Source organism: Leptonema illini DSM 21528, from assembly GCF_000243335.1.
Classification (GTDB): Bacteria; Spirochaetota; Leptospiria; order Leptospirales; family Leptonemataceae; genus Leptonema; species Leptonema illini.
The window spans coordinates 2,242,881-2,300,551 of record NZ_JH597773.1; the positions used below are offsets into that span (position 1 = coordinate 2,242,881).

General features: G+C 54.9%; 51 protein-coding genes (2 of these 51 cut by a window edge). 20 read left to right on the forward strand and 31 right to left on the reverse strand.

What is annotated here, in order from left to right; genetic code table 11:
- The 3 genes in view from LEPIL_RS10340 to typA are tightly spaced (at most 9 nt apart) and all read right to left on the reverse strand, a layout consistent with a single transcriptional unit that may run on beyond the window.
- Positions 1-336, reverse strand: the start of a protein-coding gene (locus tag LEPIL_RS10340; protein ID WP_002772409.1) for a lipoate--protein ligase family protein. 507 nt of this gene lie to the left of the window's left edge; 336 of the gene's 843 nt are visible here — the first part of the coding sequence; the start codon lies at positions 334-336; its stop codon lies beyond the left edge, outside the window.
- Positions 333-821, reverse strand: a complete 489-nt coding sequence (locus tag LEPIL_RS10345) for an ATP-binding protein (RefSeq protein ID WP_002772410.1) — start codon at positions 819-821, stop codon at positions 333-335. Before LEPIL_RS10345 ends, LEPIL_RS10340 begins: the two co-directional genes overlap by 4 nt.
- Positions 822-830: 9 nt before the next feature.
- The gene (gene typA / locus LEPIL_RS10350; RefSeq protein ID WP_040918640.1) at positions 831-2,651 is read right to left on the reverse strand and encodes a translational GTPase TypA; all 1,821 of its coding nucleotides are present in this window, start codon (positions 2,649-2,651) and stop codon (positions 831-833) included.
- A 270-nt stretch (positions 2,652-2,921) separates the two neighbouring features.
- On the opposite strand from typA, the gene LEPIL_RS10355 reads away from it, so the two are divergent.
- Genes LEPIL_RS10355 through LEPIL_RS10365 form a run of 3 tightly spaced genes read left to right on the forward strand, consistent with a single transcriptional unit; the run spans position 2,922 to position 8,778 of the window.
- Positions 2,922-5,510 (forward strand): adenylate/guanylate cyclase domain-containing protein, encoded by a 2,589-nt coding sequence (locus LEPIL_RS10355; protein WP_002772415.1) that lies wholly within the window; start codon positions 2,922-2,924, stop codon positions 5,508-5,510.
- Positions 5,491-7,542, forward strand: a complete 2,052-nt coding sequence (locus LEPIL_RS10360) for a FecR domain-containing protein (RefSeq protein WP_002772416.1) — start codon at positions 5,491-5,493, stop codon at positions 7,540-7,542. Before LEPIL_RS10355 ends, LEPIL_RS10360 begins: the two co-directional genes overlap by 20 nt.
- 3 nt (positions 7,543-7,545) lie before the next feature.
- Positions 7,546-8,778: a hypothetical protein gene (locus LEPIL_RS10365; protein ID WP_002772417.1), complete on the forward strand. Its 1,233-nt coding sequence runs from the start codon at positions 7,546-7,548 to the stop codon at positions 8,776-8,778.
- 22 nt (positions 8,779-8,800) lie between these two features.
- Here the strand turns inward: LEPIL_RS10365 and LEPIL_RS10370 are convergent, their stop codons facing one another.
- From LEPIL_RS10370 to LEPIL_RS23685, 6 genes are all read right to left on the reverse strand, one after another.
- The gene (locus tag LEPIL_RS10370) at positions 8,801-9,208 is read right to left on the reverse strand and encodes a hypothetical protein (RefSeq protein ID WP_002772418.1); all 408 of its coding nucleotides are present in this window, start codon (positions 9,206-9,208) and stop codon (positions 8,801-8,803) included.
- A gap of 18 nt (positions 9,209-9,226) precedes the next feature.
- Complete coding sequence (locus LEPIL_RS10375) at positions 9,227-10,582, reverse strand: TrpB-like pyridoxal phosphate-dependent enzyme (protein ID WP_002772419.1); 1,356 nt, start codon at positions 10,580-10,582, stop codon at positions 9,227-9,229.
- Positions 10,583-10,651: 69 nt separating this feature from the next.
- Entirely contained in the window at positions 10,652-11,677 is a 1,026-nt protein-coding gene (gene plsX, locus LEPIL_RS10380; RefSeq protein ID WP_002772421.1) for a phosphate acyltransferase PlsX, read from the reverse strand.
- Positions 11,678-11,752: 75 nt separating this feature from the next.
- Positions 11,753-12,814, reverse strand: a complete 1,062-nt coding sequence (locus tag LEPIL_RS10385) for a UDP-N-acetylmuramate dehydrogenase (protein WP_002772422.1) — start codon at positions 12,812-12,814, stop codon at positions 11,753-11,755.
- Positions 12,804-13,649 (reverse strand): nucleoside triphosphate pyrophosphohydrolase, encoded by an 846-nt coding sequence (mazG, locus tag LEPIL_RS10390; RefSeq protein ID WP_157135055.1) that lies wholly within the window; start codon positions 13,647-13,649, stop codon positions 12,804-12,806. Before mazG ends, LEPIL_RS10385 begins: the two co-directional genes overlap by 11 nt.
- Before the next feature lie 29 nt (positions 13,650-13,678).
- Positions 13,679-13,831: a hypothetical protein gene (locus tag LEPIL_RS23685; protein ID WP_169314807.1), complete on the reverse strand. Its 153-nt coding sequence runs from the start codon at positions 13,829-13,831 to the stop codon at positions 13,679-13,681.
- 342 nt (positions 13,832-14,173) lie between these two features.
- Here LEPIL_RS23685 and LEPIL_RS10395 point away from each other — a divergent pair, with 342 nt between their 5' ends.
- On the forward strand, positions 14,174-15,454 hold the full coding sequence (locus tag LEPIL_RS10395; protein WP_002772425.1) for a hybrid sensor histidine kinase/response regulator: 1,281 nt from the start codon (positions 14,174-14,176) through the stop codon (positions 15,452-15,454).
- A 70-nt stretch (positions 15,455-15,524) separates the two neighbouring features.
- On the opposite strand, the gene nadB is transcribed toward LEPIL_RS10395, so the two are convergent.
- On the reverse strand, positions 15,525-17,144 hold the full coding sequence (gene nadB / locus LEPIL_RS10400) for an L-aspartate oxidase (RefSeq protein ID WP_002772426.1): 1,620 nt from the start codon (positions 17,142-17,144) through the stop codon (positions 15,525-15,527).
- A gap of 5 nt (positions 17,145-17,149) precedes the next feature.
- Positions 17,150-19,003 (reverse strand): S41 family peptidase, encoded by a 1,854-nt coding sequence (locus tag LEPIL_RS10405; RefSeq protein WP_002772427.1) that lies wholly within the window; start codon positions 19,001-19,003, stop codon positions 17,150-17,152.
- 198 nt (positions 19,004-19,201) lie between these two features.
- Here LEPIL_RS10405 and LEPIL_RS23425 point away from each other — a divergent pair, with 198 nt between their 5' ends.
- A complete protein-coding gene (locus LEPIL_RS23425) occupies positions 19,202-19,366 on the forward strand; it encodes a hypothetical protein (RefSeq protein ID WP_002772428.1) in 165 nt (54 codons plus the stop codon).
- Here LEPIL_RS23425 and purL read toward each other — a convergent pair.
- Positions 19,357-21,693 carry a phosphoribosylformylglycinamidine synthase subunit PurL gene (gene purL, locus LEPIL_RS10410; RefSeq protein ID WP_002772429.1) on the reverse strand — a complete coding sequence of 779 codons (2,337 nt, stop codon included), beginning with the start codon at positions 21,691-21,693 and terminating at the stop codon, positions 19,357-19,359. The genes LEPIL_RS23425 and purL overlap by 10 nt on opposite strands.
- 207 nt (positions 21,694-21,900) lie before the next feature.
- Between purL and LEPIL_RS10415 the strand changes: the two genes are divergently transcribed.
- Both LEPIL_RS10415 and LEPIL_RS10420 read left to right on the forward strand, forming a co-directional pair.
- A complete protein-coding gene (locus tag LEPIL_RS10415; protein WP_002772430.1) occupies positions 21,901-22,341 on the forward strand; it encodes a hypothetical protein in 441 nt (146 codons plus the stop codon).
- Between the two features lie 29 nt (positions 22,342-22,370).
- On the forward strand, positions 22,371-22,784 hold the full coding sequence (locus LEPIL_RS10420) for a hypothetical protein (RefSeq protein WP_002772431.1): 414 nt from the start codon (positions 22,371-22,373) through the stop codon (positions 22,782-22,784).
- On the opposite strand, the gene LEPIL_RS22010 is transcribed toward LEPIL_RS10420, so the two are convergent.
- The 4 genes from LEPIL_RS22010 to LEPIL_RS23430 form a co-directional block, all read right to left on the reverse strand.
- A complete protein-coding gene (locus LEPIL_RS22010) occupies positions 22,772-25,033 on the reverse strand; it encodes a putative bifunctional diguanylate cyclase/phosphodiesterase (protein ID WP_002772432.1) in 2,262 nt (753 codons plus the stop codon). The two genes, LEPIL_RS10420 and LEPIL_RS22010, sit on opposite strands and share 13 nt — an antisense overlap.
- A gap of 22 nt (positions 25,034-25,055) precedes the next feature.
- Complete coding sequence (purH, locus tag LEPIL_RS10430; protein WP_002772433.1) at positions 25,056-26,624, reverse strand: bifunctional phosphoribosylaminoimidazolecarboxamide formyltransferase/IMP cyclohydrolase; 1,569 nt, start codon at positions 26,622-26,624, stop codon at positions 25,056-25,058.
- A 42-nt stretch (positions 26,625-26,666) separates the two neighbouring features.
- Positions 26,667-27,287 carry a phosphoribosylglycinamide formyltransferase gene (gene purN, locus LEPIL_RS10435; RefSeq protein WP_002772434.1) on the reverse strand — a complete coding sequence of 207 codons (621 nt, stop codon included), beginning with the start codon at positions 27,285-27,287 and terminating at the stop codon, positions 26,667-26,669.
- Between the two features lie 74 nt (positions 27,288-27,361).
- A complete protein-coding gene (locus tag LEPIL_RS23430) occupies positions 27,362-27,772 on the reverse strand; it encodes a hypothetical protein (RefSeq protein WP_002772435.1) in 411 nt (136 codons plus the stop codon).
- Positions 27,773-27,823: 51 nt separating this feature from the next.
- On the opposite strand from LEPIL_RS23430, the gene LEPIL_RS10445 reads away from it, so the two are divergent.
- Both LEPIL_RS10445 and LEPIL_RS22015 read left to right on the forward strand, forming a co-directional pair.
- Entirely contained in the window at positions 27,824-29,089 is a 1,266-nt protein-coding gene (locus LEPIL_RS10445; protein WP_002772436.1) for an alpha/beta hydrolase, read from the forward strand.
- 15 nt (positions 29,090-29,104) lie between these two features.
- Complete coding sequence (locus tag LEPIL_RS22015) at positions 29,105-29,947, forward strand: SGNH/GDSL hydrolase family protein (protein WP_002772437.1); 843 nt, start codon at positions 29,105-29,107, stop codon at positions 29,945-29,947.
- Between the two features lie 52 nt (positions 29,948-29,999).
- Here the strand turns inward: LEPIL_RS22015 and LEPIL_RS10455 are convergent, their stop codons facing one another.
- The 3 genes from LEPIL_RS10455 to LEPIL_RS22020 all read right to left on the reverse strand — a co-directional run bounded on the left by LEPIL_RS10455 (position 30,000) and on the right by LEPIL_RS22020 (position 32,083).
- The gene (locus tag LEPIL_RS10455; RefSeq protein ID WP_002772438.1) at positions 30,000-31,106 is read right to left on the reverse strand and encodes an Lsa36 family surface (lipo)protein; all 1,107 of its coding nucleotides are present in this window, start codon (positions 31,104-31,106) and stop codon (positions 30,000-30,002) included.
- A gap of 102 nt (positions 31,107-31,208) precedes the next feature.
- Positions 31,209-31,619, reverse strand: a complete 411-nt coding sequence (locus LEPIL_RS10460) for a biopolymer transporter ExbD (protein WP_002772439.1) — start codon at positions 31,617-31,619, stop codon at positions 31,209-31,211.
- Positions 31,616-32,083 carry a MotA/TolQ/ExbB proton channel family protein gene (locus tag LEPIL_RS22020; protein WP_002772440.1) on the reverse strand — a complete coding sequence of 156 codons (468 nt, stop codon included), beginning with the start codon at positions 32,081-32,083 and terminating at the stop codon, positions 31,616-31,618. The genes LEPIL_RS10460 and LEPIL_RS22020 overlap by 4 nt, the downstream gene beginning before the upstream one ends.
- A gap of 84 nt (positions 32,084-32,167) precedes the next feature.
- Here LEPIL_RS22020 and tsaE point away from each other — a divergent pair, with 84 nt between their 5' ends.
- The 3 genes from tsaE to LEPIL_RS10480 are packed head-to-tail and all read left to right on the forward strand — an operon-like array spanning position 32,168 to position 35,673.
- Complete coding sequence (gene tsaE, locus LEPIL_RS22025; protein ID WP_002772442.1) at positions 32,168-32,662, forward strand: tRNA (adenosine(37)-N6)-threonylcarbamoyltransferase complex ATPase subunit type 1 TsaE; 495 nt, start codon at positions 32,168-32,170, stop codon at positions 32,660-32,662.
- Positions 32,659-33,339 carry a tRNA (adenosine(37)-N6)-threonylcarbamoyltransferase complex dimerization subunit type 1 TsaB gene (gene tsaB, locus LEPIL_RS22030; protein WP_002772444.1) on the forward strand — a complete coding sequence of 227 codons (681 nt, stop codon included), beginning with the start codon at positions 32,659-32,661 and terminating at the stop codon, positions 33,337-33,339. The genes tsaE and tsaB overlap by 4 nt, the downstream gene beginning before the upstream one ends.
- A gap of 3 nt (positions 33,340-33,342) precedes the next feature.
- Positions 33,343-35,673 carry a ribonuclease R family protein gene (locus LEPIL_RS10480; RefSeq protein WP_002772445.1) on the forward strand — a complete coding sequence of 777 codons (2,331 nt, stop codon included), beginning with the start codon at positions 33,343-33,345 and terminating at the stop codon, positions 35,671-35,673.
- 265 nt (positions 35,674-35,938) lie between these two features.
- On the opposite strand, the gene LEPIL_RS10485 is transcribed toward LEPIL_RS10480, so the two are convergent.
- The 8 genes from LEPIL_RS10485 to carA all read right to left on the reverse strand — a co-directional run bounded on the left by LEPIL_RS10485 (position 35,939) and on the right by carA (position 45,460).
- Positions 35,939-37,885, reverse strand: a complete 1,947-nt coding sequence (locus tag LEPIL_RS10485; protein WP_002772447.1) for a CASTOR/POLLUX-related putative ion channel — start codon at positions 37,883-37,885, stop codon at positions 35,939-35,941.
- A 137-nt stretch (positions 37,886-38,022) separates the two neighbouring features.
- Positions 38,023-38,769 carry a carbonic anhydrase gene (locus tag LEPIL_RS10490; RefSeq protein WP_002772448.1) on the reverse strand — a complete coding sequence of 249 codons (747 nt, stop codon included), beginning with the start codon at positions 38,767-38,769 and terminating at the stop codon, positions 38,023-38,025.
- A gap of 74 nt (positions 38,770-38,843) precedes the next feature.
- Positions 38,844-40,223: a CPBP family intramembrane glutamic endopeptidase gene (locus LEPIL_RS10495; RefSeq protein ID WP_002772450.1), complete on the reverse strand. Its 1,380-nt coding sequence runs from the start codon at positions 40,221-40,223 to the stop codon at positions 38,844-38,846.
- Entirely contained in the window at positions 40,192-41,145 is a 954-nt protein-coding gene (locus LEPIL_RS10500; protein WP_143464801.1) for a hypothetical protein, read from the reverse strand. The genes LEPIL_RS10495 and LEPIL_RS10500 overlap by 32 nt, the downstream gene beginning before the upstream one ends.
- Positions 41,099-41,836, reverse strand: coding sequence for a cytidylyltransferase domain-containing protein (locus LEPIL_RS10505; protein WP_040918645.1), 738 nt, complete (start codon positions 41,834-41,836; stop codon positions 41,099-41,101). Before LEPIL_RS10505 ends, LEPIL_RS10500 begins: the two co-directional genes overlap by 47 nt.
- A complete protein-coding gene (locus tag LEPIL_RS10510) occupies positions 41,833-43,359 on the reverse strand; it encodes a spiro-SPASM protein (protein WP_002772451.1) in 1,527 nt (508 codons plus the stop codon). Before LEPIL_RS10510 ends, LEPIL_RS10505 begins: the two co-directional genes overlap by 4 nt.
- Positions 43,356-44,372, reverse strand: a complete 1,017-nt coding sequence (locus LEPIL_RS10515) for a peptidylprolyl isomerase (protein ID WP_002772452.1) — start codon at positions 44,370-44,372, stop codon at positions 43,356-43,358. The genes LEPIL_RS10510 and LEPIL_RS10515 overlap by 4 nt, the downstream gene beginning before the upstream one ends.
- 2 nt (positions 44,373-44,374) lie before the next feature.
- Positions 44,375-45,460, reverse strand: coding sequence for a glutamine-hydrolyzing carbamoyl-phosphate synthase small subunit (gene carA, locus LEPIL_RS10520; RefSeq protein WP_002772453.1), 1,086 nt, complete (start codon positions 45,458-45,460; stop codon positions 44,375-44,377).
- A gap of 321 nt (positions 45,461-45,781) precedes the next feature.
- Between carA and LEPIL_RS10525 the strand changes: the two genes are divergently transcribed.
- Complete coding sequence (locus LEPIL_RS10525) at positions 45,782-47,134, forward strand: transposase (RefSeq protein ID WP_052608285.1); 1,353 nt, start codon at positions 45,782-45,784, stop codon at positions 47,132-47,134.
- On the forward strand, positions 47,131-47,358 hold the full coding sequence (locus tag LEPIL_RS23930; protein WP_246811967.1) for a transposase: 228 nt from the start codon (positions 47,131-47,133) through the stop codon (positions 47,356-47,358). The genes LEPIL_RS10525 and LEPIL_RS23930 overlap by 4 nt, the downstream gene beginning before the upstream one ends.
- Positions 47,359-47,842: 484 nt before the next feature.
- Here the strand turns inward: LEPIL_RS23930 and LEPIL_RS10530 are convergent, their stop codons facing one another.
- Both LEPIL_RS10530 and galE read right to left on the reverse strand, forming a co-directional pair.
- Positions 47,843-48,847, reverse strand: a complete 1,005-nt coding sequence (locus LEPIL_RS10530) for a hypothetical protein (protein WP_002772454.1) — start codon at positions 48,845-48,847, stop codon at positions 47,843-47,845.
- A complete protein-coding gene (gene galE, locus LEPIL_RS10535; protein ID WP_002772455.1) occupies positions 48,844-49,839 on the reverse strand; it encodes a UDP-glucose 4-epimerase GalE in 996 nt (331 codons plus the stop codon). The genes LEPIL_RS10530 and galE overlap by 4 nt, the downstream gene beginning before the upstream one ends.
- Positions 49,840-49,923: 84 nt before the next feature.
- On the opposite strand from galE, the gene LEPIL_RS23435 reads away from it, so the two are divergent.
- The 3 genes from LEPIL_RS23435 to LEPIL_RS10545 are packed head-to-tail and all read left to right on the forward strand — an operon-like array spanning position 49,924 to position 51,225.
- Positions 49,924-50,115, forward strand: a complete 192-nt coding sequence (locus tag LEPIL_RS23435; protein WP_002772456.1) for a hypothetical protein — start codon at positions 49,924-49,926, stop codon at positions 50,113-50,115.
- Between the two features lie 16 nt (positions 50,116-50,131).
- On the forward strand, positions 50,132-50,560 hold the full coding sequence (locus LEPIL_RS10540; RefSeq protein ID WP_002772457.1) for a cupin domain-containing protein: 429 nt from the start codon (positions 50,132-50,134) through the stop codon (positions 50,558-50,560).
- Positions 50,561-50,571: 11 nt separating this feature from the next.
- Positions 50,572-51,225 carry an HAD family hydrolase gene (locus LEPIL_RS10545; protein ID WP_002772458.1) on the forward strand — a complete coding sequence of 218 codons (654 nt, stop codon included), beginning with the start codon at positions 50,572-50,574 and terminating at the stop codon, positions 51,223-51,225.
- A gap of 109 nt (positions 51,226-51,334) precedes the next feature.
- Here LEPIL_RS10545 and LEPIL_RS10550 read toward each other — a convergent pair whose 3' ends face one another.
- The gene (locus LEPIL_RS10550; RefSeq protein WP_002772459.1) at positions 51,335-52,186 is read right to left on the reverse strand and encodes a hypothetical protein; all 852 of its coding nucleotides are present in this window, start codon (positions 52,184-52,186) and stop codon (positions 51,335-51,337) included.
- Positions 52,187-52,468: 282 nt separating this feature from the next.
- On the opposite strand from LEPIL_RS10550, the gene LEPIL_RS10555 reads away from it, so the two are divergent.
- Entirely contained in the window at positions 52,469-54,025 is a 1,557-nt protein-coding gene (locus tag LEPIL_RS10555) for a methyl-accepting chemotaxis protein (RefSeq protein ID WP_002772461.1), read from the forward strand.
- Between the two features lie 76 nt (positions 54,026-54,101).
- Here the strand turns inward: LEPIL_RS10555 and LEPIL_RS10560 are convergent, their stop codons facing one another.
- Positions 54,102-55,583, reverse strand: a complete 1,482-nt coding sequence (locus LEPIL_RS10560) for a cryptochrome/photolyase family protein (protein ID WP_002772463.1) — start codon at positions 55,581-55,583, stop codon at positions 54,102-54,104.
- Between the two features lie 99 nt (positions 55,584-55,682).
- Here LEPIL_RS10560 and LEPIL_RS10565 point away from each other — a divergent pair, with 99 nt between their 5' ends.
- Entirely contained in the window at positions 55,683-56,471 is a 789-nt protein-coding gene (locus LEPIL_RS10565) for a MerR family transcriptional regulator (RefSeq protein WP_157135056.1), read from the forward strand.
- Positions 56,472-56,521: 50 nt separating this feature from the next.
- On the forward strand, positions 56,522-57,671 hold the 5' portion of the coding sequence (locus LEPIL_RS10570) for an NAD(P)/FAD-dependent oxidoreductase (RefSeq protein WP_002772465.1). It continues 134 nt past the right edge of the window; 1,150 of the gene's 1,284 nt are visible here — the first part of the coding sequence; the start codon lies at positions 56,522-56,524; the stop codon falls past the right edge of the window.

The window sequence follows — 57,671 nt, forward strand, 5'->3', positions numbered from 1 at the left end:
ATGATGCTCGACGGGCAGGAAGAAGCTGAAGTTCACGTTACCCGGACCGTGCAGCACCGTTCCGCCACCCGATACGCGGCGGGCGATCATCGGATGCCGCCTCCAGGTTCGTGGATCCATCGTCGGGCGGAACTGTTCGAGAAACTCGGGGCTGATGTTCTTGCGAGCATCACATGTTCGGCCGAGCACGATCGTATACGAATTCGACCAGAATCTGATAAAACCGCGCATGCCGAGGTTCCGATACTTTGCGCCGCAGTATTCGGCGACGGCATCTTCGATGGCAAGCGATAGATAGGGATTGCGAATCTTCAGATCGGGAAGTTCAAAGATCATGATTGGAACCTCTTTTTGACGACGAGCAACGTTCCGCGACTGCGATCGAAATAATGATAATCCGACAACGAGGTAATCAGGTAGAGGCCCAGACCATCCTGCCTGTACTCGCTCAAATCCTTCCCGGTCAGTTTATCATTTTTTACGGGAGCAAAGTCGCGAAAACGCATTTCAACAAACGTACGGAAGAATAGCAGATCGATGAATATCGCCCCGTCGGGTCGACCGCCGTAGGCATGCTTCATGATATTGGTCAGGGCCTCGCCGGCGATCAGCTTCATATCAAAGGCATCGGAACGCGAACAGCCATGCTGCAGGCAGAGTCTGTAGACGAAATCTCTGACCGGATGAAGGTGCGACGGCAAAGACGGGATTTGCATTCGAATACGATCGGAGCTCTCCTTCGTCGGCACATAACCCGTGCCCTCAAGAAGAGGATCGAGCCCGGAGCTCTCTTCGGCGATGTCAAATCCTGTCTGCGTCATTCCCTCGGTTTAAAGAGCTGCGGCCTTCGCCATCTTCTTTCGTTCGTTCGGATCGAGGAACTTCTTACGAATGCGAAGGCTTTTCGGCGTGATCTCCACCAGCTCGTCGTCATCAATGAATTCAATACACTGTTCGAGCGTTAGCTGACGCGGAGGAACAAGACGGACAGCCTCGTCCGAGCCGCTTGCGCGCACGTTCGTGAGCTTCTTTTCTTTGCACGGATTCACTTCAAGATCGTTCTCTCGCGAGCATTCGCCGAGAACCATGCCTTTGTAGACCTGAATACCGGGAGGCACAAAAAGAACGCCGCGTTCCTGGATCGCCCAAAGCGCATACGGCACGGCCACACCCTGCTCCATAGAGATCAGGGCGCCGTTCTTACGTCCCTGAATCGGACCGGCATAGAGATCATATTTTAAGAATACCGATGTTACGGCGGCGCTGCCGCGGCTTTCCGTAATAAGGAAGCTGCGAAAGCCGATCAAGCCACGCGTAGGAATGACGTATTCGATACGCGTCGTTCCGTGAACGGACGTTTCCATGGCGACCATCTCGCCTTTACGACGATTCAGTTCCTGAATGATCGTACCGCTGAATTCTTCGGGAAGGTCGATGATGAGCTGCTCATACGGTTCGGTGCGGCGTCCCTGCTCATCCTTCTTCAAGATCACTTCGGGGCGCGACACCTGAAGCTCGTAGCCTTCACGACGCATCGTTTCGACGAGTACAGAAAGATGAAGATCTCCGCGTCCCTGCACCTGAAATCGGTCCTTGCGCTCCGGATCTTCAAGCACGCGCATGGCGACGTTCGTCAGCGTTTCGCGAAACAGACGATCGCGAATCTGGCGTGTCGTTACGAATTTGCCCTCTTTACCGGCAAAAGGCGAATCGTTAACAAGGAAGAACATTGAAACGGTCGGTTCATCGACGCGAATCGGAGCACGCATCTCGACGTTCCCCTCGGCGCCAATCGTATCGCCGATGGCCAGTTCTTCAAGACCGGTGATGCCAACGATATCGCCGGCTACGGCCTCCTGCAGCTCAATGCGATCCATCCCCTCAAAACCGAGGATTTTGGTAATCTTGCCTTTCTTTGTTCCACCCTCGCCGGCGCACTCCACGGCCTGGTTCTTACGAATCGTGCCCCGGAAAATGCGTCCGATACCGACGCGCCCCATGTAGTCGTCATAGTCGAGGTTCATTACCTGCATCTGCAAGGCGCCGTCGGCGTTGCCCGAAGCGACGGGAACATGTTTTACAATGACGTCGATCAGCGGCAGCAGATCCTTATCCTCTTTGCCGGCCCGTGCCAGCTCCGTCGATGCGAAGCCGGACTTTGCCGAACAGTACACGATGGGGAAGTCCATCTGCTCGGGCGTGGCACCCAGCTCGTCAAAGAGATCGAAAACCTTATCGATCACCTTATCGGGAGCGGCAAAATCACGGTCGATTTTATTGATAACAAGAATGGGGCGATGTCCCATGCGCAGGGATTTATCGAGCACAAAACGGGTTTGCGGCATCGGCCCTTCGACGGCGTCGACCAGCAACAGACAGCAGTCCGCCATGCCGAGCACTCGCTCCACCTCGCCGCCGAAATCGGCGTGGCCCGGTGTGTCGATGATGTTAATTTTATTCCCCTGGTAAAAAACCGAGGCATTTTTGGCCCGGATCGTAATCCCTCGTTCTCGTTCGAGGTCCATACTGTCCATGACCCGTTCGCGATCTTCTTTCTGGTTGATCTGCCCTGTGGCCTTGAGGATTCCGTCAACGAGGGTGGTTTTGCCGTGGTCGACGTGAGCGATAATAGCAATATTCCGGATGTCCATACTTTTCTTCAGAGTCACGTTTTCCAGAGTGCCTCTGCCAGCAAGTCTGAAAAAAAAACGGAGCCTCGGTGTTCTCTCATTAACAGGCGGGCGATTGAAGCCGATTTAGAAAGGAGCTGTTCCGGAAGCCATCCAGGGTTTTTGCGATAGTATTTCGTGATATTCTCTTTTCTGTCAGATGTAGCATAAGAATATGATCATTTGGAAGGAAGAAACGTCATAATAATAGGCTGTCTGAGTCGTCGTCGGCTCTGACGAATCGAGGGAAGAATGATCGGGAATCAGAGATATCAATTTCAATGGGCACTTGACGACTCTTTGAATACGCTGATCCGGCACCGGGGCGATGCCGAACTGTCGAGGGCCGTACGGGAGTGGAAACTTCTGGGGATTGAGCTCGTCCTGCTGGTCGATTCCGGTCAGGGGATGGCGCTGGAATTTCTGGCGAGAGATATCCTTTTACAGAGCATGTCCGTGCATCTCATGCGCCTTGAAGAGCTTTTTGCTCGAGGAGCGCTTTCCCGCTTCCGGGATGAACGTACCCTGCTTCTGCATGCAGAATCGAATGAAGGGTTGCAAAAGGCCCTACACCTTGATCCCGTGCTTGACGAGCCTCCGATTGTCCTCAAGCCCATAATCACCGACGAGCCCGTGCAGCGACGGGTAGCACCCCACGAAAAGGCTCCCCGTGAAACGCCTCCCGAAGAAAAATCCGCCACTTCCGAGAAGAAGGAAGGCGGATCGGTAGTCCCCTTTCCATCGCGCCCGCCAGCTCAAAAAACTCCGGAATCGCATAGTGAACCGGAGCATACAGAGAAGCCGACCCTTTCGCCTCCTCCAACCGTTCCACACGCAGAAGTTTCTAAAACAGAGAAGCCGACCCTTTCGCCTCCTCCAACCGTTCCGCAGGCAGAAGTTTCTAAAACAGAGAAACCACCGAAAAAGCCCGAAGTCGCTGCACCGGCTCCACCACCCGCTCCTTCCATAGCGACACGGCAAGCGACACCGATCGCCCGGAGCGAGATCAAGGTATCGCGCTGGAATATCAAGGTTAAGACCATCGCCCTTCTCTCGGCTCTGATTGTTTCGGCGTTAAGCGCAATGATCTTCTGGGCCAGCATGGAATTCAGTAACGACGTAGCTCGTGACATCGAAGCCAATGCAACGCAGTTGAACGAGGTCGTCGGGCAGAAGGTACAGGTCATTCTTGAGCAGACCCGATACAGTGCTAACCTCATCGCAGCGAAGGCAGCCGAATCCGATGCACTGAGTTCCGAAGCCTTCCAGGGGAACCAGGATATCTTCGCGATCATCACGACGGAGCCGGTCGCCGATACACTTTCCGTTTCATCGACTCTTCTTAATAAAGAGCAGATGGATCTCAACGGCCTGATTGAGGACGATCTCACTCGTATTACCTCGCTCTATGGTTCATCGCTGGTAGCGGCTAAGACGGGAGCAACAACCGTCATGAACGCTTCGACCGGATTCCGCATGCCGCTCATCGTCATGTCTTTTCCGTCACGAGCTGAAGCCGGCAAGATTCTCGTCGTGGTTGCCGACGCTCGCCGTATCGGCGAGTCCTTTCTCGGCACCGACGCATCGTTAACCTTCATGGTCGATCGCAACGGAAGCATCGTAGCGCATCCCGATCCGACTGTGGTGCTCGGCGGAATGAGCGTGGCCAACCTGCCCGTTTTTCAAGAGATGATGAAAAGCACGCTTGATAAGGCGATGATCCGCTACGAATATGAGGGCAAATGGTACAGAGGAGCCTACAAGAAGCTGCCTCTTGCGGGGCTGGGTGTAATCTACACGATTGAAGAAGCGAAGGCCTTTGCTCGCGTCGAAGAAATCCGTAACCGAAACCTCTACGTTCTCGGCATCGTACTATCTCTGGCTATACTTGTCGGCTATTTCTTTGCACGAAGCCTGGCCCTACCACTGCGTGAGCTTGTTGGAGCCACACAGCGCGTTGAGAACGAAGACTACTCCGTCGCCGTAGAGCCACGAAGTGGCGACGAGGTTGGTGTTCTTGCCGCCTCGTTTAACAAGATGGTGAACGGTCTCGCTGAACGCGAGCGTATGAAAGACGCCTTCGGTCGTTTTGTTAACAAAGAGGTGGCTGAGCGAGCCATGCGCGGCGAGATCAAGCTGGGCGGTGAGAAGAAAGAATGTGCAGTCTTCTTCTCTGACCTTCGCGGATTCACAGCCATGTCAGAAAAGCTACAGCCCGAGGAAGTAGTCGAATATCTGAATCGTTACTTCACTCTCATGGTCGATTGTGTTGATAAAAGCCATGGCGTCGTGGATAAATTCATCGGCGACGCCGTCATGGCCACCTGGGGATCGGTGATCAGTCACGGTAACGATACGGCGAACGCAGTCGACGGAGCCCTGATGATGCGAAAGGCCCTGATGGAGTTCAACGTGTACAACGCCGAGCACGGCCTTCCGATCGCCAAATTCGGTTGCGGTATCAATACGGGGGCGGTTATTTCGGGTCAGATCGGCTCTGAGAAGAAACTTGAGTTCACCGTCATCGGCGACGCCGTAAACCTCGCCTCGCGTATCGAATCGCTTAACAAACCATTTGCGACCGACATCCTCATCTCGCAGGATGCCTATGATAGAGTCGCCGATTCATTCGACGTCGTAAAGATGCCCGCTATTAAAGTGAAAGGAAAATCGGAGCCGCAAACGATCTACTGCGTCCTCGGTAGAAAGGATGATCCCGATCGACCGAAGAACCTCGACGAATTGCGCAAAAGAGCCGGCATCGACTGGGGAACGAAGGGCGAGCTCGGTGCCGTGATGGAAGAGGATAAAGAAGAGAAGTATGAGATTATCCAGGAGTGACATCACCTTTACGGCGGTTGCGCTGCTTGTTGCCGCGTTGCTTTCGATGTTGCTGTACCTTGATCTCAACCGCACGCTTGATGCCGGTGATCGTCAACCTATAGGCAAGATCGTCTTTAAGGAACGGGTCGCTCAGAGGCGGCTTGATCGCGAACCCGTCTGGGAAAACCTTCGCACCGAGACCCCTGTATATAACCGCGATACAATTCGTACAGAAAATCTATCTGAAGCTGAAATCGTATTAAACGACGGAAGCCGTATCGCTCTCGAAGAAAACACGTTGATTGTATTGAATTTTGCAAATAACGAGGCCCTTCTGGATTTCTCATATGGAGGCATTCGCGCCGCCTCCGGCGATGGTGCCGATCTGAAAGTGCGTTCCGGCGACACCGAAGTGAATCTTGCCGATGCCGAGGCTCGCCTGTCCTCCGACAGTCCCGACTCTCTGCAGCTTGAGGTCAAGAAAGGTAAAGCCGGTCTACAGCGTGACGGGCAATCAAACGAAATCTCAGAGAATGAAGTGGCCTCGCTGGATGGCAGCGAAATCAAAACACGCCTCGCTTCTGCAGCGCTTGTCGAACCGGCAGACGGGGAGCGAAGAATTATCGAAAGCGATAAAAGCCGCGTTCTCTTTCGATGGACCGCCGCTAAGCCCTCAAAGTTTGAGCTTTCGCGAACGCGCGACTTTCGCGCCGTAGTCATGAGTCAGCCAGCTGTGGGCTCAATCGACCTTTCCCTTTCTTCGGGAGTTTATTTCTGGAGAGTCGTTCCGGCAGACGAACAGCCAACTCCACCGCGCAGCCTGTCCCTTTTACAAAAGCGTGGCGTCGTATTGCATTCTCCTCAGAACGGACGCAGCCTTCCTGTTCGCGGAACAGAGGCTACGGTACAATTCTCATGGTCGCAGCTCGATCTTGCCAGTTCCTATCAGATCATCGTCTCGCGTGATGCAGCCGGTAACGATGTCGTTCGTCAGGAAACGGCACAAACCACTCTGCTCACAATGCCTCTTCCACCGGGTAACTACTTCTGGCGTGTAAAGCCGGTGAGCTCGGTCGCAGACGCGGTTTCGCCATCGGCTGTAAATTCGTTTGAAGTGAAGCGCCTCGAAAAAATGCCTCCTCCTGTTCCCGTGGCTCCGGCCGGGGCTACACTTCTACAACGCGTCGTCGCCGAGAAAGGCATGGTTTTCGCCTATAAATCAACCATTCAGGGAGAGCGTTATACAGTTCAGATTTCATCCGATGCAAAATTCGGCCAGCCTGTTGTCAGCGAATCGACAACGACAGGATCTCTGCTTCTCAAGCGAAATCTACCGGAAGGCACGTACTACTGGAGAGTGCTGACCGAAGATGGAGATCCGTCGGGCGTCTTGAATTTTTCGATACGCAGCCAGACAGAAGTCACTTCGATCTTTCCTGTCGCCGATCGCTCCGTCGTCCTTGAACGCGACGAAGCCGTCGCAGTGCGCTGGCAGGGATCGGCCGGCATCCCGGGCGGATACCGCCTGGTTATCTCGGCAAACGCCGATCTCAAAGATCCTGTTGTCGACCAGCCTTCCGCCTCTGAAGGCAGTCAGGTAAAGCTTGGACCGGGCCAGTATTTTTGGAAGGTTATACAGACGGGATCGTCAGGAGAGGCGCTTGGTGAAAGCCGCATCGAACGCTTCACCGTTGCCGTTCGACCGCCGAAGGTGATGCCCGTGTATCCGCTGGCTCAGGCACCTGTTGATATGACACAGCAGGAAAACATACTTTTCCGATGGCAGCCCGTCGCCGGAGCAACGGCCTATCGTTTCAGGCTGTATAGAGAACCTGGCCGCAAGCAGGTATTCGAACAGTTCACGCCCGTCAATCAGCTCCTGTATACCCGCCTTGATCTTCTGGATACGGGCCTTTTCACCTGGTCGGTAACGGCTCGCACAAAAGGAACGGATGCCGAGAGCGAAGAGACGGTCGTTCCATTCCGTATCAGCCTGGATCAGGGGCAGAAACCGGAATTCATCAGTCCTGATACGATCTTTGTGAAGTGAGATATGAAAGATAAACTCAAAACATCAGCAGATCGTAAGGCGAAGATCGCCGGCACCGACCGATTCCATTTCGCTGCCGCCCGTCACAAAGCTCTACCGGGGCTCTGTACTCTCTATGGATTCACTCTTTTCGCAGTTTTGCCGCTGCTTCTAAGCGGTGCAGGCATCTCGCTTCAGGCTCAACCGACTGAAAAGCAGAGCACAAACGAAAAAACCGAAGAGAAGCAGACGACGGTGGACGCACCCGCCGAAGGCGAGAATATTTCTATTGATGTGGAATGGAATAAAGTTACCGGAGCTGAGAAGTATCGTCTGGAAATTCGCACACCGGCCGGCAAACTCGTCGCCGAAAAAGAAACGACCGACACAAAGGCCACCATCGTTCTGCCGCCCGGAGAATACGAAAAGCGCCTCGGCCTCATCAACAAGTTCAACAAGCTGTATCTCTGGACGGATTGGAATCCGCTTCGCATCATTCGCGTGCTGCAACCGGGCATGGAGCTGGCCGCGCCGGTCGGCCCCATCCCCCGCGACGGTGGACGCCGCACCATACGCTTGAAGACCGAAGGTGAAATGCCGCAGACGCGTTACTATCTCGTCGATTCACAGGGAAAAGAACGTTCCGTAAAAACCGTTCGAAACGGCGATGAGGTATCGATCGATATCGATCCCGATTCTATGCCTCCCGGAGAATATGACCTCGTTATGGAAAACCCCGAAGGCAAGCGTGACGTAAAGAAAGACATCGTCGTAATCGACCGATCACCGACCGAGAAAGCCGAAATGCGACGCAATAACTTGCGTTATGCGATGCTGATTCCCGGTATTCCGCAGCGCGATAGAGGACAGAAGCTGAAAGGAAACGCTCTCATGGTATCGTTCTTCGGCTCGCTGGCCTTTACCGCCTATTCGTATCAGAAGGCGACATCGGCCTACAATCGCCTGCAATCCGATCCCGTATATGGTCTTTTCAAAGACTCTACGACGACGGCGGCGCTGAGCAATCAGCTGTCATCGAATCAGGCGGTGTATCTTGCCGCCCTCGCCGGCTATGATCGCTGGCAGGCCGATACGTCGACCTATAACCGGTATCGAGTCTATTATTATGCCGGGGCCGCTCTGACGGCGGGACTATACGCCTACCACCTCGTCGACGTCTACCGCTTCGATATCGGCATGACGCGCACGGCATCGGGCGAGCCGGCGATCAGCACCGGCCTTACCTGGAATTTCTAACAGGCTGCTGAAAAGCAGCCTGCTAAAACTGTGTGCGGCGGGAGGGCTGACGTTCAAGAACATCGGCCCGGGCGCTCAGATCTTCGCCGAGAAGCAGGCGGACGCTCACCGATCGTCCCTCGATGATATCGCCTTCGAGCACGTCGATTTTCACCTGACCGGCCTGCACGTTGCCTTTCATCACCTGAACGTGCACACCGCGGCTTTTCTCGCCGCGGATGTCGCCTTTCAAATAAACGACCGATACGTTCTTGCAATTGATCAGATCGCCTTCGACGTAATCAAAGTTCAGATTGCTTCTGGAGATGAGATCTCCTCGATGCACTCGAGGAGATTCGCCTTCGGACTGTTTGCATGCTGCAAACGTAGCGCTCATCGTAAACGCGATCGCTGCCAGCAGCATCAGCCGCACTGTAGTTTTCTTCTGCATGGTTTCAGCGCTAAGATATCAGATCTTTCGCACAGCGGCCAGGTTTTTCTGAAGCTCCGCGTCGCTCATTTCACCGTCGCCCAGCTTACCCTGCAAAAAGGCGTCATACGCCGACATATCAAGATGACCATGACCTGACAGATTGAAAACGATAACCTCGGATTTTCCTTCTTCACGGCAGCGAAGCGCCTCACGCATAGCTCCATGAACGGCATGGGTAGATTCCGGCGCCGGAATAATGCCCTGCACCTTAGCGAAAAGTGCCGCCGAAGCAAAGCAATCGTTCTGTTTCAGAGCGACCGCCTCGATCAGATTCTGATTGAGAGCGTGGCTGATAATGGGCGCGGCTCCATGATATCGCAATCCGCCGGCGTGGATGGGGCTCGGAATAAAATCATGGCCCAGCGTATGCATGGGCATAAGCGGAGTCATTCCGATCGCATCACCGAAATCATAGGCAAAGACGCCCCTGGTTAACGTAGGGCATGCGGCGGGCTCGACGGCGACGATGCGCATCGACTCGCCCTTGATCTTACGATTCACAAACGGCAGAACAAAACCGCCGAAATTCGAGCCCCCTCCGAAAGATGCAAGCAGCACGTCGGGCTTCTCGCCGGCCAGGGCCAGCTGCTTCTCGGTTTCCAGACCGATGATGGTTTGATGCAGAACTACGAAGTTCAGAACGGAACCGAGCGAGTATTTCGTATGCTCGTCTTTTACAGCCATCTCAACCGCTTCAGAGATGGCGATGCCGAGCGAGCCAGGAGAATCGGGCGTTTCGGATAGGATCTTGCGGCCGGCGTCGGTTTCGGTCGATGGAGAAGCGACGACACGCGCCCCGAAAAGCTCCATCATATTCTTGCGATAGGGCTTCTGATTATAGGATACCTTTACCATGTAGATAAGGCATTCGAGACCGAAGTGGTTGCAGGCAAAGGCAAGGGAGCTACCCCACTGGCCGGCTCCCGTTTCGGTCGTGATACGGCGCACGCCTTCTTTCTTATTATAGTATGCCTGTGCTACGGCCGAATTCGGCTTATGCGAACCTGTCGGCGATACGCCTTCGTATTTAAAGTAGATTCGCGCCGGTGTATCAAGGGCCTTCTCAAGAGCTCGTGCTCGAATCAGAGGAGCCGGCCTCCAGAGCCGATAGATATCGACGACCTCGCCCGGAATCGAGATCCATCGCTCCTGCGACATCTCCTGCTCGATGAGGGCCTGGGGAAAAAGAGGACCCATATCGGCCGCCGCAATGGGCTGCCCTGTACCCGGATGCAACGGAGGATGCATCGGATCGGTAAAATCAGCCTGTATGTTATACCAGGCATCAGGCATCTCAGATTCATCAAGATGATAGAACAGTCTTTCGCTCATTGTTACTCCCGCCGAAGGCCTATAAGGCCATTCCTTTTTTTAAGCGCATCTGCGCCGCATGCTCGATTCTCAGGAACCGGTCTCTGCTGTATACTGGATTTCAGATATGCGCTTCTCGATTTTATGATTGATGTCTTTTTCAGCGAAATCCCAGCAGATACGAATGGCGTTTTTAAAGGCCCTCGCATTAGAGCTTCCGTGACCGATCACACAGGCGCCGTTCACGCCGAGCAACGGAGCGCCTCCGTATTCGGTATAATCCATGCGGCGTCGGATCTCGGTCAGGACGGGCTTCAATAGAAAGGCGCCCGTTTTAGCCAGGCTTGATTCTTCAATACCTTTGATGAGGATGCGAAAGATCGTTGCGGCCAACCCCTCCGTCGCTTTAAGGACGACGTTACCGACAAAGCCGTCACAGACGACGACATCAACCTGCCTTGGCGTGCCGCCGTACAGATCCCGCCCTTCGATATTGCCCAGAAAATTCAGATCGAGCTTTTCAAGATCACGGCAGGCCTGCACCGAGACGACGTTGCCTTTCTTGTCTTCTTCTCCGTTCGATAGAACGGCCACAAGCGGCTTCGGCACACCGAGAATCTCGCGCGCATACAGCTCGCCCATGATGGCAAATTCCACAAGCCATCGCGCCTTCACGTCGACGTTTGCTCCGGAATCGACAAGAACGGTCGTGCCGCCATCTTCACGCGGAATGGGCGATGCGATCGCCGGACGGCTTACTCCACGAATCCGCCCCATCTTGAAAAGGGCGGCAGCCATCGTTGCCCCGGTATTGCCCGGTGAGAAGAAGCCGATAGCCTCTTTGCGTCGTACAAGATCGGCACATACGACGACGGAGGCATCGGGTCGATCTTTTACGGCGCGCGAAGGGGATTCGTCCATTCCGATCACACCGCGGGCCGGTTCGATGAGAATCATGTCACGATCAAAAGAATAGCCTGCAAGTTGCCGTTCGAGGATTTCAGGGTCGCCCACAAGAATAACCCGGGCATTGTACTCATGCACGGCCTGCACGGCTCCGTCGACGGCCGGGGCGGGGCCGTGATCGCCGCTCATCGTATCCACTGCAACATACACATCCACAGCAAATCAAGCAGTGGCGATATGTCAACACGGATCAAGCGAGGACCTTGACCACAAGCGTTCAGGGCCTTAGCAGCGGGCAAGGACGGGCTCGCGCTCCAGCTCGACACCAAACCGTTCTTTTACAGAGTCGACGATCCTATCGGCAAGGGCAAGAAGAGCCTCTGTAGTGCCGCCTCTGTTCACAAGGGCCAGGGCGTGGGCCTTCGAGATGCCCACGCCGTTCTCGGTATAACCTCGCACAAAACCGGAGTTTTCCACGAGCCAGGCGGCAGATAGCTTCACCGTCTCTCCCGATGGATATGCAGGAAGCGACAGCCCGAGACGTGCCGCCCTGTTGCGACATTCTTCAAACTGATCCTCGCTGAGAACGGGATTCGTAAAAAACGATCCCGCCGATTTCGAATCGGGGTCAGAGGAATCGACAACCATCGACTTACGTCGGCGAATGGAAAACACACTCGTTCGAAGTAACTGTAGCTCCTCCTGCCGGTTCGGTCCCCTTCCCTTTTCGTTTGCGAAGGAATCGACGGCCTTTGCAAACGCCTCTTTCAGCTCGGGATAGGAAGGCTCTGGATCTGCTTCGTATAAACGAAATCTCACCTCGGTAATAATGAGCGGATAACCTCTCTTAAAAGAGCTGTTACGATAAGCAAAGCCGCAATCCGATTTTTCGACAGTCCGTATCTCACCCGTCTCAGCATGAACGCCCGTGACGCTAACAATCGTCGACGCAACTTCCTGTCCGTAGGCTCCGACGTTCTGCACGGGCGTCGCACCGGCCAATCCGGGAATGCCCGACAGGCTTTCGATGCCCGACAGGCCCGATTCGATCGATCGGGCAACGACGTCATCCCAGACTTCGCCGGCAGCGACAGTCATGTCGCAACCGGATCGCTCAAGGCCTTTCATTTGAAGATGAATTACAGTGCCGTCGAAGCCGGCGTCGCGAAAGATGGTGTTGCTGCCTCCGCCTAAAACGTAAAGTGGATGCGCCTTTGCATGAGTCCATGCAAGGGCCTCGCGCAGATCGTCAGTGGAGTAAACAGGAATAAAGAAACGGGCTCGGCCTCCCAGGCCGAGCGTCGTCAGCGGAGCGAGCGGAACGTCGCGCCGAATATCAATGCCCACGATCCGACTTCACCTTCTGATAGAGTCGTTCGAGAGCGCCCAGGCGCTCCGCTTCGTTCTCGATACCAAATGGGTTAACCTCTTCGGTGGATGCGGCCTCTTCCAGACGCCGGAATCGCTCGATGAATTTCTCGGTCGATCGGTGAAGCGATCGCTCTGAGGAAACGGCAAGATGACGGCCGAGATTCACAACGGAGAAAAGCAGATCGCCGAGTTCGTCTTCAATACGGTCCCGGCGCATGTCGCTTAACGGGGAATCGGTCGCCTCATAAGTAGCGCCAAGCTCGGCCTCAAGCTCGTCGATCTCAGAGCGCAATACGGAAAATATCGATGCAAGGTCGCCTCGCTTCCAGTCGAAGCCCTTCCGCGAAGCTTTGCTCTGAATCTTATCGGCACGGATCAACGCAGGCAGATGCCCGGTCTTCTCGCCGAAGCGCGGCTCTTCGCCTCTGGCGCGCTGCTCGCGTTCTTTGAGCTTCTCCCAGTTTTTCAGTATCTCTTTCTGATCAGATGTTTGTAGATCGCCGAATACATGCGGATGGCGAAAGACAAGCTTATCAGAGACGGCCTCATAGACTTCGGCGGCCCGGAAAAGCCCCTTCTCTTCGGCCAGTCTACAATAGAAGAGGACGAGGAAGGCAAGATCGCCCAGCTCTTCTTTTAGATTCTCAGGATCGCCCGACTCGACGGCAGCGACGACCTCGCTGGCCTCTTCAAGCAGGCCTTCTTTCATGGAGTGGAAATCCTGGGCGCGATCCCACTCACAGCCATCCGGTTCGCGCAGGATGGCCGTAATCTCTTTCAGACGATGGAATGGATCGGCTGCGTTTTGCAACCGGAGGGCCTTTTCAGAGCCCGGAGCGGTCATTTTCCGCCTTTCAGCTCTTTCAGCATCTCCTGACGGCGAGAGAAACGCTCACCGGCATTGAGAGACAGCCACTGTTTTTTCAGGTCGTCGACCTTAGTTCCCTTTTTCAGAGCATAGCGATTCAGCAGTTTTGCCGTCTTTCCGTTCATCCCGCCAGATTTCATAAAAAGGCCGCGCTGTCAAGTTCCAACCGCACCCACCTTCGGCCGTGCGGGTGGTGCTCTGTTGTCTGGTTGAGCACCAGGCCCGGCACGCTCCGCTCTCAGGTGGGTGCGGTTGGAACGGTATTAGTTGGAAGCGAGAATTGAATGGCCCCAGGCCTGGTTCGAGCCGGTGCGGGTGGAACGGAACTCCTAGCATGGAGCGATGCAGCCGGAGCTGGCAATGGTGTATGCAATTAATGTTAGAAAAAAGGCCGGTGACAGGCAATCGGCGGAAAAAATCTACCGGGATTTTTCGAATGGGTCCATCTGATAGTTCACGGGGACCGTATGTTGATTCAATCCGAAAAACCTGCCGCTTCAAGAGAGCCTGTATCTCTTCAGCGGAGTCAGAGCAAGCCGAGGCTTTTTATTATCGGCGGGGATGCGGCAAGTCGCTCTCTAACCGAGCGGTTGGGCAGAGAAACCGGATTTCATTGCTTTCAAGCCGCCGACGGCCAGCAGGCCCTGCATCTCATAAACCGACATGGAACGGCTGATTGTTATGTTCTGGATTCAAGTCTTCCCGACATCGGCCACGATCTCATCAAGCAGATCCAGGAGGCCGACACGCATCCCGTCATCATCATTCAGACTGCCGAATCGCACCCGGAGGAAATCGTTGCGACGATGAAGCTTAACGTCTTCGATTACCTTATCAAACCGCTCAATCCCGATCAACTGAAAACCACGCTCATTAGCGGCTGGCAACATAGAAGCGATTTGCTTGCTCGCAAACGACTCGAACAGCAATCCTCGACGAAGCTGCGAACGCACTTACAATGGTTAACCTACAAAGAACAGAACAAGGCGGAACATGCCCATTCCTATGAAAGAAATCTGATCCATAATCTGATGACTTCGATGAATCAGGGGGCGGGATTCGGCAGCATTCTGACGATGATCGATTTACTGCGCCTGAAATCACGCAAATCCGATGAAAACCAGTTTATCGTCCCGGCCGACCTTCTCAGCCGGCTTTTCCAGATGAGCGACGTGTCGAGAAACCTTCTTAATGGACTCGAATCCATCATTGAAGTCATAGAGCGTCAGTTCAATCTGATGCCGACACAGCTACTGGCCGTGCAAGAGCATTTTAATCACCTGTATAGAGGGCTTTCAGAGAAGATAACGATCAGGCAGGAGGTGAAGTTCCATAGCAATCCCGAATCGGTCTCTCTGGAGGTGGATCTAAACAGCGTGGGACTCGCCCTTGAGGAAATGTTGATCAACGCGTTAAAATATACTCCCGATAGCGGGCGAATCGATTGCTACACCCATCAGGCAAACGGTTATGCCGTTCTATCAGTCATGAATCATGTCGCCGAAGCCGGCAGAATTCCGCGAGACTTTGAGCGCCTTGTCATCGAGCCCTTCATCAGGCTGCATCCGCCCGTTGAAGGCATGGAACAGGTAGAACGCTTCGGCCTTGGGCTCGGGCTTTCCGTCGTTAACCATATAGCGAACAAGCATGGCGGGATGTTTTTGATTCAGGAAGTACGCGATCATATGGACGGCGCCTCGCGCCAGAGAATCCTTGCCGAACTCTTTCTGCCGCTTGCGGATAAATAATTCAAACCCGCTCCCGGCGACTCTAAGGCCGCATCGCTTAAACCTGAAATTCCGGATCGCGGGCGGGCTCTCAACTCAGGAACTTGAATTCGTCGTCTGGCGTGCGTACGATCGACGTATTCTGACGCGAAGGCGTCCGGTTTTCGGGATAGTCGGTCGTGAAGTGAAGACCGCGGCTTTCATGGCGATGACGCGCCGAAAGAATGATCAGCTTTGCCACGACGGCAAGATTGCGCAGTTCAAGGATTTTGTTCTGAATGACCGTTCTACGATAGAAATCCATAATCTCATCACAGAGCAGATTCATGCGTCTCAGGGCGCGATCTAGACGCAGATTGGAGCGCACGATGCCGACATAGTTCCACATAATATGCCGGATCTCGCCGTAGTTATGCTGAACCAGAATCCACTCTTCAGGGTTATCCAGGCCCTCTTTATTCCAGGGTCGGATCTTTTCTCTGTCGTCGCGAATCGGATTCGCCTTCAGATCGGCGGCGATGCGACTGCCGAATACAAGGCCTTCAAGCAGACTGTTTGAGGCCAGACGGTTCCCGCCGTGCACACCGGTCGAGGCGACCTCGCCCGCGGCGTACAGGCCCTTCAGGCGGGTGCGGCCGAAAAGATCGGTTTCAATGCCTCCGCACATATAATGAGCGGCCGGTACGACGGGAATGGGCTGCTTTGAGATATCGATGCCGCGACTGAGACATGTAGCATAGATGTTCGGGAATTTATGCATCAGCTCTTCGGCCGGATGATCGCTGACATCAAGCCATACGTGAGGCGAGCCGCTTTTCTTCATCTCGGCGTCGATCGCTCTTGCGACGATGTCTCGGGGGGCGAGCTCTTTGCGTTCGTCGTATTCATGCATGAATGGACGCATCTCATAGCTGAGAAGCCTGCCGCCGAAACCGCGCATCGCCTCGGTGATCAGGAAAGAACGCCGTCCGGGATCATAGAGACAGGTCGGATGAAACTGATAGAACTCCATGTTAGAAACGACGGCGCCGGCCTTGTAGCCGAGAGCGACACCGTCTCCCGTAGCCACCTCGGGATTCGTGTTGTGCAAATAGACGTGCCCTGCTCCGCCGGTAGCCAGAATGGTCGCCCTGGCCCTGATTACGAAGATCTCCCATGTTTTGCGGTTATACACGTAGGCGCCGAAGCAGGCCGGCTCTTCTGCGCCCGGATTACCGCCTTCAAGATGATAACGCGTGATCAGTTCCACGGCGGAGTGGTGTTCGAGGATCTTCACGTTCTTGCTGCGCACGGCGTCGGCGAGAACCAGCTCAACCTCTTTCCCTGTAAGATCGCCGGAATGAACGATGCGATTATGCGAATGACCGCCTTCGCGGTGCAGATCCAGCTCTCCGCCGGGCCCTGTTTCAAAACGAGCGCCCAGCTCGATGAGTCGGCGAATATGATCGGGCCCCTCCGTAACAAGCACCCTGACCGCTTCGGGGTCGCAGAGCCCGGCCCCGGCATCAAGCGTATCGCGAATATGACTCTCAAACGAATCGGTGGCGGCCAGCACAGAAGCGATGCCGCCCTGCGCATAGGCCGTATTCGATTCGACGAGATCGGCCTTCGTTACGAGAACGACCGATCCAAGGTCGGCAAGCTGATAGGCCGTATACAGCCCCGTTACGCCGCTTCCGAGGATCAGGAAATCGCAACTCAGCTCAGCCATCGTGTTCAGGGAGCGGCGCCGCTTTTCATCGCCTTCAGATACGGCAGAGCCCGGATCAACATAGCATCAGGTTTCACCGCATCTTTTTCATGCCCTTTGAGAAAGTTCTCGGCGGCCTGTGATTCGGCTGCGGCAAGCTGCTTCAAACGTTCAATCCAGGCCCGACGCGCCGGATCTTCTTTTTTCTGCTGGAGCTCGGGCAGGTGCTTCCACATATCCTCTTCGCGAAAACGCACGGGATAGGAGCCGTCAACCTCGTCTGAAACCTTGATATCGGGCTCAACGCCAAAGACCTGGATCGTATAGTTATTGGGCGCATAATAACGAGCCGTCGTCACCTTCACGATAACGGAGTCCACGGGGCGCAGGGATTGCACAGAGGCCTTGCCGAAGGATCGCTCTCCGAGAATCAGCGCGGCGTTATGATCTTGTAGAGCTGAGGCTACGATCTCGCTGGCCGAAGCTGAGCCAGCATTAATGAGCACGATGATGGGCACGTCCTTGCTGTTCACAACGAGCCTTCTTTCACGGCTCTTACGACGGGCCTTCTCTTCTCTCGAACGAATCTCGACGACGACGGTGTTATCGGGCAGGAACAGCCCGCCCACGTTGATCGCCTCTTCGAGATCGCCGCCCGGATTCCCGCGCAGATCAAGGATGATACCATCCAGCCGTCCGTCGGCCTTTTCAAGCAGCTGGTAGTATTCATGCCTGATCAATTCAGAAGGTCGCTTTTTATCGAAAAGAAACGACGATATCTTGATGATACCGACTCGCATCGGCATAAAATCCTTATACGGTAGATCAAGCAGATAGTTCGACGATACGGCCTTCTGCTCGATCTTCGCACGCTTGATGCGAATGGATATTTGCTCGACCTCCGTCGTCCTTTCCACATCGAGAACGACGGCCGTATCTTTCTTTCCACGTATGCGTTTGACGACTTCAGAGAGATTCAGGTTTTCAATGCTCTTTCCATCAACCTTGCGAATGATATCGCCCGCTCGCAATCCGGCCTTTAACGCAGGCGATCCAGGAAGCGGAGTCTCGACGATCACATCGCTGGAGCCGCCTCCGCGAAGAAGGGCGCCGATACCCTCAAAAGACGAATCCTCGGATTCTTTGCGCATCTTATCCCACGACGTATTATCGATCACGGCGCTATGCGGGTCCATGTTCTGCAAGAATCCGTTTGCAGCGGCGAAATAAACGTAGTGCATGCCAAACGGCGTATCGGCATAAGGATTTTCGCCCTCAAACGTAGAAGGCAGCTCTTTGTAGCTGTCAAGGTTCGCCTCTATCCACGTCATAACGCGAAGGAAGTCATCGCGAGAGAACTTCACGGAATCCCATGCCGTTTCCAGTTCCTTCTGTTCTTTTTTCAGCTGATCGCGAAACTTTTCGGCCTCGGCGTTTTTCTGCGCCTGCGTCATCGTCTTGCGACGGGCCTTTTCGCGGGCCTCTATGGCCTTGCGGCGTTTTTCAAGCTCTTTATAGTCGGGCACGATGATAACAAAGGCATCGTCGGCGCTGATCTTTATCTTCTTTCCTGGAATCTGACGTTCGGGAGCGACAATCTCGGGCATACGCGAATAGAACGACTCGGGCATCATGAGAAGGCCTGCCGGCAGGGTCTTGAAGGCCTCTTCGGCGGCCCCGATGTAGCAGCGCCGGGCTACGACCATCTCGGGATCGAGATAGTTGGAAAGGGCGTGCTCAACAACGCGATCAAAATTATCCTGCGAGAATCCCTGCGGAACCTCTTTACTCTGCGCCGGATCACATCCGCAGAAGCCGGCGTACAGCAGTAGAGCCATCGAGGCCAGGATTTTTGTGAATTTCGGTATTCCACGTTTCATATCAGGGATTTCTCTTTAAATAGCAATTTGGACGAATGCGGCAATGATCCATCGGCACTTTGATTTTTCAATTGATTTTTATGACGGTTCGGATGCCGGCCAGGTTCCCTGATAATTCTGGCAGAATGGGCATGATTGTAAAGAAGTGTTCGGCTGCTCCCCTGAATTACAGGCTCCTGCCAACCGAAAATAGAACAGATGAGCGAGTTGCAGTCCTTCAGCGCCGAATCCCTGAAAAAAGATACTGTCGTATCGCTGACCCTCTACAGGGTGCTCAAAGGCCTCATCAAAGAGGGCTTTGACCTGTACACCGATGCAGAGGGTCGCATCACCTTAATCCGGCGGATGCGCAATCAGCCCTGAGCTGTAGCAAAAACCGGCTTCAACGCTCCTTCATACGCTCTGACCGCGACCTCTGTCTCAACCTGAAACAGGCCAAAGTCAAGGCGTTCGCCGCCGGTGACGCCGATCTCGATCGCGTTAAGGCCATGCCGGGCCAGCACATCTTTCATAGCAGAAAGCTTTTCGGGCTGTGCGCTAACGATGATGCTGGCCGAGGTTTCTCCGAAGAAGAGTTTATCAGGACGCCCGACCTTCTTCGCAAGCTCGCCAACAACAGCTTCGGATAACTGAAATCCGACCGACGTTTCAAAATAAGAATTGTACGACATTCTGAAGAGCGCCGCGGCCAGGCCTCCGATAGAAAGATCGGCCGCCGACTGCAGCAATCCATTTCGCGAGCTCTCCTGCAAGAAGGCATGAAGCGCCTTCTCGGTATCGGGGCGCAGTTCCGGGGCGATACCCGCAACGACTGACCTCTTCTGCCACAGGTACTCCGATCCGCCGAAGGTGGGCAGGAAATCTCCAATCAAGAAGATGCGTTCACCGGATTGCTTGAAAAAGGGGCCGATGGCCTTTTCTACATCGTCAACAAGGCCGACCATGCCGATCGTCGGACAGGGAAGAATCGGCCCTTCTTCGCTCTCATTATAGAAAGATACGTTGCCGCCCGTAACGGGAATACCGAGTTCACGACAGGCATCTCCCATGCCTTTGATGCTGCCGGCGAACATATAATAGTTTTCGGGAATATAGGGATTTGCAAAGTTCAGGCAGTTGGTGATGCCAAGCGGTTCCGCTCCGGTCACCGCGACGTTGCGTGCCGATTCATATACGGCAAGGGCAGCGCCGCGCGCCGGTTCGAGATATACGAAGCGCGGATTGCAGTCGGTGCTCACCGCAAGGCCGCGGTGCGTTTCGGGCACGGGAGAGGCAGCCACACGGGACGGATCATCGGCAAAGTTCGCAAGCTCGATATCTTCCATTAAGATGTTCGGAATACGAATAACGCCGCCATGCCCGCCGGGGCTCTGCACGCGCACAAGGCCGACCTCCGTATCATACTGTTCATAAACGGGACGCTTTGAACCAATATTCGGCGAGCCCAGTAACTGAAGCAGATCACCGGCCAGATCTTTCGACTGGGATACCTCGCCGTCGCCGAATCGGGCGACACGGTCGATATGCTCGGGACGACGCTGTTCGCGCACATAGCGTGGCGCTCCGCCGCCAAGCACAAGCGATTCGGCAGGCATATCGGCGCAGAGCTTTCCGTTATGGAACAGGCGCAGTCGTCCGGATGTCGTCACCGTACCGATGATCTCTGCGTGAAGATCCCACTTTTCAAAGATACGTCGGATCGTCTCTTCCTGGCCTTTTTTGCCGACGACCAGCATACGCTCCTGCGATTCTGAGAGCATGATCTCGTAGGCGTTCATACCCGTTTCGCGAAGAGGCACGCGGTTCAGATCGATATCCATGCCGACCTTGCCTTTCGCGCTCATCTCGCTTGTGGAGCAGGAAAGCCCCGCAGCTCCCATATCCTGGATGCCTTCAAGGGCGTCGGATCGAATCAGCTCCAGCGTCGCCTCAAGCAGAAGCTTCTCTTTAAAAGGGTCGCCTACCTGAACGGCGCTACGTTTGCTTTCGCTTTCTTCTGAAAGGTCGCGCGAAGCAAAGCTTGCGCCATGGATGCCGTCACGCCCCGTCGTCGCCCCCACATAAAAAACCGGATTGCCCTCGCCCTTCGCCGTTGCGGTGGCCATGCGGTCGGTACGCGCCACGCCCACCGTCATCGCATTCACCAGGCAGTTTCGCGAATAGGTCGGATCAAAAAAGGCCTCTCCGCCGGCGACGGCGACTCCGAGGCAGTTGCCATAAAAGGCGATGCCTTCGACGGCCTTTGTGAAAAGATGTCGGTTGCGCGGCTCGGCAGGAGGCCCGAAGCGCAGCGAGTTCAGCGAACAGATCGGACGGGCGCCCATCGTAAAGATATCGCGCATGATACCGCCCACGCCTGTGGCCGCCCCCTGAAACGGCTCAATCGCCGTCGGATGGTTATGCGACTCGATCTTGAAAACGACGGCCAGACCGCCCCCGATGTCGATGGCGCCTGCATTCTCTTCGCCCGCCGTGGCCAGGTTTCGCGAGCCCTCGGTCGGTAAGGTCTTCAGCTGTAGAATGGAATTTTTATAACTGCAATGCTCCGACCACATGCCGGAGTAAACGCCGAGCTCCGTAACGGTGGGAATACGCCCGAGGAAGCCTTTGATGCGCTCGAATTCTTCTTCGGTCAGGCCATGCTCGAGGGCATCCTGAAGGGTGATCTCTTTTTCCGTGTAAAGCTCCATACAGATCCAGACCGTCGGCCGGGCGAAGCCTGTCGAGGCAGAATCAGGAAGAGGGGGCGCTATTTTGCATCAGGGCGGATGAGGAATCGATTCGCCATCGATTCAGGCCAGGCCGCAGGGGGCGCATGGGGCCGCATCGATTCGCAGGAAAATAGAAATCTGAATTTTTTTTGAGAAATGCAGTGTGACGCAGACTATATAAGGCGTATGAAACAGGAAGATAGCTCACCATCCTTCTCTCGTTCCGATGAAACGGCCGCCTTTGCCGATGTCTACTTTCTGACCGGGCAGCCCTTTTTCGAAGAGACGGCCAGCGCCTCGCTGCCGGCCGAGCACACCATCACTCCGGAATCGTGGCAGACCGTGCAGATCTGGCCGTTGCATTTTTTCGTAAAAGGGCATGGCTATGTGTCGGCACATCTTGCCTTTGACGTACACCGGCAGTGTTTCGCCTATCTGGAAGCAGCCGATGAACGTTCCGTTCCTCTCCTTGAACGTATCTACGAAGAAGCGGATAATGATGAATCAGACGAAGAGCGTGAGCTATTCGATCAGATCGGCCTGCTTTTAGAAACGGCTGAGGCACGCATCGAAAACGGTCGGCTGACTGCCGGTCAGGTCGTCTACAGCGAAGACCACGTTCGATAATTGTCCCGGGTCGATGGTAAAAGGGGTGTATGCAACACCCCGAATCCACGAACGATCTCTCAGCCGACGACGTTTTCTTCTACGTCGGAGTCCCGTATTTCGATGAATGTACAGACGACGATTCATGGCAGACCGTACGCGTGTACCCTTTGCACTTCTTTACCGGTGAAGTCTGCCGTTTCTCAGTGCTGTATGCTCACGACGTTCACCGCAATGAGTTCGCCTACCTGCAACCGGCCGACGACAGATCGCTTCCATTCCTGGAGCGGCTCTTCTCGTATGTGCTTTCCCGGGCCACCGATGCCGCTATGCCCGTCAGTCGACGTGAAAGCGAACTCTTTGAAACGGTGAGTGACCTGCTTGATCGGGCCGAGCAATGCATAGAGGCCGATAGCCTGCATGCCGGATGTGTGGTTTCGGCTGCGGTCGATCAATCGGCCTGAAGCCCGCTCTGCATCATGGCGAGTGCCGCTGCCTCGGGCACAGCCGGACTGAAGAGGAATCCCTGAATCTCATCACATCCCATAGAAGCAAGACGCTCCCTTTGTTCGGGCGTCTGCACTCCTTCTGCCACTGTGCGAAGACCGAGGTGACGGCCGAGTCCGATGATCGTTTCAACGATATGCCTGTTGCGTTCATCCTGTTCGAGCTTTTCGACAAACGAACGATCGATCTTCAGAGTATCGATCGGATACTCCTGTAGATATCGAAGCGAGGAATAGCCTGTTCCAAAATCGTCAAGGGCAAGCGAAAAACCGGCCCGATCCAGCTGACGCAGAATATCAAGCGTCTGCTCGCCCGTTTTCATGGCAATGGTTTCGGTAATCTCAAGCTCGATGCAGGAACGATTTTCACTCACGATAGAAAGGAGCTTATGCACGAAGCCGGGCTGGAAAAATTGTCGACCTGAAACGTTCACCGAAATCGTAAAGTTATCCATGTCGAGGCCGAGGCCGCGCCATTTGCGCGTCACTCTCTCGGCCTCGCGAATAACCCATTCGCCGAGTGGAAGAATCAGGCCCGATTCCTCAGCTATCGGTATAAAGCGATCCGGTCCGATCATGGCCTTTTCGGGATGATTCCAGCGTAACAATGCCTCAAAGCCCGTAATGCGACCCGTGAGCAGCTCGACCCTCGGCTGAAAGTGAAGTTCAAAATGCTCCTCTTTAAGGCTGCGTCGCAGCTCATTCTCGGTATGCATCGATTCATGCCGGTCCATCGCCATCGAGAAGCTGGCCTTCGTATTCCGCCCCATCTCTTTCGCTCGATAGAGAGCGATGTCGGCGTTCTTAATGAGAGACTCAGCGTCTTCTCCGTGGTCTGGATACACGCTGATGCCGATTGATGTCGTGAGATGCAACTCATAGTCGCCGACACGAAATGGCATGGCCATGGCAGTGAGTATCTTATCGGCGACAAAGCCCGCATCTGTTGCTTGAGAAAGATCCGAAAGCAACACAAGAAATTCATCTCCGCCGGAACGGGAAACGGTATCGTCTGAACGCAGAATCTCTCGAAGGCGATCTGCAACAGCTGAAAGAAGCCCGTCGCCCACACCATGCCCGAGCGTATCGTTAATATTCTTGAAGCGGTCCAGATCGAGAAAAAGAACGGCAAGCACGGTACCGCTTCGCCGACAGTGGGCAATCGCCTGATTCAGTCGATCCAGAAATAAAATGCGGTTCGGCAACTCTGTCAGCGAATCATAGAAGGCCTGACGCCGTATCATGGCGTCAACGGCGCGTCGCTCGGTGATATCGGTGAATGAGGTAACGACGGAATGCGGCAGTTCTTCCTCCCCTTTAAAAAGAGGCTGTGAATTGATCGATATCCAGTGCTGGCTCCCGTCTCTATGATGCACTCCCATAATGACGTTATGCAGAGGAGCGCCGGTTCTGAGAGTTACCATCGCCGGATGCTCTTCTCCAGGGAAGGGTGAGCCGTCTTCTCGAATCGCACGCCAGACAGGATCGACGGATTTGCGTCCCATCATCTCATCATCGGTCATACCGAGTATCTCTTCGGCGCGACGATTATGCGCGGTAATGATCCCCTGCCTGTCCTGTACTACGATGCCTTCATCAAGAGCGGCGATGACCGATCGATAACGCTCTTCGGCGAGGCGACGCACCGAAACCTCGCTGCGCAGTCTGTCCACAGTCCGGCGCATGAAGCGATCCGAAAAATCGTGAACGAAATACGTCAGAAAAAAAAGAATACTGGCGAAGATGAGAAAGACGAAATCGCCATGTCGATACACGGGCTCGGGCAGCATGCCCCATCGTTCGATGAGCCACATGAAGAGGCCGGATAACGAGGACAGAAAAGCGATCAGGGCAGCGACGCGACCGCCCAACAATAAACCCGCGAAAAATATGATAATGAAAAAGGCGGCAAAGCCTGGCGACTTAACTCCGCCCGATGTGAGACTGATGGCGACGGCAAGCAGCTGAAGATTGAAGACGAGAATCCAGGAGGCAATCGTTACCTGGCCCCGCTTTAATAAAAGGGACACCGGCAGCAACGGCCCCAGCATGAAGACTCCGATAACGACGTATCTCCAGACAAGACCCGTAACATAACTGAGCAGAGGCAGCATCAACATCGAGAAGACGATGAGACTGATGATGACGCGCTGAAGCAAACGTGCGCGACGTCGCTCTTCCTCGGTCAGCAAACGAAATCTTTGCAAGGCCTCTGCTCACTCTCACTCATCAATGACGGAAATGCCGCATGCCCGTAAAGACCATGGCGATGCCCTGTTCATCGGCGGCGGCGATCACCTCTTCATCACGCACAGATCCGCCTGGCTGGATAACGGCCTTTGCACCGGCCTTCGCCACGACATCAAGTCCGTCACGGAACGGGAAGAAGGCGTCAGAGGCCACACATGATCCGGAAAGGTCGAGGCTATTACGAGCGGCCTTCGATGCCGCTATCTCGGCGGCATCCACACGGCTCATCTGTCCGGCGCCAATTCCAAGGCTGGCCTTTTCATTCGTGAAGACGATGGCGTTCGACTTCACATACTTCACGAGCCTCCAGGCAAAATTCAGGCCGCTCCACTCCGCCTCGGTGGGCTTGCGCTTCGTCGGCACCGTCCAGGTAGAACGATCGCTGTAGCCCACATCCATATCTTCAAAGAGCATACCGTCCATCACCTGACGGAATTCTTTACGCGGAGATAGGAATCGCTGCACATCATCCACTTTCAAAACACGCAGATTCTTTTTATCGGCGAAGAACTTCAGCGCCTCATCGCTATAGGCCGTAGCGATCACGCATTCGGCGAACTGTTCGTTGATCAACTTCGCCGTCTTTTCATCAAGCAGTCCGTTTACGGCGATAATGCCGCCAAAGGCGCTGACCGGATCGCATTTACGCGCTTCGATAAAGGCGTCGGCGATGTTCTGAGCATCAGACGCGAAGGCAGCGCCGCAGGGATTGAGATGCTTGACGATAACGACGCCGTGGCCCGGCAGAGAAAGCGAGCATTGAAAGGCGGCGCTCAGATCGAGCAGGTTGTTAAACGAAAGCTCTTTGCCCTGAATCTGCTCGAAGCCTTCGCGAAGATCGGGTCGACGGGCCACATCGAGCACAGGACGGTAATACGCCGCCTTCTGATGCGGATTCTCGCCGTAGCGAAGCGGCATCACCTTTTCATAGGTGCGCGTGAGGAGGGCGGGCTCTTCTTCGCCGGTCTGCTGATTAAACCAGTCGGCGATCATGGCATCATACGAGGCCGTCTGATTGAAGACCTTAGCTGCAAGGCGCCGCGACGTTACGATGTCGATGCCACCCTTCTCTTCGATCTCTTTTGTAAGCATTCCATAGTCGGATGGATCGCAGACGACGGCCGTAAAGGGATGATTCTTCGCCGCCGAGCGCAGCATCGACGGGCCGCCGATGTCGATATTTTCGATGCAATGATCGGCGTCCGCTCCGGAAACGACCGTCTTCGCAAACGGATAAAGGTTGATAACGACTAAATCGATCTTTTCGATACCGTGCTTCTTCATCGCCTCGACGTGATCGGCGATATCGAGACGGCCGAGCAGACCGCCATGTACCTTCGGATGAAGCGTCTTCACGCGGCCGTCCATCATCTCGGGGAATCCCGTCAGGTCGTCGATCGATCGAACGGCTAACCCTGCGTCGGCAAGCGCCTTCATGGTGCCGCCTGTAGAAACAAGCTCGACTCCGCGCTGAGCAAGGAAGCGGGCCAGATCGACGACGCCCGTCTTATCAGACACGGAAAGAAGCGCTCTTTTTACCTGAATCATAATAATCTCCAGAATTGAATTCTAATTTATTGGAATAGATAACTACTCTTCGCGCCCGGGCAGGATTACGACGCGCCGATCATCAAAGCGCAGGCGTCCTTCGCAGAAAAGCGAAACCGCCTCTATATACGACTCATGCTCCACCGAACGGATCAGCGCCGTCAGCTGCGCCTCGTCGGCGCCTTCGGGCACGCTCACGGCGCGCTGCACGACGATCGGCCCGGAATCGAGGCCTTCGTCGACGAAATGCACGGTGCATCCCGACACCTTAACGCCATACTCAAGGGCCTGGCGCTGCGCATGCAGTCCAGGGAAGGCAGGCAGCAACGACGGATGAATATTCAATATGCGGTTCGGATAACTGCGCACGAAATCATCGTCGAGAATGCGCATATAGCCGGCGGCGACGATAAGATCGGGTGCATAATCGGCCACGGCCTTTGCAAAGGCCTGGTCGTACTCTTTTCGAGATGCAAACGATTTATAGTCGACAACCGTGCACTCGATGCCCGCCTCATGAGCGGCCTCTTCGGCTCCCGTATGCGGACGGTCGACGACCAGTCCGACAAACTCAGCCTCGAAGATGCGTCCTTCTGCGGCCGCTTCCAGAAGCGCCCGGAAATTCGTTCCTTTTCCTGAAGCCAGTGCGACGATCCGCGCCATAGGTCCAGGATTCCGTCGCAGAGGAGGCGGCAAAGCGGAAAACAGCGTCGCTTATTGTATTGACAATCGCCCCCTCAATCATAAAAGCGAATCGTCATTACGGTGCGACCGATGGCCTCAGCCGTATCGGCATCTGGAAGAGCGTCGCTATTCCAGAGCATGAGAAGCATCTTATCGCCTTTGACGATGCAGTTCACAAGCCAGAAGCGATCGTCTTTCATGAACTCGCAGGCAGCCGCCTGTAATCCGGACGGCAGATCAAAGACGGCGACGCGATCGGTATCGAGCGTCAGGCCATGCCTTTCGAGATAGGCGCCGAGCTGCTCGATCGGATTAAACGGCGTCCCTTCGGGCTCGCGAAAGGCCGCCGCCTGCAGTGCGCCGATGCCGTCGGGGTCGAAGAAGCAGGGCACGTTCTCGATGATTTCCATCTCCCAGGTATCGGAGTATTCGAGGTCAAAGAAGGTTCCACGGAAGCGTTTCACGATAGGGACATTTTAATTGACCTCATGCAGAGATCAAAACGAATCAGAATTATGTCGGGAAATCGTCCGGGGCCGCTTACCGTTCTTCTGACCTTTGTCATCCTGGCCGGCGGGGCGGCGATGGCGGGCGGATTCGCCTTCTTTCTTGCTCTACTGGTCTCGGTGCTCATCCTTCTTTATCCGCTGCTTCTGCCGCTCTGGAAGAAGCTCTATGGCCTGCCCGATACGGCCGACCAGGTTTTCTATGCCCGCACCGAAGACGGCTGGTATCTTGCCCTGCACTACCATGAGCCGCGTGTTCCGCTGAAAGGCGCCCTTCCCGTTCTGCTCGTGCATGGCATCGCCACGAACAAATCGGGCGTCGACCTCGACGAGTATCATAGCGTCGCCTGTTATCTTAAGTCGCGCGGATTTCCCGTTTTCGCCGTCAGCCTTCGCGGAGCGGGCCTGTCGCATCGTAAGCAACGCTATGCGCGCAAAGAGCGCTTCACGTTCGACGATCATGTGCGTCTTGACGCTCCGGCGATGATACGACGCGTCATTGAACTGACCGGAGCGCCGGCTTTAAACTGGGTCGGCTACTCGATGGGAGGCATGATCGGCAACGCCTTCTGCGGCTCCGATTCTCCCGAGGTCAAATACGTTCAATCCCTTGTTACGATCGGCAGCCCCGGAAAGGCCGACCATGTAAAGGGATTGCTCATGGATCGACTTGTGAAGCATCCCTGGGTGAAGCATATTCTGCCGCTGCAACCGGGATCGGCCGTGCTTGCCCCTCTCGGAGGCTGGATTCAAACCCCCATCGATCGCATTCTGTACAATCCCGAAACGGTGCGTCGCCGTACCGTTCAGCTAATGCTGCAGAACGCCATCACTGAGGTTAACCAGGGCCTGCTTGACGAGATGGCGCGCTGGGTGCGCGAAGGGAACGAGTCGTCCAACGACGGCCTGATCGAGTACAGGCGCAGCTACGAGCGAATACGATGTCCGACGCTGATGATTGCCGGCGCCGGCGATCATATCGCTCCGCCCATTCAGGTGCGCTTCGCCTTCGAAAAATGCGGATCGCGCACGAAGAAATTCATACTGGCCGGTAAACGCCAGGGATACGAACATGACTACTGCCACATCGGGCTCGTCATGGGTGAAGATGCGCCCGACGAGGTATTCCCGCAGATCGTTCTATGGCTTGAAGAACACGGCGTCGTCAGGCAGAGTAAGGTCAAAACCTGGGTGGAGAGGATAAAACAGAACCTCTCTTTGCGTAAAGCTCTGAAAAAACCTTCGCGCCCTATCAAACGAAAAACTGAAAGATAACACGGTAATACAACGATGAAAAAATCCATCCTTCCTGGCGCCCTTTTATACCTCTTTGCCGCCTGCACGACCCCGTATACGCACCTCAGAGGGGCGCCCGGCACGGATTACTTCAGGCCGGAGTTCGCCTGCAAGAAAGGAGCTCTCCCTAAAGAACAGGATGCCCTGTACCTGCTCATGCGCGAGAAGCTGCGCACGGCGGCGTTTCGTGCTCCGGTTTCAGAGTCGCCGTTTATGGTCATCGCCGGCGAGTCGACGGCCGCTCTTTTTGATGAACGCATCTATAAAAAGGAATTATCTGAATTCACGATTCTGAATCGCGCCATCGGCGGCGAGACGACGCCTCTTTTGCTTTCGGCCATGGATCAGGATATTATCGCACTGCGTCCGAAGGTTATCTTTATCTCCATCGGCGGCAACGATATTATGGGCGGACGATGTCTGAGCGAGATTCGCGAGAACGTGCGGCTGTTTCTCTTCAAGGTGCGCACGCAGCTTCCCGAAACGCACGTCATCCTCGCCGGTGTTCCGCCTGTTCTCTCGTGGAAGGTAAACAGCGTCACTCCGTATTTCAATGCCATGATGGCCGATCTTGCAAAAGAATCCGGGCCGAAGGTCGAGTACTTTGATCTGTGGCAGATCCTCGCCGATCCTGATCGCCCCGTTTTGCAGCAGCGCTTTGCCGTCTTAATTCATCCACAGCTCACGTTCATGCAGCGTATGATGGGGAACAAAGAACAGGATCTTATCGAGTACGATCGCATTCATTTTAACGAATACGGTTATATCGAAATTGCCCGCCACCTGAAGCCCGTTCTCACTCGCATTCGCGAATCACAGGAGAAGCCGGCTAAATAGCGGCCGGCTCAATAAAAGCGGGTAAAATGACGGCCGGGCCCGGAGCAGGGCCTCAAAACACCATGCGTACGCCGGCGCTGGCCGAATAGACCTCTCTATTCCCGGCCGCATCGACGAAGATCTTCAAGAACGGGATATTGAGTTCAAGACCGAGCGACGCGAAGGCCTGTGTCGGTCGACTCGGACCGCCCGCCCCTTTCATCGTCAGATCAAGATAGGAATCGGGCAACGTCACTCCGAGTAAGGCCGCATAGTCGTTATCGGCATAAGCGCGGCCGTAGCGCTTTAGCTCGAGATTCGAGCTTCCCTTTGCCCAGGCCACTCCGCCACCAAGCGACAGGCGAAAGAGATAGAGAAACTGAAATCCGGTTCTTATGCTGACGGGAAAAACGTCCATCTTCGAGCTGTAGGTGATGCGATCCTCGGCGTTCCAGATGATCGTAGTCCCCGATCCTGCCTTCACCTTCACCTTTGAATTGGCACGCGTGTATTCCAGCTTCTGCTCCACGCGGTTATAACCGACGCCTAACGACATTCCCGTAAATGCAAACCAGAAAGCGCCGCGATCGCCGCCTTCCATGAGATGATAACGCAGCTCGCCGCCGATGGATTTAGAGAAGCCGCCGTAGTCTTCATCCTTCTTCGGTTTTGCAAACTCTTTCATGTCAGAAAGAGACATATTGAGCCCGGAAACATAGAAGTCAAAGCGATGAAGCGAAAAGGGCGATGTTGACGACCAGTCATGCGGCTCTCCCGAGAACATATAGCCGACGTTGAACCCTATGAAGATGCGCGGAACGACAGCGAACCCTCCGGACGGCATATCTTCAAGCAGGCCATAGTCAGGCACATAGACGTTCAGCTTGCGTTGCTCGGTGGCGCCGGCAACGATCTGCGTTCCGATCGTAAACTCTCTGAGATTAACGACTCCAGACGGAGATAGATGCACGCCAGCCATTACAGAGGCGTCGGACATATCTTTGAGTATTTCATTCAGATACTGTGTTTCCAGCGAATGGAATACCTGATCAAGCTGTGCATTATTAATCGGAAGCGACGAACAGGCCGCTCCTGAGCAAATCAGCTGCGCCTGCAATCCGGAAAGCGGAAACATCACGACACCCAGTAGCGGGCCCAGCAGTATCCATCGAAGCTTCATTCTCACGTCCTGTTGTCCTCTTCTTTATCAGACAGTTAGAATCTCTGATTTTCCGTAAAAAAAACTGCTGTCCGCTCGAAAAAGCCCGAGGCGCTATATATCTCAATCGCTTTTCTGAACGGCCAGATCAGCGCCATCACATGCCTTCAACGTTTCAAGCACCTGAACAAAATCCTCGTAGATGACGGCCCGATCCACGCGCAAAAGAACCCTCCTCTTCTCAGTACACAGATCGAGAAGCTGCTTGCGATGTGCGGTCAGGTCGGCCAGCGGAAAGCGCTCGCTGCTCTCACCGTATTTGAGGAAGACCTCCTGATTCGACGAAAGCTCGACCAGCAACGCCGGATCATTGCCCGCTTCTTCATCCCTGGTATTCACCTCGGGAAGCCGGAGATCAAGATAGTTCTCGGGCTTCAGATTGAGCGAGATCATCAGAAAAAGCAGCAGGATAAAAAGCACATCGAGCAGAGAGTTGAGCGAAATACCTGCCTCTTCTTCAGGCCAGCGCTTCATCGCCTCTCGCCTTCGGATCGACGGCGCAGGGCCGCTCGCTCCGCCTTTTCGAAAAGGTCGCGAAACACAAAATGCAGCGCCGTTCCGGGAATGGCCATCGCCAGACCGACGACGGTCGTGATCAAGGCCTGATTGATGCCGCGCGCAAACGTATCGGGGCTGATGTTCTGGGCCACCTCCATATCGGCGAAGGCAGCCTGAATGCCGGTTACCGTTCCGAAAAGGCCGAGCAGCGTCGCAATACCGGCCAGGCGGTTCATCCAGAGGATGGCGCTCCGATACGGAAAAACCCATCGATCGAGAAAATCCTCCGTCGACTCATCGGCAGAGGCATACAGGTCGGGTGAAAGATGTCTTAGCTTGAAAAACCCGGAAAGCACATAGAGGATCAGGGCAAGATAGATCAAAGAACATAAGGCAAGCGGCACCATGACGGGCCCGCCTTTCATCAACCAGGTCAGCATCGGAGTAATTTCACAGGGCGCGCCGACGGGCAAAGCAATATTTCCTCGACAGAGCGACAATCTCTATAAATATAGTGAAGATAGATGCAGGAGGAGCCATCCCAGACGCCAGACGGGGAGACGCTTCTGGAAACGGTTCGTTCAAACGACGAATCTGACACAGAGGCCTTCGCTCATCGTCTCTTCTCCCGCTATTTACTCGATCTGCCCGGCGCCGTGCTGCTACTCGACGGAGATCTGGGTGCCGGAAAGACTGCGTTCTGCAGAGCTCTCGGTCGCTTGCTTGCCATCGACGAGCCCGTAAACAGCCCGACGTTCAACCTCCTGCACCAGCACAGCGGAAAAAAAGGCGTCCTCTGCCATTACGACCTCTATCGTATCTCAGAGATGGAGCTTGAGGAGCTGGAGTTCCCCGATCTCTGGGCAGACGTCGTCGATCAGCGATTCACCATTCATGCCATCGAATGGTGGAGGCGTGCCGGATCGATTCATTCCCGACTGCCGGTGTTCCGGATCGAGCTGGAGTTTCATCCGCCCGAAGAACACCGGACCATCCATCTTTACAGGAGAAACGCTTGAACTGTCTGGTTATCGACTGCTCCACACGCTGGATCATTTGCGGCATTCATTCGCTGCATGACGGCGCCGTTATTCCTGGAGCAGAGATCCGGCTGGAGGCTCCGCGCGAAAGCTCGACTCGCCTCGTGGCCGAAATCGGAGCACTGGTCAAGCGGACGGGATTGCGTCCCGACTACATCCTGAGCGCCCTCGGTCCCGGTTCCTTTACCGGATTGCGCATCGGCGTGACGACGGCCCGCGATCTGTCGCAGCTGTGGAATATTCCCGCCGCCGGCATCGACACGCTTACGCTGTATGGATGGGCCGTCAGAGAGCATGACTCGATAGAGGAACCTTTCGCCCTTCTTTTCGACGGCAGACAGAAGCGCTACTATACGAAGAAGATCACCAACGATCTTTTCACGACTCGCGATGAGATCATCGTCGACCTTGATCCGCTCGAATTCGAAAGCATCGGTCTTTCGCAGGTTTATGTCGATGATCCCTCTTCGCTTTCCTTACCCGAACGGGTGCGGATACGAACGATACCGCCAGAGGCGTTAACCGCTCGCTCCTTTTTTGAAACGGCCCTGAAGCTGGATGCCTTTCATCCGGAGAAGAGCTGGAAGGATCTGATTCCGGTATATATTCGTGATAATCCCGCCCGCCCCAACCAACCGGCATCGGCCGCTCAATAAAACATGAGAACAGACCAATTACTACAGTACCTTGAAAAACATCAGGGCAAAGAAATCAGCAAGAAAGAGATCGAACGCCTGACGGCGAAAAAAGACCGACGAAAAGGACGCCTGCGCGGATTCTTCGACGTTCCCGACACCGACGAGGTGCTTGAAGATCTCGCCTCTCTCGGCCTCATCAAACGCGAACGAAACTCGTATCTCGTACGCAAGCCTTTTTTGATCGAGGCGAAGGCGAGCATGAATCCGGCCGGCCTCATCTTCGCCATGCCGCGGCTTTCTGCCCGCGAGAAAGATAAAGTGCGCGATCTCTTTATTCCGCCGGCAAAAGGCGCCGGAGCGCTTTCCGGAGATATCGTCGCCGTAAGACTCGTCGATCGCAAGAAGGATCGCTTCGAAGGCGAGGTGATCTCAGTCGTCAAGCGCGCACGACGCTTTCATCGTTTTCGCGTGCTCACCGTCGGTAAAGACGGCATGACGCCCGGCGTGCTTCTTGATATGCCGGGCAAATTCACCTCGCTTATCAATCTGAAAGGATTGCCCGCCGATACGCGATCCCGTATCAAAACCGACACCGTACTCATCGTAGAGCTTCGCGGTCGTAACGTTCGTTACCAGAACGCCTTCTTTCATGAGGCAAGCTTCGTGCGCTTCGAAGATGAAACGGAGTTCGACCTCGACTTCGATCGCATTCTCTTAAAATATGATCTTGATCCGGCGTATGCCGATCTGCCCTTCCCTGCCATAGATCCCGACGACCAGAAGCAGGTTCCCGACTGGAAAAAGCGAAAGGATCTGCGCAAGCTTTACACGATCACCATCGACGGCGCCGATTCGAAAGACTTTGACGACGCCCTGAGCCTTGAGATCGTATCAAAGCGAAAATGGCGGCTCTACGTTCATATTGCCGACGTTTCCTTCTACGTGCAGAAAGGCAGCCCTCTTGATGAAGAGGCGCTTTCGCGTTCGACGTCCTATTACCTGGCAAACAGAGTCGTGCCGATGCTTCCGCCCGAGCTCTCTGAAAATCTCTGTTCGCTTGTCGCCGATCATAACCGGCTCGCCGTCACCGCCGAGATGGAGATTGATCCGGCTACGGGACGTATTAAATCGTCGACCTTCTATCGCTCGATCATCAGAGTCGATAAGCGTTATACATACGATATCGCCGAAACGAGGCTCGATCGCGAAGACGGGCCCGATGCCGATCCGATCCTGCCGGCGCTCTGGCAGCTGGCGCAGAAACAGAAGGCCGATCGTATGAAGATGGGCCGGATCGATCTTGAAATCGCCGAGCCTAAATTCAAGTTCGGCGAACAGGATCGCGTCATCGCCATCGAAACGAGAGCACGCCTTCGATCGAGCATGTTGATCGAAGAATGCATGCTTTCGGCGAATACGGCCGTCGCCGCTTTTTTAAAGAAGAAGAAGGCTCCGACGCTGTACCGCATCCATTCGACGATGGATGAAACGAAGCTCGAAACGCTGAACGCCTTCTTTGATATCTATAATATCGACTGTCGTCTGGATGATACAGACCCGGCTTCACTACAGGAAGCGCTTGAAATCGCCCGCGCAAAGGGGCCGCTTGAAAGCCGTATCTTCAATATGTTGCTTCTTCGTTCCTTCATGCAGGCGCAGTACAGCCCCGAGCCCGTCGGCCACTGGGGCCTGGGATTCGAAGACTACTGTCACTTCACCTCGCCCATACGACGTTATCCAGACCTCGTCGTGCATCGCTCTCTTGTGAATCTGATCGAGAAGAAAAAGCCCGCCTACGTCGACGATGAGATGGATGTGCTCGCTCTGCAAACCAGCGAGAAGGAGCGCCACGCCATGGAGGCGGAGCGCGATATGTGGAAGCTGAAGCTCATCCGCTTTATCGAGCAGAGCGGACGTACGGAGTTCCACGGATTCTTAACAGGCTTCAGGCCCGATCTCGTCTACCTCGAACTCGAAGAATGCCCCGTCGAGGGCATCGTGCCGGCCATGCATCTGAGCTCCGAAGGCGAGCTTGTGCTGCCCGACCCGTTCTCTGTGTATATCAAGCGCCTTTCGCGGCCGGCCTTTCTTGGAGAGCGCTGGAAGCTTGAACTGGATCGTATCGACACCGAGGCGCTGCGGCTTTACTTCAAGCCGGTCTGGGGAACGGAAGAGCGCGCCCTCGGCCGTTCACCGAACCAGAAGAATCAGGGCCAGAATCGCAGAGGCCCGCGCAATCAGAATGGCCAGAGTAACGGAAATCGCAACGGGCGTCAGAACAATCGAAGACGAAACGATTCCCGCGGCTCAAAGGATTCGCGAGGCCCACAGTCTGGAGAACGTCGGCGCTGAGATGAGTATCCGTTCCGATGCTGCTATTGCGCTTAAGGAGCCCAGGGAACGATCGGCAGAGCCGTTTGTTCCCTGCATTTCTGTCTCTCCTGTATCGATTCCAGACACAACAATAGTCCTGCGTCGGCAAGCTCCTGGCGGGAACTGAACAACACGGCCACAGAGCACATATCGTTTGCGTCCGCCTCCTGATAGCAAAGGCTTCGCGGGCTACTGCATGCCGTCATAGCCACAGAGACAAGCAGTAACCTGTAAAAGGACACGACTACTCCATCTCTTCGGCTAACGTAATCAAGAAGTCGGCCGACGTCAGTTCGAAGATACGGCTTTTCGGCGGATTGATATAGATTCCGTGGTTGCCGTTTCCGTTATGTTCTTCGGCACTGATACGAACTCCAAAGCAGGATTCGCCGCGCTTTAAAGCGGCGGCACAGAGATCGCCGAAGCTGATACGCGAGGGAATGCTGCTCATATACAGCGAAAGCGGCTTGATGTAGATCTCGCTGCCTTCGGCTCCGAACAACTCGTCATAGGCCTTGAGCACCTCGGCCTCTTCCGATGCCTGGGCGTATATCTTCGAGACGAATTTATTCGAAATAAGGAAGTCGCGAACGCCGACCTCCTGAATCACCTCAATGTTATTTGAATCGGCCACCTCGCTGATGAGCTGCGTGCGCACGTTCTTATTGCCCGAATTCTTGAAGTAGTGTCGGAATTCCAGAAGCATCGCAATCGTCGCCGCATCGCGCAGCTCCGGGTCGCCTCCGTCTTCTTTTAAGAGAATGACGTTGTCGTAGAGTTCGGGCGTCAGCGAGTGCATGGCTGCGGGGTCGTGCAGATCCATCTCCTGAAGCTTCATCTGAATCCCTTCGTGTCGCCCCCTGATCTCTTCGAATTCGGCGCGCATCTCGTCGCTCATCCGCGGAACGACGACGACGATCTCTGATCCCGAAGCCAGATAGTCGGAGTATTCGTCGACAATAATCGCCGACTTGCGGCTCCAGCCAACGATAAGCTGTCGCTCGATCCGTCGCGGAGGAGCGGCGTGCCCTGGCTCGGTCGGCGTCGTCGCCTTGATCGCAGTTTCAAGATACCTTATATCGGAGTCGTCTTCGGCGATCAGAAGAAGCTCCCATGCGTCATCGATCACCGTGCTCGCCGGAGGATTGGCCACGACTTCGCCGTCGGGCTTGCGGTATCCAATCACTGAGCTTGTAGCGAAGTGAAAGACGAGGTCGCCGTAGGTTTTCCCGCCCCATCCGCGCGGATTCTTATAATAATAGAATTCGCAGCCTTCAAAGCCGACAAGGTTATCATAGACAAAGGCGAGGCCCGGAACTCGCGACGTCTGCACCATCAGCTTGGCCAGTAAAGACTGCTCTTCGATTACGTTTATCTGAGGAGCGATGCCTCTTGCCAGCTTGCGCTTATTCTCAAGATGAAACTCGGCAAGGATGGGCGGCACGTTCGCCTCACCGGTGCAGGCGATGATGGCCATGATCGTTTTCAACACACGGGCATCGGCAAGCTCCTTATCGTCGTGCTCGGCGTCGGCGGCGACGTCGTTCAGAATGATGATGCTTTTCGCGTCGATGACGCTCAATCGCTCAAGCGTCTGCACGCTTGATGATACGCCCGATCGCGTGATGATGCGCGTCGACTTCGTATCTTCGATCTGCTCTCTGAAGAAGTCGTCCATGGCATCCTTCTCTTCAGCCGAAAGAACGACGATGGCCGCATCGCGCTCAGATTCGTTAGCCACGATAAGCTCACGCACGATTTCAAGAACGCGATCGCCGAAGCCCAGGATCAGCGTATGGCCTTTTTCGACGACCAGGCTGCGTCCTTTGCGCAGATCGTCGAGCTTCGCTTCAAACTGGCTGGTAATAAAGGCGACAAGGCTCGAGAAGAGAACAAGGCCAAGAAAGATGGTTATAATGCCCATCACCTTATTCACGACGGAGCTATCTCCGTCTTCGGCGACGGCGCCGGCATCAGAGATCTGTAAGAAGACGCGCCAGAGCTGATCTGTCAGAGAGCCGACCGTCTCATCGGGCAGCATGAGATTCGCCACAAATCGGATGACGGCCATCAAAAGAAAAGCCGCAGCAAATAGGGAAAGCAAGGCCAGGAAGATGGAAAGGCCGCCCCCCGACATGAAATTATCGAATCTGTATTGTAATCGGGCGATCAGCCCCGGCCGTTTCTTCATCAATCCGCTCCGCGAAAAATATGATCAACATACCGGAACGTCACTTCTGTCAGTCAATACATTAACGGCCGCACAAAACCTCTTTACAGACTCCCGCCGGTCGACCGACGGGAGTCCTCGCCTACAAAACGGCAATATCACATCTTGCTTTCCAGAACGCGACCCTGCATCGGTTGCACGGGCCGTGCGTTCCCGTTATAAAACTGCTTGCGAAAACGCGAAAGCTGTTCGGGTGAGGCGGTGACCGTTCGTCGCGCCACGCTCCAGAGTACGCCCTCGGAACAGGGAGGCGTCGTCAGCGATCCTGAGTATTGATAATAGCCCGTTTGCGCGGGAAGCAGTGTAGCCGGCTGAAACGTTGCGGCCAGATCCTTTTCCTGCCCGGCGGCATCGGGAAACGACTGTAGCAGGGACTCAAGAGCGGCCGATGCCGTGCCTTCCTCGAAAAGCACGCCGATCACGGCAAGTGAGCCGGATGAACTCTTATGAACAAGATGCACCTCAAGAGGATAGGCGCGCCCGTTGATCTTATGCTCGGACGGCGCATGAAAATGCAACTGCAACAGCTCGTATCTTTGGCCGGCAATCACGGCGACGCTTGGTGCGGAGTTATTCAGCTGCACGGTATGGCCGTTATTCAACGTCTTCATCGCCGTCGGCTGATACTGAATCATGATATCGGATGCGCCGGTCGGTCGCGCCATAAGAGGCTGTATATCAATCGGAGATTGGTTCTTGCCCGTAGAGCAGAGTTTAAAGTCATCCTGTAACTCACCCCATTTCTCGGGACCGCCATGACCGCTATAACTCCAGTGAGCGTGGTCCTTTGTTCCGTGGCATTGCAGCAAAAGCACTGCAAGCATTGCAATCAACAGTCGTTTCATTCCACGACGCTACGGCCGTCATTTCAAGAAGGCAAGCCGTTTTTACGCTCATCCCCCTTGCCGAATAGCAAACATCAAAACAGCAGCTGCATGAATAGGAAGGCCAGTCCGTTGACGATCATATGTGTGACGATGGGGGCGACGATTCCAGGACGATGCTCTCGCAGAATGGCAAGTCCCGCTCCAAGTACCGTAAGCTGAGGCATAAGCACGGCGCTGTATGGATGAATGACAGCGAAAAAGAAGCCGCTGAAAAGCGCTGCAAGAAATCCCTGGAACCGAAAGCGAAAGAAGCCATAGACGAAATTCCGAAAGATCACCTCTTCTACGATCGGCGCGATCACAACGGCGAGCAGAAAGACCTCCAGACGATGTCCATCGACATACTGCACGATAGGATGCACGGAAGGCACTGCCTCGCCTCCGGCAAGCGTAACGGCAATCAATGTGGCAAGAGCGCCCACGGGAAAGATCACGGCCCAGGCAACGATACCGACACCGATCTCTTTAAATAAAGACGGCAAAAACGGACGCTGCGTAGGAGCGGTATCATTCTCTGATGAGACCTGATCAAATACGGGAACCCAGAAAAGCCAGCGCAGCATCTCGGGCCTTGTTTCACTTTTAAAATAAAGAAGGGAGATCAGGAAGGCTGCCGGGATCAAAACAAAATTAAACGGAAGCATCCACTGCTCGCTTAAAAAGCGCGAAAGGATCATGCCGACCGGAAACATGACGAATAAAAAGAGAATCGCCGTTTCCATGAAAACGGGTTGCTGCGCCGGCTTCACCGTATCAAGGAAGCGGCCGAAGTATGCCGGCGGTCGGTTAAAGAAGAATCGCACCGCTCCATAAAGCCCCAGAGTGATAATGAAAAGAAAGACGATACTGCCGATGTTAATTGCGGTGAGCAACGATGCGGCCTTTTCTTTCACCTTTTTATGCTCTATCGCATAACGCTCGGGATCGTTTCTCTTCAAATAATCCAGAACGGCAAGCTCCGTCGCCGGCATAGTCAGAATAGCGTCTCCCTCAGATGGTAGAGAACGGTCGGCATAGAGATTCTGAAAGGCTTCTTTATAAGGGCCAAGGCTCTTTTCATCATAACCGCCGATGTCTTCGCCGAGATGAGCCAGCACCATTCGCTTCTGCACCTGCACCTCTGGAGTACGAAAGGCCGGCTCACTGTCGATGGATTGTAACTGCCCGACAATGGCATTCTTGAGAACAGTCTTTTGTTCTTCGGTTTTCGCTTCGTCAATGTTCAGAGCTCCCGCTGCAATGAACTTGAAAAACAGATCGCTCTGCGTCTTTGTAAGATCTTCAAGTACGGCACTATCGGTCTTCGGCTCGGGACGCAGAAAGAACGAACCGAATACGGCCAGGAAAAGTATGAGAAAAGTAACGCTTCTGAGAATGCGGTCAGCGACGGGGGGATCTTTTTCCACTGTCATTCCATAACTCCTCGACGGTTCGAACCAGGCTGCGCAGTCCAGGACGCTCTATCACATCCTTCCTCCATGCCTGCACGTCCACGGAAAGGGAGCGCGCCATGGCGTCGAGAATCATCCCGGCCGTGGTGCCTTCCCGTCGTTCGACGGACCGGAACCAGCGAGCGCCCGTTTTACGCGACAGATACTCGCTCAGCCGGTCGTGCACGGCCGATCCCGTTTCGAGCAGTACAGGGTTTGCACCAAGCACCATCGCCTCCCAGAAGGTCATGCCCGGATACGTCAGAATAATATCGGTATCAAGCAACAGATCAAGATAGCGCGACCTCGTAAGGTAGGCGATCGTCGAAAGCCCGCCGGGCTTGCCCCCGACTCTTGTATAGAGAACCGAATCGTCCCCCGTCATGGAGGCGTCGATCTCATCGATCATCGTCGCATCCATGAATCCCTCGGGGCCGGCATAGAACGTTATCCGCGCAGCTCCGGGAAGCGCGGGTCGTCGCGGTCGGGCGATTCGCTCCGTTACCTCATCGTCAAAAAGGATGCGCCGGAAGATCTCGTCAAAACGATCGTCCAGCTCAGGATGCGGAAGCGTGTCATAAAAGACAATGCCACTATCGGCCGTTTTTCTTCGAGCATGCATGTTATCGATCGCAAGCACCCGAGTATCGCCAAAGGCTCCGGGGTCCATGTCTCTCGCATCAAGGATCAAGAGATCGACCGGCTCTGCGGCGACGATCTGCCTGGCCTGCTCTTCATCGTCGGCGATCATTCGCAGATGGCAGGGCATGCCCTTTTCATCGAGATGGCGCTTCAGCCTTTCCATACGCACCCTGTGCCCTGCTCCGGAATCAAGAGCAAGGATAAGGATGCGACGATCAGCCCCTGTCGAAACGTAGTTGTTCCACATCACGATTGCCTTCAAATAAACCAGGCATGGCAAGAAACAGATCAAGTAAGCCGATCAAGGAATCCTCTTCAAGCCTTTCCGCCACGGCGACCAGCGTATCATAGTCGCGCCGCTCGTCAACGGTCAGACGGGGAAGCGGGCCGCCATACTGCGTTCGCCTGCGCCAGGACATCATAACGGGCGACGACTCATGCAGCACGGCAAAGCGTTCAGGATGATGCTTGATATGCAGGCTGACATGCTCCCGGTGTATATCCTTTTCTTCTGGCGTGTCCGTCATCAAGGCCTGCATCGTGAAAACCTCCACGGCCGCTCCAAGAGGAAGATCGGTAAAAGAGAACAGCTCGACGCCGACTTCCTTCATACGATTCAAAGAAAGGACAATATGATCCGGATCCGTAAACGGATTGTCGGCCGTTGCCCGCACGATCACATCAAGATGCAAGGCAGTCGCCGCCTTACGATACCGCTCCCGCACATCATGCTCGGGCCCTGTAAGAAAAGGCAGCTTTTTTTCGACAAGATGCCGCCTGAGGTCTTCATCATCATCGGGAATAAGGAAGTAACATTGAATACCAGAGCGCGCAACTTGAGAGTAAACGCGCTCAACTACAGAGAGGGAAATCCTGAACGGCATCGGCAAAAAGCATTTTCCCGGCAGGCGGGTGGAGCGGCTTCGCGCCTGTATCAATACGGCGGCTTTCATGCGTTAAAGAAATACCAGTCGTCGCATGAGGCACATTGCGGCAACACGCTCTCATACTCGCCCTTCATCCATGAGAGATGCAGATTGCGTCGCGACTCAAAGACCGAGAGCAGATCGCTCTCGCGCAGGGTCGGGCCTCCAGAAAGCTTCTGTCTGCATACAGGCATCTCGCCCTTTGCATTAATAAAGAAATCAAAGGCAAGATGACGGCAGTAATCCCTGTTCAGAGGACTGAGATCGACGACGTCCAGAGCGGGAAGAGCATCGCCGAAGCGACTGTATTTGCCGATCAGCGGCCGCACCTTATCGGCCGGGAAGCGTTTCATGAAGCCATCGAGTTCTTCTTCATTCTCAGGCAGTCGGATCATCTCGGCGCAGACGTTTATCGCAACCGGATTCGCACAGATGGAATCAAGGAAGGAAAGAACGTCATTCAGGCGGTCAACTCCCATCCAGCGGCGGTACTGCGCCTGTTTTAATGACGGCAGCCTTACGATCAACGTCATCAGCGACGGCGATCGCTGCGATCCCCCCGATCGTTCCGATAGATTCCATGCGGCGACTAACGAATCAAGCCGAGATCGAGTGAGGCCCACGCCCGGTGTCTCGATATAAAGAGCCTTCACCACATCGATCGCAGAAAGAGCGGCGACAAAGTCATCCAGACCGGCATAGGCGAACGGATCACCCCGTCCGCCCAGACAGACGGTCACATCGTTCTCAAGCCGAAAAGCACGTAATGATTTCAGGATAAGCGACGCCTGTTCTTCGTCTAACGAATGCTTTTCAGTGGTCGGGTAGACTGTCGGCTGCACGGCCTGCTCCGTCGTGAGCTCGATCTCCAGATAAGACGGCTGTCGTCCGCAGAGATCCGCTTCAGAACGCACGACATCCGACAGCTGTTCGTGTACAAGGTCTGGGTATTTACGATATACACGAAGGGCACGATCGGCGGAACGGGCGTCCAGACAATCAAGACGCAGGCGATAGGCGCGCAGATCGGGCGTCGCATAATGCAGATCGATATCGACATCCTGAATATTGCGAAAGCAGAAGGCTCTCAGCGCCTCAATCGTCGGCTGCTGCATGCCCTCCGGAGGCATATCGGTAAAAAGATCGCCCGATACGATATCAAACAGGAACCCCGGAACGGCCGTATCGGAGTAAGAATAATGCGTGCGGAACTTCAGATGGCGTTCGAGCATCTGCATGCCCTGCCTGACGTCAAGAAACGGCACGATGCCTGGGAAAACGACGGCCACCTCATCAGCAGAGATGCAGCCATGCAGGGCAATCGCAATCGGACCGGAATAAGAACGAACGTTCACAGGGCCGATCTTCTCGTTGATCGCCGTCGCCAACCGCTCTGCCTGAGATGCGGCTGATACATTGCACAGTATATCAAGTTCCGGTTTATTCGATAGAGCGTGAATAAAATCGCCGAGGCGTCTGACAGAAGACGCAAGCAGTTCCTCATGCAGAACGGGAGGCGTTTCCAGACAGAGGATAACCCTGTTCGTCATTTCCCCTGAGGCTCTCCGGGCTTTCGAATAACAAGATTACGCTTTCGCTCTTCGATCCAGCGTTCGAAGGATTCATCGGCTTTATCGTAGAAAAGCTGCATGCGAATCATCTCGCGGATCTTCTCAAGAGAAACGGGGCGCTTCCCTTCAAGCAGAACGATGCGATATCGGTTCGTGCTATCGCGAAAGACGGGCGAAACCGCTCCTTGCGGAAGGTTATACAGCATACCGGCAAGCACGCGGTCTTCACGGGCCAGGTCATCGATGGGGATCCAGAGACGAATGCCGCCGCCGGCCTTAAACGGAGAAACGTTCTCGGGAAGCGATCGCGCTACGTCACCGAAACTCGCCGGATTCGCCGATACCTGAGAATGGACCTGGCGAGCACGTTTGTCGATTTCTCGCTCGGCGGCAATCGTCGGAGCAACAGGAAAAACGATCTCGCGAAAGAGCAGCTCCACGCCGACACGATGAGCGTTCTGTTTATAGAACTTTTCAACCTCTTTTTCATCGGGCTGCGGAATCGTCACTTTGATCTGAACGATCTGCTGTCGCACCATCTGATAGCGCAGGCTTTCCTTCCAGAGCCGGAACGAAACCTGCGTTTCGCGCTCGATGCGCGCCTTGAAGGCCTCTTCATCGGTCTCCTTTGCCATCTCCATGCGACGCTTGATCTCGTTATCAATGCGCTCATCGCTGACGACGATCGACTCCTCTTCGGCGACCTGATCGACGATGGATTTTTCAATGAGGAAGTTCTCCACTTCTTTCGGAGTCGCCCGTCCCTGACGGAAGAGCTTCACCAGAGCGGAGCCGTCTTCGTAATCGATATCGGTGATCGGTCGTGTTCCGACAAGCAGACGAACGGAGTTGATGCGCTCTCCCTCGACGGTGCTCTTATCGAATTTTTTGATCTGCGCCTGCTTCTCGTCGGCAGAAGAACATGCAGAGGCGAAAAGCGACAGAGCAAGAAAAAGCAGCGATCTGAGAGGCAGCGATAGGAAACGTTTCATGGTCAGCGCCGTCCTGCGTAATGGGCGTCGACCATCCGGTAGAAATCGGCGAACATATGCAGCGAATCATGCGGCCCCGGACTCGCCTCAGGATGATGCTGCACGCTGATCACGGGCCCCGCCGTGTCGCGAAAGCCTTCGACCGTCTGATCGTTCAGGTTCGTGTAGATGATGTCTAACCCTCCGGCGCCCGTCGTGTCTACGGCGAAGCCGTGGTTCTGCGCCGTAATCTCGACGCGTCCGGTTCGCACGTCGCGCACGGGCTGGTTACCGCCGCGGTGGCCGAACTTGAGCTTGTAAGTCTTCCAGTTGCGCGCAAGCCCGAGGATCTGATGACCGAGGCAGATGCCAAAGAGCGGCTTGCCCGAATCCAGAAGCGCACGAGTCGTCGTGATGGGCGTATGAAGCGGCTCGGGATCGCCCGGACCGTTCGAGAGAAAATAACAGTCGAATCCTTTCAGATCATCAAAGGACGTTCCGGCCGGGAAGACGTGGACCTCGAATCCGCTCTCATTCAGGTAACGCAGGATAGCACGCTTTACGCCGAAATCAAGCACGGCGATCTTATAACGTTTGCCCTCGGTCGAGCCGAACACATAGGGCTTCGTCGTCGTCACGACCGTCGCAAGATCCTGTCCGGTCATCGACGGAATCGAGCGCACTCGCTCAAGCATCTCTTGATTATAAGCGCCCTGAAAGATGCCGCCTCGCATCGCCCCTTCGTTGCGCAGAGTAAGAACCAGCTTTCGTGTATCGATGCCTTCGATGCCGGGAATGCCCTGCTCGATCAGGTAGTCGCCCAGAGACTGCTGCGAGAGATGATTCGAAGGGCGACGCACATATTGCTTCACCACAAATCCGGCGCACTGCACACGACCCGACTGATCATGCAACTCGTTCACGCCGTAGTTGCCGATCATGGGATAGGTCATCGTCACAATCTGTCCGCAGTAGGACGGATCTGTCAGGATTTCCTGGTATCCGCTCATCGACGTATTGAAGCAGACCTCGCCGGTCGACTCCTGAGAGGCTCCAAATGATCGGCCTCGAAATATCAGGCCATTTTCCAGTACAAGAACAGCAGTCACGGCGCCAGTTCACCTCCGTCAGGGAGACTGTCAAGCAGGGCCCGCCCGCACCCCCTGCGTGCGACGAGGTGACGCGCTCCTGCGTCAATCGTCGCCGCTCCGCACTCCTGCTCCGCTACGCAGGGGGAGCGGGCAGGCTGGAAAGTGGAACAACGGCAATACCGGTCGGGCCGCTCTGCCCTCCGTGGCTCGCTTTCGGGCGAGAGTGAAGGGGCTGGAATGGGGGGCACTGGAATAACGGGCCCACCCGAGTCTGTCGAAAAACCTGAATCAATTCTGAATTCCCCTGGAAATTACCGGCCGGGTAGATTATCGGGGAGCATGGCACGCTACAAACAGCCTGACTCTGATCAGAGCCAGATCGTTATCTTGAATTTCTCGGAGTTGTTTCCGGAGGATCATCCCATCTCCCGCCTGCTTGAGACGGTCCGGCGGCTAGATCTCAGCCGCTTTGATGCGAGTTACAGGAATGATTCGAAGCAGGGAGGTCGCCCGGCCATGCCGCCCGACCGAGTTCTGGCTATCATCATCTATTCATTGTTGTATGGAAACCTTTCCATGCGAGCCCTTGAGCGAGATCTCGGACAGCGTGCAGATTTGATGTATCTGTCCGGTGGGATGGAGATGGATCATTCAACCCTCGGAAAGTTCCGGCTGAGGCATGCGGCAGCAATTCAGGAATTGTTCACGCAGACAGTGTTCCTCGGTATCGAATCGGGATTCATCGATCTGGATACCGTCAGCATTGACAGCACAAAGATCAAGGCCAGTGCAAACAGACGGGATATAGGCACTCGCGAGGAACTTGAAAGGCGTTACGAGCATCTTGAATCTGTCTGTAAGAAACGCTACGATGAATGGGAGGCATCACAGAACGATGCAGAACAGGAATTACTGGCAAAGAAAATCCAACAACTGGAGATCCAGAAAGAGAAGCTGTCTCTGGGGCTGGAGTTCTTGAAATCCAGACCTGACCGAAAGCGAGTTCATCTTACAGATCCAGATGCAGACTGGCACAAAGACGGATCCAACAGCTTCATCGTGGGTTATTCGGCCCAGAATGCAGTGGATTTCCAGAGTGGCATGATTGTTTATCAGGAAATTGTTACGGGACAGAGCGACAGTACATTCACCAGTTCGCTTGTGAACAGAGTTGAGGGCGTAAAGGCGGAGTTCCTTCCCAAAAAAACAGACGAAATCAAATACGTTCTCGATTGTGGATATGCGAGCGAGAATATTCTCAAAGAGCTTACAGGGCATGACCTCTATATGCCAGACCGGGAACTGGCACACAAGAAGACCGGCGGTAAGATCAAGCCGGAGGAAAGAAATGAGGCTGCCGCTGAACCGCCTCTGATTGAGAGCAGCCATGCCTTGTTGCAATTCCACTACGACCGAGACAACGATTGCTTTCAGTGTCCGGCCGGCGAAATCCTCACCTTCCAGCGCGAGAGAAATCTACAGGGAGTCCTCTACCGGCACTATCGACGTTATGGCTGTTCCCGGTGCTCTATGAAAGAGCAATGTATTGGCCCGGAAGGCAAGCGCAAAGAGCTCTGGATTCAGACCAAACATATTCCCGATTTACAAGTCCGTAGTTTACCTCCCCATCATGGAAGCAAAAAAAGAAAACGGGGATGCGGTCTATTTCCAATCCCCTTACCCTTCTCATGAGAGAGAAGCTGGCAACTCCAGATGGGAAGAAAACCTATGCTCGCCGATTTCCATCTGTCGAGGGCGTCTTTGGTGTGATGAAAAGTGCTCGTAATGGCTGGCAGTTCTTGCGGCGAACAAGAGAAAGGGTTCAAGTTGAATGGTCTGAGCGGTGCATTGCCCATAACCTTGCCCGAATGATCGGGTTTGTCCGGGTAAATCCGATTGCGGCTGACAATATCTGAGCAAGAGCCCGGTCGGGCGACCGGGAGCTCACGCGCTTAACGAGATAGGTTTTTCGACAGACCCCGCCCGCACCCCCTGCGTGCGTCGAAGTCACGCGTGCACTCAGCCTCGGCCGTGCGGGTGGTGCTCTGCTATCTGGTTGAGCACCAGGCCCGGCACGCTTCGCTCTCGGGTGAGTGCACGCGTGACTGAAGGCCGGAGCGCACGGGAAGCGGGCAGGCTGGAAAGTGGAACACCAGAAATACAAGCGCATCTCCCGTCTCACCAAAGCCGGCTGCATCGCTCCCTCCCGACAGTGGAGCAGGACGCGGAGCGCCCCGCCTGGCGCAGGAGTGCGCCACCGCGGGGAAGAGGGAGGGAGCGATGCGGCCTTATAGCTCCAGTTCCACCAATCCCATCCCGTCCGCACCGGGTCGAACCCGGCCTGGTGCTCAACCGATCAACAGAGCACCACCCGCGGGGTGAGAGCCGGTGCGGACGGGACTATTGCGGACGTATGACCGGGTAATTCGGATCGGGCAGCGAGTCTTCGGCGACAGGTTCAAACTCCGGCCTGGGTACATACACCGGAAAAAACGGGCTTTCGTCAAAGAGCATGGGCCCTCCCTTTTCGGCATTCAGGCCATCGAGATTGGCCGGCCAGATGCGACGCAGAACAAGCGATCCTGGATAACTCTCTCTGCATTCGCTCAGCTCTTGTTGCACGGCTTCCGGCGGCGACGAGGCGACGTCTTCGCTGCCCATGCGGGCCATCATCTCGCAACGGCTGCGCCGGGCCAGATCGTCGTCCTCGGGAACGGTCATCAACTCCTGAAAGGCTGCGACAAGACCTTCAAGCTGAGGGCGACTGTAAGCGGGTAAGGATTTAATTTTTTCGTCGCGCTTTGTGTTATCCAGAACCCAGTAAAGATCCGCCTCTTTCGAAGCGTTGCGAATGCCTCTTCCAAGACAGAGCAATGCAAAGAGCCGCGAGCTGTCGCGAGCAGGAGCAAAAAAATCGTCGTTTTTCTCCTCTTTGCGCGGCAGATCTTCCAGCAGCTTCTTTGCTGATGCCGGATCAGGATACTCAAAGCAGCGCATAACCGATCTCATGCGCACGATATCGCGTCTGAAAAACTTCTCGGGGCCGACGCGCTCGCCCGAAACAAGCTGGCCGGCGTTGGTGTATAACCTCGTATCGAGATAGAGCTGAAAGAGATTACGTCGCAACCTGGGATCATCCAGGCCGTCGACGGTACGATTCATAAGAAAGATGCCATCCACCATCGTCGACGGTTCAAGCGAAAGGATCGTGCCGCGCATGGCATCGAGCTCGGGCGTATTGTGGATCGAATCGACCCGATTGATCAGTTCAAGGGCGCGCTCAAACTCGCCTGCCTCAAGCATATCCTCTGCATAGTCGACGACGGCGCGCTGACGATCGCATGCGGAAAAAAGCGCGCCCGCTACAAACAGTAAGAGAGGGGCGATCAGACTCGGTCGGTTCAAGGCTTGATCTCCCGGTAAACGCTCCACATCGATTCAATCAGCTTCGAGGCGTCAGAGACCTCGGCACGCCAGTTCAGCTCCGCGGCCGCCTTCGCCGCCGACGCATACAGCGCAGCCGGATCGCCCGGGCGTCGACCGACCACCCTCGCCGGGATGGGCCGGCCGGTGATTATACGAGCCTGTTCGACGATCTCTTTTACGGATAACCCTTTTTCAGAGCCGAGGTTGACCGTGACGTTCTCTCGCTTTTCGAGAAGATGCTCCATGGCGAGGATGTGCGCCGTTGCCAGATCGTTCACATGAATATAGTCCCGAATACAGGTGCCGTCGGGCGTGTCATAGTCGTCTCCGAAGATCTGCAGCTCCGATCGCATACCGGCCGCAACCTCCATGACAATGGGCAGCAGATTCTGCGGCTGATTCTCAAGGCCGCGCACCCTACCCTTTACATCATAGCCGGCAGCGTTAAAATAACGCAGGGAGGCGTATCGCAAACCCGTGAGTCTGGAGTACCACTCAAGCGTGTCTTCGATGACCATCTTCGTATAACCATAAAAGTTCGCCGGGATGCGAGGATGTTTCTCATCGAGCGGAATATACTGCGGATCGCCGTAGACGGCCGCCGAAGACGAGAAGACGAAGCTGCCGATGCCGGCTTTAACGAGCTCTTCTATAAGAAGAAGGGTTCCGCGAAGATTGTTATCGCTGTACTTTACCGGATCGACCATCGATTCGCCGGCCGCTTTGCTTGCAGCGAAATGAAAGACGACGTCGGGCCGATGAGCGAGGAAGGCCTGGACGGCGTTTGGGTCGCGCACGTCTCCTTCTATCAGATGATAGTGCGCATGCTCAAAAAGATTCCTACGATTGCCCGTCGAGAAGTTGTCGAGTACAAAGACCTCGACGTCTCGTTCCAGCAGATCTGCGATGATATGGGATCCGATGTAGCCTGCGCCGCCCGTTATGCCGGCCGTCTTTCTCTTATGAGCCATTCCCTGGCTAAAAAAATGCACTTTACGAGCCGGTAAAACACATTTTACTGTAGCTCAGGCCGTCAGAAAACCGGCCAGATTGCGATGAGTTCCACTTCAGAAAATCAGAGCTTCGTTGTCGGCTCCCGTGTTCGCGCCTACGTAAGCCAGCAGGATCTCAAGCTTTCCGAGGAAACGCTCGAAGCCATCAATCGTCGCGTTCATGAGATGATCGATCGGGCGATCGAACGCACACGTGCCAACAAGCGATTGACGATCCGCCCCCATGACCTTTAACCCTTTTGGAGTATCTATGTCTTCTCATGGTATTTTTTCCACCGGCATTTCCGTTCACAAATGGCCTCATAAAGAGCCGCCGACCGAAGAATCCGTTCGAGCCGAGATGGAGCGACATGGCTTCAAGGTTTACGATCTGCAGACCGTTCCGCCCTGGTTTGAGCGCAGCCGCCACGCACACGATTACGCAGAGATTCGTGGAGCGGTCGAAGGGGTGATCACCTTTCATTTTGATGGCGGTCCTGTTACCGTCGAAGCCGGCGATATTCTGATCATACCGGGCGGCATGGCGCATGAGGTGAAGGTGCATAACGACCGCCCCTTTCGCGCCTATAAAGGCTCTGAAAGCGGAGAGCGCAGCGTCACCGAGCACGGCGATGGAAAAGGTCGCATGGAAGAGCTGCAATCCGAAGGAACTTATAAAGGCAGCTACAGCGCCTCCTGAAAAGGAATCCTATGTCAGAACCGCTTTTTATCTTCGATCTTGACGGCACGCTTGAAGACAGTCGCACCGATATGTCGCTGAGCGTGAATCGCGTGCGCCGCATCTACGAACTGCCCGAACTGCCCGATGATCTGCTGCGAACGCTTGTGATTCGCGGCATGGACTTTCTCTATCGCAGCTGCTTTCCGGAACTCTGTAAAGAAGGCGAGCCCGTACCTGAGGCGCTTATACAGAAATATGAGGTAAACTATGCCGCTCATATCGTCGATCATACGACGGCCTATGAAGGCATTGTATCAACGCTTCCCGAACTGGCACGCCACGGAAAGCTCTTCCTTTACACGAATAAGCCCGAAAGCCTGAGTCGATTGCTTCTTGAAAAGCTGCAGCTGCTATCGTGCTTTACGGAAGTCATCGGTTTCGATAGCCATGCAAAGAGCAAACCTGATCCCGCTCCCATAGAAGATGCCATTGCAAGGCTTGGCCTTCATCCGACCGAACGCTTCATGATCGGAGACTCGCAGGCCGACATGCAGGCCGCAGAGAACCTTAAAGCGACGGCTGTCTGGTGTAAATGGGGTTATCAGAAAGAGCCGCCCGCGCACCCTTCGCCGCATACCATCGCTCGCCTGCCGTCGGATCTACGACATATACTCGTTCACTGAACGCCTGCGCGCCGGTAAATGAGTTTATCCCCACCGTACCGATTCGAATGAAGCGGCCCGGAGAGAAAGGAAGCAGGCTCTTGCCCGTCAGGACAAGAGCCTGTGTCAATTAACGACCGATACGATAGGCAGCCGCTTCGGCGGCAAAACGTCCACCGAGGAAGCTCCAAACGGGCAGAAGGTCGGCGCCCGTTGCCGCCGCACCGGTAATGCTGTCGGCGGCGTTAGCCATGGCAGGCATGAATTCTTTAATCTTCGTCGCTATCGTGCCGACATGATCCTTTGCCATACCGACATATTGATCCATCATCGAACTCATACCGTCGAGCATGCCCTGCGCATCGCCGATGGAACCGACGCCGGGGATGGCCGAGAATTTGCTTTTAATATCTCCGCCGGCCTTCATCAGCTTTGAGATCACGTCGCCGCCTGCTCCGACGATGTTATCGGCGAAGGGAAGCGCCACTTCGACCGCTCCATAATAAAGCAAAAGCTCCACTCCCGCCGGAATATCTTTGAGCGACTTAACTTTCGTCGTAAGATCGCCTGGAAGAAAGCGATAGGTGGCAAAGGCGATGGCAAGGGCCTTCACGCCGGCATCAAGCGTCTGCTGCGGATCGGATTCAAACGTGCGTTTCTGCGGGCCGCTGCTGCCCATGCCGAAAAGATTGAGGACGTTCTTTAAACCTGCATAGCCGGCGATAAGCTTATCGCCCGTATCGATGTAACCGAGAACCGTAAGGGCCGATTGAAAATCCTCGCCGGCGACGATCTGACGCGCCTGAGCGAGATCGGCTTCGCTGAGATCGGGACGAATGCGGCGCAATCCGCCTTCAAAGCTGTTATAGAATTGAAAGGCCGGTGAGCCCGGGATGACCCCATACACGGCCTTGAGCAGTTTTACCGTATAGTCGTCTTCCGTGTAGGGGCTGAGCATCTGATCGATTCGTTCCTGAGTCATAGTTATCTCCGTTGGCTTGAGGTGATCGCAAAGTTCTCGCGAAGCAGCCTGATCATACAGACGTTGAAACTCGCGTCCAGCGTTTTTCCGGACTCAACCAGAAGACCCATCTGCGACAATCCCGACGCCTCACAAATCGGTGTTGCTGAATCCACTGCCTCAGAGAAAAAAGCACTGATTGATTCGAGAACGGATCTCGAAACCCTGGACGTGCAGCATATCGGTAGCTTACTTAAATTGCTCGCACCGGGCCCATTCGAGATTGAATAGCAGGAGAAACAGATGGTATCACCGAAGCGCTGGTTCCTTACCGCCTACGAGAACAGAGATATGCGCGAGCAGCAGCGGGCTGCCATCATCGGCGGGGTCGGAGGCGCAGCCGGATTACTTCTACTCGTCATTCTGACATTCTTGATCAGCGTATTCAAGCATCCCATCTTCCATGTTTCGGTGCTCGGCATTCTCACTGTTGAGGTCTTTCTTCTGGGCGCCCTTCTTCTCACAAAAGCCGGCAGAAGCGGGCTCGCCGCCCACCTGCTCTTGATTCCGATGAGCTCCTATCTGTGGTTGCTCATGTTTACGACGGCAGGCGAACTCGATCTTACCTCGGTCACCGATACGATCGCCTTCGTTTTTCCGCTGCTTGCGATGGCGACTCTGATTACGGGAAAGCGCACCGTCCTTGTTTACGCCGCTCTGCACATCGCCTGCCTTATCGGATTCACCGTCTTCTCAAGGCAGATCGAGCTGCTCACCGAGAAAGAGGCGTCGGAATATCTGATGGATAACCTGATTGCCATCATCATCCTCACGATCATTCTCTTTACATACATTCGCAACACAGAAAAGGCCTATCATTCCATCGAACGATCTCTGAACGAGAGCCAGCGCAACAGAGAAAGCATCGAACGGATTCTCGTTCAAACAAACGATACGGCGGCCCTGCTCGCCTCATCGGCCGAACAGATGGCGGCGGCAGCCGAATCGTTCGCCGACAACACGCAAACGCAGGCGGCCTTTATCGAAGAGATCTCATCGACCGTCGAAGAGCTCGCCGCAAGCGGAGAGAATCTATTCGGCGTAGCGCAGAGACAGGCCAGCGCCACCGAATCCGTGCAGCTGCAGATGCACAGCCTGCACGAAGTCGTCACCGACGTAAGCGAGAAGACGAATTCCGCTCTGAGTATTCGCAGCGATCTGAATCTGTCGGTCGAGAAATCACGCGAAGAGATCAACGCCGTTCAGAAGGTGATGATGTCGGCCGCTTCCAAGTTCGACGACATGCGCGATACGGTCGGCGTCATCGACGAGATCTCTGAGAAGATCAACCTGCTCTCTCTCAATGCATCGATTGAAGCGGCCCGTGCCGGAGACTCCGGTCGCGGCTTTGCCGTCGTCGCCCATGAAATCGGCAAGCTTGCCGACGATACGTCCAACAACCTGAAATCGATCAACATCCTGTTCGAAAACAGCCATGACGAGATCAATCTCGTCAGCAAGAAATTGCAGGCCTTCTCTGAGGTACTTGGAAAGATGATCGGACAGATCTCTGCCTTCGGAAGCAGCGTCGACCTCATCGTACAGCTCACGAAGAAAGAAAGCGCTCTGAACGAGGCGGCCGGCGAATCGCTGAAGCTTGTCGAGCAGGAGGCGTCTCGCATCCTTGATTTCTCGGCCGAGCAGAAAGAGGCTTTAAACAGCATCGCAAAAGGCATCTCTTCGATGAACGAGGCCATGCAGCAGATCGTCGCCGGTTCAGAAGAGATGGGAGCGACTTCGAAGAATCTGACATCAACGGCGCAGAACCTGATGGGACTGTCTTCCATCTTCAGTCGTTAGGCTTCAGCCCAAGCCTTGCCGCCTTTAGAGACCGAAGCCATCTCCAGAGCGGCTTCGGAATCGATGTGGTCGTAATTCAAGAAGGGTTCTGCGTTCTGACTCTCTCGTAGAACGCCAGAGCGCGGGCCCTCGCCGCCTTATGATTGACGATCGGAGGCGGATAACGATCCGTTCCAAATTCGGGCAGCCAGCGTCGCACATACTGCATCTGTGGATCAAACCTCCTCTGCTGCAGCTCCGGATTGAAGATGCGAAAATAGGGAGCGGCATCGCATCCCGTTCCCGCCGCCCACTGCCAGTTCCCGTTGTTCGAGGCAAGCTCGAAATCAAGCAACTGCTCTGCGAAATAGCGTTCGCCGATGCGCCAGTCGATCAGCAGATGCTTGCATAAAAACGAGGCGACGACCATACGCACACGATTATGCATGAAGCCCGTTACGGCCAGCTCGCGCATACCGGCATCAACAAGCGGATAACCCGTCCTTCCGCCTTTCCACGCCTCAAAGTCTCTTCGTGCATCAGCTGAGCGGGCAGGATCCCGCCAGAACTTGCGAAGAATACGAAACTCCGGTCGGAACTCCTGATCGATGCCCTGATAATAGTAGAGAATCATCTGAAAGAACTCCCTCCAGATCAGCTCGTTCAGAAAAACGGGATGATGGCGCGCTGCGTTCGCCAGACGACGAATCGAAACGGTACCGAAGCGCAGATGAGGGCCGAGTCGCGTCGTTCCATCGGCAAGAGCGGGCAGATCACGACTTTCTGCATAACGCTCTATGATGCGACCGGGAATCCGCGAAGCCGGTGTCTTCGAAGCCGGAGTCTTAAGGGCAAGGCCATGCGGTTCGGGTTGAAATCCAATCTGCGCTGCCGTAAGAAGACGCTCCTCGGAGGTTGTCTGTGCGGATTCGTTATTACTCGTCGTGATAGAGCGCCCCGCTCTATCGGCGATGCGACGGCGCATCTCGAACAGATCCTGCCAGGGATCCCCTGCCCGATCGTTTAGCTCCGCAGATGGCATCTGCGCGAAGTCCGGCGCATCAAGAGGCCTGATGACGCTCTGAAAGAACCTGTCTTTCCAGCGTCGGGAATAAGGAGTAAAGACGTGGTAGGGAAGTCCGTCATTCTTTAAGATCTGCTCCGGATGAAAAATAACGTGATCGGTGAAGAGATGAAACGGAATGCCCCTGCGATCGAGGCCGGTCCTCACCTGTGCATCCCGGGCCCGCGCATAGGGCTCATAATCCTCGTTTGCATAAACGCCGGCAACAGACAGATGCTGGCTCAGGCCTTCGAAGATCTCGACGGGCGGTCCGTAGAAGCTGATCAAAGGCAGCCCTGTATCGGCGACGTTTCGAAGCGCATCGACGATAAATCCGACCCGGCGATCCGAGCGAGGAAGCGGTTCCAGAATATGTGGATCAAAACAGAAAACGGCCAGAAGATCGGCTCCGGCACGAGAGGCTGCTGACCAGGCCTCAAAAAGGGCCCTGTTGTCATCGGTTCGCAGGTCGCGACGCATCCAATAGAGGAAAACGGGCCGATTCGGACGGTTCATACTCCCATAATAGCCCAGATAGGGCCAAAAAGAAAGAAAAATGTCGAATCTTATCAAAAAACATTCGACTATTCAACAAAAAGGTTCCACAATGTGGATGTGAAGTTCCTGATCAAAGACCTATCCCGCCTGACCGGATTATCGCCGGCTCGTATCCGCAAATGGCAGGAGCGATTCCAGATTCTCGCCCCTGTTCAGGGTGAGAACGGCTACCACTACTACGACAACGACGATCTGCGCATTCTGCTGAGCCTTCAGGAAAGGCTTGCAGCAGGGCAGAGGCTTAAGTCGATCATCTCGCTTTCTCGCGAAGAGCTGCTTTCGTCGCAGGTGCTGTTTCGAGACGAGGAGTGGTCGCTTTTGAACGCCATCTCGCGCAGCGAATTCCGAACGCTCGAAGGTCATTTCAATAATGCGCTTGAGAGTTACTCCCTTCCGCAGTGGATTCGCAAAAGCGTACATCCTGCCGTGATGCTGACGGGAGAGGCCTGGAGCAAGGGCATCCTCTCTGTAGCCGATGAGCACGCCTTCTCGCACTGGCTGCGCGGATACATCCTGTCGCGCGTCGAATGGCTTCAGAGCAATCAGACGCCACTGTGGCTTGTGACGAGCTTTCCTGGAGATGAGCATGAACTGGGAGCGCTGTTACACTATGCGCGACTTCTCTATTACCGCGTGCCGGTTCGCTTCTGTGGGATGCTGCCCGAAGAGCATCTGATTAAAGAGCTTCAAAAAGAACAGTATCGCAGCGTCAGCGTTTCGGTCGTCATCCCGCGCAAACGAGAAGAGATCGAAAGGCTGCGCAATCGCATCAAAGAAGAGACAGGCGTGCGCCATGTACACTTCGGCGGCTACGGTTATAAACGAACGCTGAGCCTGAAAGATTAGGCGCCATTTCAAAGAGCGGCTTCATAAAGAATAGAAACCAGAGGGAAAGAATGAAACGTATTGCCATCATCGGAAGCGGAATCTCGGGCATGGGAGCCGCCTATTATCTGAAAGATCAATTCGACGTCACGGTTTTCGAGAAAGAGAATCGACCGGGCGGACATACGAATACGATCACCGTCGAAGAAAAAGACAGGCTCGTCCCCGTGGATACGGGCTTTATCGTCTTCAATCACGTTACCTACCCGAATCTGTTGCGCCTGTTCGCCGATCTTGAAATCGAACAGCATCCGGCATCGATGGGATTCTCGGTCTGGAACCGTCGCACGGGCATTCAGTACTGCGGATCGGGGTTATCCGGACTTTTTGCGCAGCGTCGCAATCTGCTGCGTCCCTGGTACTATCGTTTCTTGCTTGAGGCGAATCGCTTCAACGCCGAGGCGCCGGCCGATCTGCATTCCGGGCTGCTGCTTGATAAGTCCTGGACGATGCGCGAGTATCTTGATGTAAAAGGATTCGACGAGGCCTTTCGCGAGAACTACATCCTGCCTATGGGCTCGGCCATCTGGTCGACGCCGATGGATCATATGCTTGATTTCCCGGCGGCGGCGCTCATCCGCTTCTTTGAAAATCATGGCCTGCTCGGATTGAATACCCATCATCAGTGGTACTCGGTGAAGGGCGGAAGCCGCACCTACCTCGATCGCATTCGCTCTCTTTTGAAAGAAGACGTGCACAGCGGTGAAGCGGTGCTGTCGGTAAAGCGTCTCGGGCCCGATTCAGTTGAGGTAACGACGTCGCTGCGGGTCTATAGCTTCGATGCCGTCATCATGGCCAGCCATGCGCCCGATACGCTGCGTATGCTTGTCGATGCGACGCCGCTTGAAAAAGATATTCTCTCGCAGTTCCCGTATCATCCCAATAAAGCGGTGCTGCATACCGATGCATCGGTTATGCCGCCCATCAAGCGCATCTGGTCGGCCTGGAATTACAAGATCGACGATGCCGGACAGACGACCGTATATCACATGAACCGTCTGCAGAATCTGCCCACCGATACGGATTACTTCGTTTCGATCAATGAGATCGATCAAATCCGCGAAGATAAGATCGTGCGAGAGATCGAATACGAACATCCGCTGTTCAACATGCGTTCGCTCCTTGCACAGAAGCGTTTTCAGGATTTGAACGAAACAGGTC

Coding starts and splice junctions, on each gene's coding strand:
- LEPIL_RS10345 (WP_002772410.1), bottom strand. CDS start 821: ATGACGCAGACAGGATTTGACATCGCCGAAGAGAGCTCCGGGCTCGAT.
- typA (WP_040918640.1), bottom strand. CDS start 2,651: ATGGACATCCGGAATATTGCTATTATCGCTCACGTCGACCACGGCAAA.
- LEPIL_RS10355 (WP_002772415.1), top strand. CDS start 2,922: ATGATCGGGAATCAGAGATATCAATTTCAATGGGCACTTGACGACTCT.
- LEPIL_RS10360 (WP_002772416.1), top strand. CDS start 5,491: ATGAGATTATCCAGGAGTGACATCACCTTTACGGCGGTTGCGCTGCTT.
- LEPIL_RS10365 (WP_002772417.1), top strand. CDS start 7,546: ATGAAAGATAAACTCAAAACATCAGCAGATCGTAAGGCGAAGATCGCC.
- LEPIL_RS10370 (WP_002772418.1), bottom strand. CDS start 9,208: ATGCAGAAGAAAACTACAGTGCGGCTGATGCTGCTGGCAGCGATCGCG.
- LEPIL_RS10375 (WP_002772419.1), bottom strand. CDS start 10,582: ATGAGCGAAAGACTGTTCTATCATCTTGATGAATCTGAGATGCCTGAT.
- LEPIL_RS23685 (WP_169314807.1), bottom strand. CDS start 13,831: ATGAACGGAAAGACGGCAAAACTGCTGAATCGCTATGCTCTGAAAAAG.
- LEPIL_RS10395 (WP_002772425.1), top strand. CDS start 14,174: ATGTTGATTCAATCCGAAAAACCTGCCGCTTCAAGAGAGCCTGTATCT.
- nadB (WP_002772426.1), bottom strand. CDS start 17,144: ATGGCTGAGCTGAGTTGCGATTTCCTGATCCTCGGAAGCGGCGTAACG.
- LEPIL_RS10405 (WP_002772427.1), bottom strand. CDS start 19,003: ATGAAACGTGGAATACCGAAATTCACAAAAATCCTGGCCTCGATGGCT.
- LEPIL_RS23425 (WP_002772428.1), top strand. CDS start 19,202: ATGAGCGAGTTGCAGTCCTTCAGCGCCGAATCCCTGAAAAAAGATACT.
- purL (WP_002772429.1), bottom strand. CDS start 21,693: ATGGAGCTTTACACGGAAAAAGAGATCACCCTTCAGGATGCCCTCGAG.
- LEPIL_RS10415 (WP_002772430.1), top strand. CDS start 21,901: ATGAAACAGGAAGATAGCTCACCATCCTTCTCTCGTTCCGATGAAACG.
- LEPIL_RS10420 (WP_002772431.1), top strand. CDS start 22,371: ATGCAACACCCCGAATCCACGAACGATCTCTCAGCCGACGACGTTTTC.
- purH (WP_002772433.1), bottom strand. CDS start 26,624: ATGATTCAGGTAAAAAGAGCGCTTCTTTCCGTGTCTGATAAGACGGGC.
- purN (WP_002772434.1), bottom strand. CDS start 27,287: ATGGCGCGGATCGTCGCACTGGCTTCAGGAAAAGGAACGAATTTCCGG.
- LEPIL_RS10445 (WP_002772436.1), top strand. CDS start 27,824: ATGTCGGGAAATCGTCCGGGGCCGCTTACCGTTCTTCTGACCTTTGTC.
- LEPIL_RS22015 (WP_002772437.1), top strand. CDS start 29,105: ATGAAAAAATCCATCCTTCCTGGCGCCCTTTTATACCTCTTTGCCGCC.
- LEPIL_RS10455 (WP_002772438.1), bottom strand. CDS start 31,106: ATGAAGCTTCGATGGATACTGCTGGGCCCGCTACTGGGTGTCGTGATG.
- LEPIL_RS10460 (WP_002772439.1), bottom strand. CDS start 31,619: ATGAAGCGCTGGCCTGAAGAAGAGGCAGGTATTTCGCTCAACTCTCTG.
- LEPIL_RS22020 (WP_002772440.1), bottom strand. CDS start 32,083: ATGCTGACCTGGTTGATGAAAGGCGGGCCCGTCATGGTGCCGCTTGCC.
- tsaE (WP_002772442.1), top strand. CDS start 32,168: ATGCAGGAGGAGCCATCCCAGACGCCAGACGGGGAGACGCTTCTGGAA.
- LEPIL_RS10480 (WP_002772445.1), top strand. CDS start 33,343: ATGAGAACAGACCAATTACTACAGTACCTTGAAAAACATCAGGGCAAA.
- LEPIL_RS10485 (WP_002772447.1), bottom strand. CDS start 37,885: ATGAAGAAACGGCCGGGGCTGATCGCCCGATTACAATACAGATTCGAT.
- LEPIL_RS10490 (WP_002772448.1), bottom strand. CDS start 38,769: ATGAAACGACTGTTGATTGCAATGCTTGCAGTGCTTTTGCTGCAATGC.
- LEPIL_RS10495 (WP_002772450.1), bottom strand. CDS start 40,223: ATGACAGTGGAAAAAGATCCCCCCGTCGCTGACCGCATTCTCAGAAGC.
- LEPIL_RS10505 (WP_040918645.1), bottom strand. CDS start 41,836: ATGAAAGCCGCCGTATTGATACAGGCGCGAAGCCGCTCCACCCGCCTG.
- LEPIL_RS10510 (WP_002772451.1), bottom strand. CDS start 43,359: ATGACGAACAGGGTTATCCTCTGTCTGGAAACGCCTCCCGTTCTGCAT.
- LEPIL_RS10515 (WP_002772452.1), bottom strand. CDS start 44,372: ATGAAACGTTTCCTATCGCTGCCTCTCAGATCGCTGCTTTTTCTTGCT.
- LEPIL_RS10525 (WP_052608285.1), top strand. CDS start 45,782: ATGGCACGCTACAAACAGCCTGACTCTGATCAGAGCCAGATCGTTATC.
- LEPIL_RS23930 (WP_246811967.1), top strand. CDS start 47,131: ATGAGAGAGAAGCTGGCAACTCCAGATGGGAAGAAAACCTATGCTCGC.
- galE (WP_002772455.1), bottom strand. CDS start 49,839: ATGGCTCATAAGAGAAAGACGGCCGGCATAACGGGCGGCGCAGGCTAC.
- LEPIL_RS23435 (WP_002772456.1), top strand. CDS start 49,924: ATGAGTTCCACTTCAGAAAATCAGAGCTTCGTTGTCGGCTCCCGTGTT.
- LEPIL_RS10540 (WP_002772457.1), top strand. CDS start 50,132: ATGTCTTCTCATGGTATTTTTTCCACCGGCATTTCCGTTCACAAATGG.
- LEPIL_RS10545 (WP_002772458.1), top strand. CDS start 50,572: ATGTCAGAACCGCTTTTTATCTTCGATCTTGACGGCACGCTTGAAGAC.
- LEPIL_RS10550 (WP_002772459.1), bottom strand. CDS start 52,186: ATGACTCAGGAACGAATCGATCAGATGCTCAGCCCCTACACGGAAGAC.
- LEPIL_RS10555 (WP_002772461.1), top strand. CDS start 52,469: ATGGTATCACCGAAGCGCTGGTTCCTTACCGCCTACGAGAACAGAGAT.
- LEPIL_RS10560 (WP_002772463.1), bottom strand. CDS start 55,583: ATGAACCGTCCGAATCGGCCCGTTTTCCTCTATTGGATGCGTCGCGAC.